This is a genomic window from Streptomyces omiyaensis (assembly GCF_014650895.1).
Lineage (GTDB): Bacteria > Actinomycetota > Actinomycetes > Streptomycetales > Streptomycetaceae > Streptomyces > Streptomyces omiyaensis.
Window position 1 is genome coordinate 280,639 of record NZ_BMVV01000006.1, and the last position, 56,264, is coordinate 336,902.

Below are 56,264 nucleotides of genomic sequence, written 5' to 3' on the forward strand. Positions count from 1 at the left end.
TGGGCGGGTCGGGCGAGGTCTCCGTGCCGCCGCCCTCCTTGAGCTGGTACGGCATGAGCCGGTGGGCGCCGTCGGTCTGCGGCATCTCCGCGGGCCGGCGGTACTCGGACATCTCTCCGGGGATCGCGCCGGTCTCCGGCCGGTGCGGTTGTTCCTCGGGCTCCGGGGGGCGGGACTCGCGGGTGCGGACCCGGTAGCCGAACCAGAAGGCCCCGATCAGGATGGCGACGAGGACCAGGCCGCCGATGACTTGTCCCAGACCCGACTGCCAAACCCCAGCAGCCAGGTTCTCTGCGCTGAAGGTGTTCATACCAACAGGATTACCCGATTCCGCTTCTCGGGATACGTGCGCGGGCGGGTTCGATGAAACATTTCCCCGCTCCCGTCGCGTCGAAGAGGTGTACAGCACGACAGCGGGGGGAGGCCGGTCGCCCACGGCGACCGGCCGTCACCCCCCGCGACCACCGGACCGCGACCACCAGGGAGAGGAGGGGCATGAGAACGTCCCGCGCGGACGAGTTCCTGGAGTTCGCCTCGGCGCGCACGGGCCAGCTGTTCCGCTCGGCCTGCCTGCTGACCAGCGGGGACGTCCACCTCGCCGAGGACCTCACGCAGGAGACGCTCGGGAAGATGTACGCCCTCTGGGGACGGACGTCCCGGATCGGCAACCCCGCCGCGTACGCCCAGACCGTCCTCGTCCGCACGTTCCTCAGCCACCAGCGCCGCCGCTCCGCGACCGAGCGCCCGCTGGGCGAACTGCCCGACCACACCCCGGACGACGGCAGCGACCCCCTGCTGCGGATCGCCCTCCTCGACGCGCTCGCCGCACTGCCCCCGAAGGACCGGGCGGTCGTGGTGCTGCGCTACTGGGAGGACCGCAGCGTCGAGGAGACCGCCGACGCCCTGCACACCAGCTCGGCCGCCGTCCGCACCCGCACCTCGCGCGCGCTCGGCAAGCTGCGGCAGCGACTCGGCGGCAGCGTCGCGGAGTTCGCCGGCCGCTGAGCGGGCCGCGTCACCGGCCGTCGCACCGGCCCGTGCCGCCGCACCGCCGAACTCCGCCCCTTTATAAGGGTGTTCGCGGACAACGCGCCTCACCGGTGTCCGCGAAGCCCGCCCCCTCCATCCCCTGCACCTCCCCAGCAGAGACGGTGATCCCGCCATGCCCCAGCACGAACACCACGATCCCGAGAACGGCTTCGCCGACGAGCTCGGCCCGGTCCTGCGCGCCGCCGGCGAGAGCTTCGCCGTCGACGGCCGGCCCGAACTGGTCTCCGGCGGCCTCGCCCGGGGCCGGCGCAGGCTCTTCCGCCGCCGCCTCGCCGTCACCGGCGGTGCCCTCGCGCTCGCCGCGATCGGCGTCGGCGGCGTCTACGCCGGCTCCGTCGTCACCCCCCCGGACGCCTCGGACAAGGCGTCCGCGGCCGCCGCCCCCCAGGACGGCGGGAAGCCGGACGTCTCCCGGACGCCCGCCCCGGCGCCGACCGCCGGGACCCTGAAGCCGGGCGAGGCGGAGATCCCGCTCTCCCGGATCGCGGACATCGTCAAGGCCAACACCCCCGCCGGGAAGTGGAGCTTCGACGGCCTCGACGGCACCGGCCAGGCCCTGAGCGGCATCTACGACGACGGCCGGGGCGAGGCCGCCTTCGGCATCTCCCTCAGCCGGGCCGGCCGCGACGCGGAAGCGGGCGCCGACCAGGTGACCTGCCCCGACCCGGTGTACGTCCCGCACGACGCCTGCACCACCGAACGGCTCTCCGACGGCTCCCGGCTGATGGTCTTCCAGGGGTACGAGTACCCGGACAAGCGCGAGGCGACCAAGAACTGGCGCGCGGTCCTGCTCACGCAGGACGGCCTCCTGGTCGACGCGAGCGAGTACAACGCGCCCGCCGAGAAGGGGGCCGAGATCAGCCGCGAGGACCCGCCCTTCAACGCCAACCAGCTCAGGGGGATCGTCCTCGCCAGGGCCTGGCGGCCGCTGCTCGCCCAGATCCCGCCGCTGCCCACCGCTCCCGCCGCCCCGGGCGGCCCGGGCAAGCCCCTCAGGACCCCGCCGCCGCAGATCACCGGCAACGGCGTCGCCGCCACCCTGCGCGCGGTGCTGCCCAAGGGGCTCCGGGTCGTCGGCAAGGGCGGCGGGGGCGAGTTCGCCTACGTCGTCGTCGACGACGGCAAGGGCAAGAGCCTCGTCCAGGTCAACGTCCAGTACGGCATGGACGACGTCGCCGACCAGCTCTACGGCTCCGGCGACGTCACCACCCTGCCCGACGGCCGCCTGGTCAAGCTCTCCCGGCAGCCCGGCGAGAAGGGCGGCGCGGGCGTGGTGTGGTGGTCCGCCGACACCATGACGCCGGACGGCTTCCGGGTCGTCGTCTCCGCCTTCAACACCGGTGCCCAGCAAGACGCGGCGACCCGCGCGGAGCCGGCCCTCACGATGAAGCAGCTGAAGGCGGTCGCGCTCGACCCCCGGTGGACGAAGATCCCCGCCAAGTAGGCGCCGGGAGGGCGCCGTCCGCGTGGACGCCGGCCGCCGTCCGGCGTCCGCGTGGACGACTCCGGTTCCACCCGGCGTCCGCCTGCCGCTCCGGCTGCCGTCCGGTGTCCGCGTACCGCTCCGGGGCTCGGCTCCGGCGTGCCGCCCCGGGTCACTTGGCGTCCGCGTACCGCTCCACCGCCGCCGTCGTGAACGGGAAGCGGACCGGGGTCGCCCCGAAGGCGATCCGGCCCGCCTCGTCGCCCGCCGCCCGGATCGCCTCCGTCACCGCCCCGGCCTCCTCCGCCGGGCAGTGCACGATCACCTCGTCGTGCTGGAAGAAGACCAGCTCGGCCCGCATCCCGGCGTCCGACAGGGTGCGGCGCAGCGCCGCCAGCATCAGCAGCGCCCAGTCCGCGGCGCTGCCCTGGACGACGAAGTTGCGGGTGAAACGGCCCCGCGCCCGGGCGTTGCCGGAGGCGTACCCCGGCGTGAACCCGTCCTCCACGGCCGCCTGCTCGGGGCCCTCCTGGGGGAGGCCCGCCTCGCCGTCGTCGCCCGCTCCGACCGCCTTGGGGCTGGTCCGGCCGAGCCAGGTGCGGACGAGCCGGCCCTCCTCGCCGGCCTTCGCCGCCTCGTCGACGTAGGCGACCGCGCGGGGGAAGCGGCGGCGCAGCGCCGCCAGGTTCTTCAGGCCGTCACCGCTGGTCTGGCCGTAGATCGCGCCCAGCAGGGCGAGCTTGGCGTGGTCGCGGTCGCCGGAGAACGCCCGGTCGGACAGGCGGGTGTAGAGGTCGTCCGGGTGCCCGGCGACCTCCATCAGGCCCGGATCGCGGGAGATCGCGGCGAGCACCCGCGGCTCCATCTGGTCGGCGTCCGCCACCACCAGCCGCCAGCCCTCGTCGGCGACGACCGCCCGCCGGATCACCTTCGGGATCTGGAGCGCCCCGCCGCCGTTGGTCGTCCAGCGGCCGCTGACCGTCCCGCCCGGGAGGTACTCCGGCCGGAAGCGGCCGTCGCGCACCCAGTCCGCCAGCCAGGACCAGCCGTGCGCCGTCCAGATCCGGTACAGCTTCTTGTAGGCGATCAGCGGCTCCACCGCCGGGTGGTCGATCTCCTCCAGCTCCCAGCGGCGGGTGGACCGCAGCCGGATCCCGGCCCCGGCGAAGGCCTTCACCACGTCGGCCGGCAGGTCGGGTCTGACCCGGCGGCCGAAGGCGGCCGACACCTCGTCCGCGAGCCCGGCCAGACGGCGCGGCTCGCCCCCGCCCGCGTACCGCTCGCCCAGCAGCTCCTGCAACAGCTCCCGGTGCACGTCGGCCCGCCAGGGCAGCCCGGACCGGTGCATCTCGGCGGCGACCAGCATCCCGGCCGACTCGGCGGCGGTCAGCAGCCGCATCCTGCCCGGGTGTTCGGCCCGGTCGTGGCGGCGCTGCTGCTCCGCGTAGACGGCGAGGAGGCCCTCGAAGGGGACGGCGGCGACGGGCCTCGGCTCGAAGAGGGAGTCCTGGGAGCCGGGGTCGGCGGTGCGCTGCGGGGGATCGGGGGGCACCGGGGCGTCCCGCAGCCGGGCCCAGGCGGCGGCGGCCGAGCGGGGCTCGCCGAGGCGGCCCTCGTGGCCCAGGAGCAGCTGCTCGGCGTCCTCCACGTCGTAGCACCGCTCGACGCGGACGCCGGCGGCGAGCAGCCGCGGATACACCTCGGCCGTGGACCGCCACACCCAGCGCGCCACACCGGGCCGGGCCCGCACGGCCGCGGCCAGGTCCGGCTCGCGGCGCACCTCCCCGGCGGGCGCGCCGTCCGGCCCGAGGGGCACGAGGAGCGCGCCCTCCCCCTCCGGCTCCGGGGCCAGCGCCCACCTCTCGCTCATGGGCGCGAGTCTGGCACCCGCCACTGACAACGGCGGTTCACGACATCCGGGACGCAGGCCGCACCCCGCCGCGCCGCCGGGCGCGGCTCCTCGCGGGCCGCGGCGCGGGGCGTCGGCGCGCGGTGGCGGGGTGGGGCGGGGCGGTGGCCCGGCTCCGACCCCGGCCACCACCCCGTCCCACCATCGCCGGTCAGCGGGTGAGCCGCCACGCGGGCAGGGCCGACGCGGCGACGGCGACCACGGCGCAGACGCCCGCCGCCGCCCCGGTCTGGGCCCACGGCACCGCCAGCGCGACGGGTGCGGAGAGCGCCGCGAGCCCCGCGCCGAGGGCGCCGAGGACGGCGGCGGTCACGCCGAGCCCGAGGACCGTGCCGAGGACGACCGCGAGGACCGCCTCGCCCGTCACCGCCCGCAGGGCCTGGACACGGGTGGCGCCGGCCAGCCGGAGCGAGGCCAGTTCCCCGCCGCGTACCGACGTCGCCATGAACAGGGTGCTCGCCAGGGCGATCACCGTGTAGAGGAGGACCAGGACGAGGAGCAGCCGCAGGCCCGTCCGGGCCGCCCGGTTCACGGTCGGCGGCGCGGCGGCCGAGGGCTCGCCGGCCGAGGGCTCGTCGGCCGAGGCCGGGGGCCGGTCCGACTCCAGCCGGTCGAGCGGCGCGCCGGGCGCCTGGGCGCGGGTGACGTAGGGCCCGTTGTCGCCGGTGCCGCGGGCCAGGACGGCCGCGACCCGGAGCCGTACCGGACCGCTTCCGTCGGCCCGCCACACCTCGATTTCCTCGCCGACCCGCCGCCGCTCGAACTCCTCGTTCACCACGATCGACCGGTCGTCGAGGTCCCGCAGGTCGCCGGCGACGACCGGGAGCCGGGCGAGCGCCGCGAAGGCCGCCGGGTCGGCGACGGCCCGGGCCGGGTACTTCACGAGCGCCTCGGCGCCGTCCCGTACGAAGAGGGAGGTCGGCCCGGAGGCGGAGACCACCGCCCCGGCGGGCGTCCGCGCGGGGAGCGCCACCCGGGGGCCCTCGGCCACGTACGCCGCCGCCGTCCGCTCCCGTGCCTCCGTCTCCTTCGCGCGCGCCACGCTCTCCGAGGCCCCGAAGAGCGTCCCGGCCAGGGCGACGGTGACCAGGACCGGGGCGGCGACGGCGGCGGTCCGGCGCACGGCGGCCGCGCCGTTCGCGCGGACGAGGAGCCCGACCGCCCCGCCCCGGGGGACCGGGAGGAGACGGGCCGCCGGCCGCACCAGGACCGGGGCGAGCAGCGCCGCGCCGCCGGTCAGGAGCATCGGCAGGGTCGTGTACGTCTTCCGCTTGAGCAGGGCCTCCGGTGCGGTGGCGTACGTCCAGACCAGCAGCCCGAGTCCGGCCGCGAGGAGTCCGGCGCCGAGCAGCGCCCGGCCCGGCGGCAGCACGTCCCGGTCGACGTCCGCCTCGCGGAGCGCGTCGACCGGCCCGGTCCGCCCGGCGCGGTGGGCGGCGGCGGCCGCCCCGGCGAGGGCGACGCCGAGCCCCGTCCAGAAGGCCAGGTGGTACGGCCATCCGGCGCCGCCGCCGGCAGTGTCGGCGAAGCGTCCGGAGGCGAACCAGCCGGGGGCGAGGCCGTGGGCCACCAGGGCCCGGGCCATCGGCGGCGCGGCCAGGGCGCCGAGCGCACAGCCCGCGGCGGACGCGGTCACGCCGAGCACCGCGGCCTCGGCGAGCAGCAGCCGGCGGAGCTGGCCGGGGGTGGCGCCGGCGGTGCGGAGCAGCCCGAACTCGCGGCGGCGCAGGGCCACGGAGAAGGCGAAGACGGAGGCGACGACGAAGACGGAGACGAAGGCGGCGACGCCGCCCGCGGTGCCGAGGAGGGCGTGGAGGCCGGTGAGTTCGTGTCCGTCCCGTTCGTGTCCGGGGTCGGCGCGGCGGCGTTCGGCGCCGGTGAGCACCTGGGCGCGGTCGCCGACGAGGGCGCGGACCCGTTCGGCGGGTGCGTCGAGCCCGACGGCGTCGGGGCGCGCGGGGCCCGCCGGGTTCTCCGTCAGGGTCCACCGGGCGCGGAGTGCGCCCAGCACGGCGGCGTCCACAGGCTGTGGACGGTCGAGCGGCCGGGAGACGAGGGCGGTGCCGGGGCCGCGCCGGACCTCCACGGTGAGCCGGTCCTGTCCGAGGACGACGACCGGTGACGAGGCGAACCGTTCGGGCGCGCGGTCCGGCGGGTCCAGCGCGGCGGCGAGGCCGAGCCCGGTCGCCGTCAGCAGCCCGACGCCGAGGGCCAGGGCGAGGAACCCGCCCAGGAAGGACGTCCACCGGGCCCGCAACCCGCCCACCACGACGCTCAGCACGGGACGCCCCCGCCCCGCGGACCGGCGGCCGCCCTTGCCGGACGCGGTGCCGCCGGGCCGGCCGTGTCCCCGCCCGCCGGGTGCGGTGCCGTGGGGTGGGGGGCGGTTCCGTCCGCAGGGTGCGGCTTCGCGGGGCGGGCCGCGACCCCGCTCGCCGGGCGCAGTTCCGCGAGGCGGGCCGCGACCCCGTCCGCCGTCGGCGCGGCGATCTCGTCCGCCGTCCGCCCGTCGACCAGGAAGACGACCCGGTCCGCGCGGGCCGCGGCGAGCGGGTCGTGGGTCACCACGACCAGCGTCCGGCCCTCCTCGTCCACCAGGGCCCGGAGCATGTCCATGACCTCCGCGCCGGTGGTGGAGTCGAGCGCGCCGGTCGGTTCGTCACCGAAGAGGACGGCGGGGCCGGCGATCAGCGCCCGGGCGACGGCGACCCGCTGGCACTGGCCGCCGGAGAGCTCCGCGGGCCGGTGCCGTTCGCGGCCGGCGAGCCCGACGCGGGCGAGCGCCGCCCGGACCTCGCCGCGCGCCGGGCGGCGGCCGGCGAGCCGGAGCGGGAGGGCGACGTTCTGCGCGGCGGTCAGCGTGGGCAGCAGGTTGAAGGACTGGAAGACGAAGCCGATCCTGTCCCGGCGCAGCAGCGTCAGCCGCCGCTCGCTCAGCCCCTCCAGGGCCGTGCCCGCCACCTCGACGCTGCCCGCGTCCGGGCGTTCGAGCCCGGCGGCGCACCGCAGCAGGGTGGACTTCCCGGAACCGGACGGGCCCATGACGGCCGTGAAGGTCCCGGCGGCGACGTCGAGGTCGACCCCGTCGAGGGCCCGTACGTCCCCGTGCCGCCGGACGAGCCCCCGGAGCCGCACGGCGGCGGGGGCGGAAGGAGGAAGGCTGCTGGTCATGTCCCCAGCGAACCGCTCCGACGGGGGCCGGGTCACGCCGCCTGCGGGGCGTCCCGGGGTAGGGCCAGGCCCACCCCCTGGGGTAGGCCCGCGGAGCGGGGTCCGGCCCGCGGGCCGGACGCGCGGCGCCGCACCGACCGCGCGCCGGCCCGCCTCGGACGGCCTGTGCCGTCCGCCCCTCCCGCCCCGCCCCTCCCGGCCCTCCCGTCCCGCCCCTCCCGCCCCGTCGGCCCGGGCCCGGGATGCTGAGACCATCGGGGGAGGGCTTCGCGAGGTACGGAAGGGCAGGGCGGGTCATGCAGGAGGAGGCACGGGAGTCGACCGTCGCACGGGCGCTGCGGGAGGCGCTGCACAGCCGTGACGACCGCTCCCTGGACACCGCGGCCTCCCTGCTCGCCGCCGACCCCGGCGCCGACGCCGGCCTCGCGCGGCGCGGCCGGGAGTACGTGCGGACGCTGTGGGAGCGCGGCTGGCAGCCCGCCGACCTCGCGCGCACGGTCCGCCGCGAGCTGGCGGAGGAGCACCTGCGGCTGCTCGGCGGCCTGGTGCGGGCCGAGACGGCGCGGTACGAGACGCTGCCCCGGCGCTGGCGGGAGCAGCTCGACGGGCTGGACGACGGGGCCGGGGGCCCGCCCGCGGACCGCTTCTCCTCCGCGACCGCCGCCCTGGAGCTGTACCGGCTGCTGGTCCGGCTGCCCCGGCTCGACGCGGTGGGACCCGTACCGGGGGAGGCGCTGCCGCCGGCGGCGGCCGGGGAGCCCAGGATGCTCACCCGGATCCGGGCCCTGCTCGCCAAGGCGGAGGCCACCGGCTATCCGGAGGAGGCCGAGGCGCTGACGGCGAAGGCGCAGGAGCTGATGGCCCGGCACAGCCTCGACGAGGCGGGGCTCGCGGCCGGGGCGCCGTCGCCGCAGGCGCCGGGGGCGATCAGGATCGGCGTGGAGCCGCCGTACGAGCAGGCGAAGGCGATCCTGCTCGACGCGGTGGCGGGCGCGAACCACTGCCGGGCGGTGTGGAACGAGGCGTACGGCTTCTCGACGGTGGTCGGTTTCGAGGCCGACCTCGACCCGGTCGAACTGCTCTACACCTCGCTGCTCGTGCAGGGGACGGCCGCGATGACCCGCGCGGAGGCCGAGCAGCGCAAGGGCGGCCGCAAGCGCACCAAGTCCTTCCGGCAGTCCTTCCTCCTCGCGTACGCGAACCGGCTGGGCGCCCGCCTGGAAGCGACCTCCCGCCGGGTCGCGGCCGAGGCCCCGACCCTCCTGCCGGTCCTCGCCTCCCGGGAGGTCGCGGTGAGCGCCCGTACCGACGAGCTCTTCCCGGAGACGCGGGCGACCAGGGTCCGGGCGATGTGGGACGAGGACGGCTGGCACCACGGCGCCACCGCCGCCGAGAGCGCCACCCTGTCCCCGGACCGGGCCCGCCTGGACCGCCGCCCGCGCGACTAGGGCCTGTCTGACCGGCCTGCCGCCCGACCGGCCTGCCGCCCGACCGGCCTGCCGCCCGACCGGCCTGCCGCCCGACCGGCCTGCCGCCCGACCGGCCTGCCGCGTGACCGGCCCCCGCCACCGGGAGCCCCGGGCGAGCCCGGAGCCCGGCCGAGCCCGGCCGAGCCCGGCGCCCCCCGGCAGGCCCCGGCCGAGCCCGGCCGACTCCGGCTCCGCTCCGGCCGACCCCGGCTCCGGCCGCGGCTCCGCCCCGGAGCGCAGGGGCGCGTCCTCCGGACCGGCGTCCGGCGACCCCTCCACCGGATGGTGGGAAATGTCGGGTTACGGGTGGATCGTCGCTACGCTCGGTCCATGAGCTGGCTCCGGGCGCTGAGGGAGACCGCCCGCTCGGGCCTCACCGTCGAGCGGCGGCGGCTGGCGCCCGTCATCGCCGCCCGGGGCGCGCTCGGCCTCGCGCTGGTCGTCGGCTTCTCGCTGGCCGTCTTCGGGCCCGCCGTCGCCGCCGCGTCCGCGTTCGGCGCGTTCCAGGCGGCCATCGCGACCTTCCAGCGGTCCTGGCGACCCCGGCCGACGCTCGCGCTCGCCTCCGGCGGCAGCCTCGCCGTCTCCACCTTCCTGGGGTACCTGACCGGATCGCACACGATCCTCTTCCTCGCCCTGCTGCTGCTGTGGACCTTCCTCTCCGGCCTCGCCTGGGCCGCCGGGCCCACGGCCGGCATCATCGCCTCCTCCAACGTGGCGATCATGCTGGTCACGGTCACGCTGCCCACCTCCGTCGCCACCGCGGCCGGGCACGCCGTCATGATCTTCGCGGGCGGTGTCGTCCAGGCCGCACTGGTCGTGCTGCTGCCGGTACGGCCCTGGGGGGGCGCAGCGCGACGCCCTCGCCGACGCGCTCGCCGCGGAGGCCGACTACGCCCGCCGGCTGCGCCACGACCCGGTCGCGGCCTTCGACCCGGTCCCGCTCATGACCGCCCGCAGCGCCGCCGCCGTCACCCCCCGGCAGGCCCGGCGCCGCCCCGCCGAACTGCACGGGCCCCGGCGGCTCGCCGAGCGGATCCGGCCCGTGCTCGCCTCGCTCGCCGACCCGGCCGTCGGCGCTCCGGCGGAGGGCCCGCAGCGCGACCGGGTCCGCGAGCTGCTCGCCGCGGCGGGGGAGGTCCTGGACGCCACCGCGCACGCGATCCGGCGCGGCGAACCGGTCCGGCTGCCCCCCGCCGCCGTCGCCGCCCTGCGCACCCCCGACACCGGCACGATCCTCACCGACCGCGCCCACCGCACCGCCCTCCGCCTGATCGCCCTCCTCGGCGACGTCGTCGAGACGGTGGAGCCCCGGACGGAGACGGGCCCGGGAGGGCGGGGCCCGAAGGCCCCGGCCCGAGCCCCTGCCCCCACCCCTGTTCCCGCCGCCGCCCGGGGCGGCGGGTCCGTCCTCGCGCCGCGCACCCGGCCCACCCTCCTCCGGCTCGCGCCGCTCGTGCTGGCGCAGATGCGGGCCGAGGTGCGGCCGGGGTCGGCGATCCTGCGCCACGCGATCCGGGTCTCGGTGGTCGCCGCCGCCGGCTACCTGCTCGGCCTGGTGCTCCCCTTCGGGCACGGCTACTGGGCGCCGATGACCTCCGTGATGGTGATGCGCCCGGACTTCTCGCAGACGTACGCCCGCTCGGTGGCCCGCTTCGGCGGCACGCTCGTCGGGGTCGCGCTCGCCACCGCCGTCGTGCGGACCGCGCACCCGGGGACGTACCTCTCCGCGGTGCTCGCCGTGCTCTGCGCCTTCGGCATGTACCTGCTGATGAGGACGGGGTACGCCGTCAGCCAGGTCTGCGTCGCCGCGTACGTCGTCTTCCTGCTCGGCATGGAGGGCTCCGGGGTGACCCAGACCGTCCGGGACCGGGTCCTCCTCACCCTCCTCGGCGGCCTCCTGGCGATGCTCGGCTACGCCCTCTACCCCGCCTGGGAGACACCCCGGCTGCGCGGCCTGCTCGCCGAGTGGCTCACCACCTCGGGGCGGTACGCGGCGGCCGTCGCCGCCCGGTACGCCGACCCCGCCGGGCCCGGCAGCCCCGACGTGCGCGAGGCCCTGCTCTCCGCCCGCGCCGCCCGCGTGGCCTGGCACGACGCCCTGGGCCGGGCCACCCACGAGCCGGTACGGCACCGGGGGCTCTCGCACGCGGCGGCCGAGGGCGCGGGCCACGCGCTCGCCGAGTTCGGGCGGGCCGCCATGCTCCTGGAGGCCCACCTGCCCGAGCGCGGCGCCCCGCCGCTGCCCGCCGCCGCCGGTCTCGCGGAAGCGCTGCGGAAGGCGACCGAGCGCGGCGCCAAGGCGGTCCGCGAGCGGAAGGAGCCCGCCTGGGACGACCTGCGCGAGACCGTCGCCGCCTGGGACACGGAGGTCACCGACCCGCTGCTGAGGAAGGCGGCGCGGCTGCTCCTGGCCGCCCTGGACGACCTGTCGACGGCCCTCGCCGACGCCTGAAGCCCAGTCCGCCCCGCGGCCCTCCCCGCGGCCCCCTCCTCCCTCTTCCCCTCCGCCCTCCGAAAATCTCCCGACGAGGTGTCATCCACATCCACCACCACGGGAGTTGAGAAGGGTGGAAGACCGTCAGGAACCAGGGAACCAGGGAACCAGGAGCGACCCCATGAAGAAGTACCTGCTCGCCGCGGGCGCCGCCGTGACGGCGGCGGTGGCCGCCGCCGCGCTCGCCGCCCCGGCCACCGCCGCCCCCACGGCCCCCTCCGTCTCCACCGCCTCCGCCTCCGCCCCGGCCCCGGGCGCCCCCGCCGCGTCCGCCCCCACCGGCTCCGTCTCCGCGGTGCGGACCGTCCGCTCCGGCGAGCGCGTCGACGCCGGCGGCGGCTACACGCTCTGGCTCACCCGCCAGGGCAAGCACTGGACCGGCCCGGACGGCTTCGAGCAGTTCCGCAGCGTCGTCGACGGCAACCTCGACCTGACGCAGCCGGCCCTGAGCCACCAGGGCGAGGGCGACTTCCACTCGGGCGTCTACGGAGGTCCGCACCGCCCCGGCCGGGTCGAACTCACCGACGCGGAGGGGCGCGTCACCCGCGCCACCCTGCTCCAGCTGCCCGGCCGGCCGGACTGGGGCGTCTGGTACGCCCACACCGCGCCGACCGGCCACGACGTCTCCGTCTCCTTCTACGCCCGTGACGGGCGGCTCCTCGTCGAGCTGCCCGCCATGGACTTCTGACGGGCCGTCCACCACGCTCGGCGGGGCCCGGCACGGGGCGGGCCCCGCCGTACCACCTCCCGATCGCGAGGTTCGCCACCGTGACCCACCCACCGGTTCCCGAGCCCCGCTCCGAGCCCGGGCCGGAGCTCCGGCCCGAGCCCCGGTCCGATCCCGACTCCGGGCCCGACGCCGCCTTCGCCGCCTTCGCCGCCGCGGCGTGGCCCCGGCTCGTCCGCACGGCCCAGCTGCTCACCGGCGACTTCCACGAGGCCGAGGACCTGGTGCAGACGACCCTCGCCAAGGTGTACGGCCGCTGGCGCAAGGTCCCGCGCGACGAGATCGACCTCTATGTGCGCCGGGCCCTCGTCAACAACAACCTCAGCCGGCTGCGCCGCCGCCGGGTCGCCCACCTGCTCGTCCCCGTGCTGCCGGAACCCGCCCGGCACCGGCACGCGGGCCACGCCGAGGCCGTCGAGGAGCGGGCCGTGCTCCTGGAGGCGCTGGCCGACCTGAGCGTCCGCCAGCGCACCGTGATGGTCCTCCGGTACTGGGACGACCTGACCGAGCAGGAGATCGCCGACGTCCTCCAGTGCTCCGTCGGCACGGTGAAGACCCACGCCCGCCGCGGCCTCGCCGCCCTCCGCTCCCACCCCCGGCTCGCCTCCGCCGTCCCGCCCCCGGCCGGCCCGCCCCTCCGCACCCCCTACGGAGCCCGCCCATGACCCCCGCACCCGACACCGGGCCCGACGCCTCCGAGGCGTGGGACGACCTGCTCCGCGCCGAGTTCGCGCGCGCCGCCCACGACGTGACCCCGGGGCCCGCGCCCGTGGCGGCGGTCGTCCGGGCGGGCCGGGCGCGCCGGCGGCGCCGTACCGTCGCCCTCTCGGTCCTCGCCGTCCTCGGCGTATCGGCCGCCGTCGCGGCCGGTGCGACCCTGGCCGGCGACCCGCACCCCGCCGCGGGGCTCGCCGCCCCGCCGGCCGTCTCCCCGGCCACCGGCGCCCTCGTCCCGACCGCCGCCCCGTCCGCGCCCCGCACCCCCCGGGCCTCCGCCACCGACCCGCGGATCCCCACCCCCGTGCGGACCGTGGCGGTGGGGGAGCGGGTGACCGCCGCGCCCGGCTGGACGGTGTGGCTCACCCGCGAGGGGAAGCACTGGCGGGGAGGGGAGGACGACACGGAGCAGTTCCGCAGCGTCGCCGACGGCAACATCGACCTGCGGCAGCCCGGCGTCAGCCACCAGAGCGAGGGCGCCTTCCACTCCGGCCTCTACTACGGGACGGAGGACGCGGGCCGGGTCGACCTCGTGGACGCCAAGGGCCGGATCGTCGCCGCTGCCCTCCTCGAACTGGCGGACCGCCCCGGCTGGGGGGTCTGGTACGCCGTGACCGCCGAGCGGGGTGCCTCGCTGTCCGTCCGGCTGTACGACCGCGCGGACCGGCTCCTCTCCGACCTGCCCGCCTTCTGACCGGGCAGGGAACCACCGCCCCCGCACGCCCGTCCACCCGGATGGGAAGATCGCGGGGGCGTTCGCGTGCGCGGACGGGGTGCGGAGCGGGCGCGGACCGGGTGGGGACGAGGGTGTCCGCCCGGGGCGTCCGCGCAGGTCGCACGCTGAGTCGCGTAGCCGCTACGCCACGCCTCGTGCACGTGCATCTGCTCATGCAGCGGCATGTGAACGAAGCTATGATCCGGGGAAGTTGACATCTGCACCAAGCAACTCGGGGAGCTACCAGTGCACCACGCGCATCACGCGTACAACGGCATGGCGGCCACGGAGCTGCGAGGTGTCGTCTGGCAGAAGAGCAGGCACAGCAACTCCCAGGGCTCGTGCGTGGAGTTCGCCAAACTGCCGGGGGGAAACGTTGCCGTGCGCAATTCCCGCCACCCGGACGGGCCCGCGCTCGTCTACACGCCGGCCGAGATAGAGGCGCTCCTGCTGGGCGTCAAGGACGGGGAGTTCGACCACCTCGTCTGACCCGCGGACGCCCGCCCGGCCCGCGGCCGGAGGCGGTACGGGCAAAAAGGCCCCGGCGGTCCACCGCCGGGGCCTCCCCCTGTCCGCACGAGCCCGTCCGCCGTCCGTCCGCTTCCTCCGGGCGTCCCTCCGGCGTTCCCGTGGCGCCCCTGGGCGCCCTCCGGGCGGCCGTCCGCGTCCGTGCGCCTGCACGGGCGTGCGCACGCGCGCCCCGTGCCGCCCGTCCTCGCCCTCTGCCCCGTACCCGTTCCCGCCCCGTGTCCCTATTCCTCCGGGCCCACCCGGAACAGCGCCCAGACCACCTTGCCCTGGAGCCGTCCGGCCAGCGGGTGCCAGCCCCAGCTGTCGCTGAAGGACTCCACCAGGAACAGGCCGCGGCCCGACTCGGCGGAGAAGTCCTCCTCGCCGCCGCGCGCCTCCGGGCTCATCCGGCTGGGGTCGCGCACCGCGCACACCAGACGGGACGCCCAGCGCATCAGGTGCAGCCGCACCTGCGGGGTCTGCGGGTCGTCGGGACAGCCGCCGTCGGGGACGGCGTGCCGCAGCGCGTTGGTGACGAGCTCGGAGACGACCAGGGCCACGTCGTCGAAGCGGTCGCCCAGGTCCCAGCTGTCGAGTGTGGCGCTGGTGAACTTCCGGGCCCCGCGCACGGCTTCGTACCGGGCGGGCAGGGCGCAGGAGGCGGAGGTGGAGACGGCGCCGGGATCGATCGGCGGGAGACCCTGCCTTAACGGCTCGAGCACGGTCGATCCATTCGTCCCCATGCGAGGCACTCCCGGGAATCGCGGCGGTGGTGCGACAACGGTGCGAAACGGTGCGACAACACGCGCCGACGCGAACGGGCACGCGGCTGCGCGGGGTCCATGGTTCCGAATGCGCCCACGGGATGCAAGGGCAGATGCACGTGCACGCGCGGACGGGTGCCGGACCTGTCCGAACCTGTGGTGAATCTGTGGAAATCTTCTTGACAGCGGTGTGTCCGGCGTCGTCCAAATCCCACCCCTGCGCATCCCCTTCCGTAATCAGATGTGTACGCGCTGAAGCGTTTGGTGGCAGAATCCGGGGCTCGACGGGGGCTCGTCACCGTGAAGGGAAGGCTGGAGCCGTGACCGCAGGCGAAATGAACGGAGCGGGCGGGAGCGTCGTCCGGCGCATCCTCCTCGGCTCCCAGCTGAGGCGCCTGCGCGAATCGAGGGGCATCACCCGCGAGGCCGCCGGCTACTCGATCCGCGCCTCCGAATCCAAGATCAGCCGCATGGAGTTGGGAAGGGTGAGCTTCAAGGCCAGGGACATAGAGGATCTGCTCACCCTCTACGGGGTCACCGAGGAGACCGAGCGCGGCGCCCTCCTGGGGCTCGCCCGCGAGGCCAACCTCGCCGGCTGGTGGCACAGCTTCGGCGACGTCCTGCCGGGCTGGTTCCAGACGTACATCGGTCTGGAGGCCGCCGCCTCCCTCATCCGGGTCTACGAAGTGCAGTTCGTCCACGGTCTGTTGCAGACGGAGGAGTACGCCCACGCGGTCGTCTCCCGCGGCATGCCCGGCGCCTCGCGGGCCGAGATCGACCGCCGCGTCGCCCTCCGCCTCGAACGGCAGAAGGTCCTCGTCTCCGAGCGCGCCCCGCACTTCCACGTCATCCTCGACGAGGCCGCCCTCCGCCGCCCGTACGGCGACCGGGCCGTCATGCGCGGACAGCTGAAGCACCTCATCGAGGTCTCCGAGCACCCCGGGGTCACCCTCCAGGTCATGCCCTTCAGCTTCGGCGGCCACGCCGGCGAGAGCGGCTCCTTCACCATGCTCAGCTTCCCCGAGTCCGACCTCTCCGACGTCGTCTACCTGGAGCAGCTCACCGGTGCTCTCTACCTCGACAAGCGCGAGGAGGTCGCCCAGTACGCCGCGGTGATGGAGAAGCTCGCGAAGGACAGTCCGGATCCGGCCGAAAGTCGTGATCTTCTCCGGGGCCTCCTCCAACTCTCCTGATACATCAGTACGATGACGGTGCATCAGTAGCCCCGGCGATCGGGCGTCCGCGCGCGCCCGACGACCGGCAGCCGGCAGAGGGGTTCTCCGTCCATGTCGCACTTCACCGACCTGGCCCACCAGTTCATCGACGGCGAGTGGAAGCCGGGCAGCGGCTCCTGGGACATCATCGACTTCAACCCCTACACCGGGGAGAAGCTCGCCTCGATCACGGTGGCCACCGCCGGCGAGGTGGACCGCGCCTACCGCGCCGCCGAGCGCGCGCAGGCGGCCTGGGCCGAGACCAACCCCTACACCCGGCGCCTCGTCTTCGAGCGCGCCCTGCGGATCGTCGAGGACCGCGAGGCCGAGATAGCCGAGACGATCGTCGCCGAGCTCGGCGGCACCCGCCTCAAGGCCGCCTTCGAACTGCACCTCGCCAAGGAGTTCCTGCGCGAGGCGATCCAGCTGGCGCTGCGCCCCGAGGGCCGCATCCTGCCCTCGCCGGTCGACGGCAAGGAGAACCGCGTCTACCGCCTCCCGGTCGGCGTCGTCGGCGTCATCTCCCCCTTCAACTTCCCCTTCCTCCTCTCCATCAAGTCGGTCGCCCCCGCCCTCGCGCTCGGCAACGCGGTCGTCCTCAAGCCGCACCAGAACACCCCGATCTGCGGCGGCACCCTGGTCGCGAGCATCCTGGAGGAGGCGGGCCTGCCCGCCGGGCTGCTCAACGTCGTCGTCACCGACATCGCCGAGATCGGCGACGCGCTGCTGACCCACCCGATCCCGAAGGTCATCTCCTTCACCGGCTCCGACAAGGTCGGCCGCCACGTGGCCACGGTCTGCGCGCAGAACTTCAAGCACGCCGTCCTCGAACTCGGCGGCAACAGCGCCCTGATCGTCCTCGACGACGCCGACCTGGACTACGCCGTCGACGCCGCCGTCTTCAGCCGCTTCGTCCACCAGGGCCAGGTCTGCATGGCCGCCAACCGCATCCTGGTCGACCGGAGCGTGGAGGCGGAGTTCACCGAGAAGTTCGTCGCCAAGGTGAAGACGCTCCGGGTCGGGGACCCGGCCGACCCCGCCACCCACATCGGCCCGCTCATCAACTCCCAGCAGGCCGAGTCGGTCGACGGTGCCGTGGAGCAGGCCGTGGCGGGCGGTGCCACCGCGCTCCTGCGCGGCACGATCGAGGGCAACCTGGTCTCCCCGTCGGTCCTCGCCGGCGTCCCCGCCGACGCCCCCGTCCTCGCCCAGGAGATCTTCGGCCCGGTGGCCCTGATCCTCCCCTTCGACGGCGAGGACGAGGCCGTGCGGATCGCCAACGACACCCCGTACGGGCTCAGCGGCGCCGTCCACACCGCCGACGTCGAGCGCGGCGTCCGGGTCGCCAAGCGGATCCACACCGGCATGATCCACATCAACGACGGCACCGTGCACGACGAGCCGATCGTCCCCTTCGGCGGCGAGAAGCACTCCGGCATCGGGCGGCTCAACGGCGACGCGATGGTGGAGGCCTTCACCACCCAGAAGTGGATCTCCATCCAGCACGGGCGCAGCCGCTTCCCCTTCTGATTACGGCTGATTCAGCTTATTCCGACTGGTTCCGACTGGTTCCGACTGGTTCCGACTGGTTCCGGCTGGTTCCGGCTGGTTCCGGCTGGTTCCGGCTGGTTCCGGCTGGTTCCGGCTGGTTCCGGCTGGTTCCGGCTGGCCCTGGCCGATTCCGGCGAGGGTCCCGCGGCCGGCGCCTTCCGGGCCGGGTGGCGCCACCGGTCTCTTCTAGGACCGAACCTGTCCTATTTCATCCGTAGGGTGGGCACTGCCCGAGAAACACCCGGACGGAAGGCGGACATCATGGTGGCTCTTGTTCCCGCGGAGGCCCCCGGCGACGAGCGCGGCGCGTTCCTCAACTTCGTGGAGGTCCAGCGCGCCGCGCTCCGCCGCGCCCTCCTCGGCCTCACCGAGGAGCAGGCGGCGAGCCGGCCCAGCGCGAGCGAGCTGAGCCTCTCCGGCCTGGTCAAGCATGTTGCCGAGGTGGAGCTGAACTGGCTCCGCCTCGCGCAGCGGCGGGAGAACGAGCGGCAGCGGACCCAGGAGACCTGGGGCGAGGCCTTCCGCCTGGTCGACGGCGAGACGATCCCCGGGGTCCTCGCCTTCTGGGACGGCGTGGCCAAGGAGACCGAGGAGTTCGTCCGTACGGCTCCGAGCCTGGACGACACCTTTCCGCTGCCCCCGGCGCCCTGGTTCCCGGAGGACGGGCGCGTGTCGGTCCGCTGGATGCTGCTGCACCTGGTCCAGGAGATGGGCCGGCACGCCGGGCACGCGGACGTGATCCGCGAATCCCTCGACGGCAAGGGCTCCTTCGAGCTGATCGCGCTGGAGCGCGAGGGCTGAGCGGGACCGGGCGGCGCCGGCCGGGGGCCGGTCAGAGGCCGGCTGGAGGTGCTCGGGGGCGGCTGGAGGTGCTCGGGGGCGGCTGGAGGCGCTCGGGGGTGCGCTCGGGGGTCGGCTGGAAGCGCTCATCGGCTGGAGGCGCTCGGAGGCGCTCAGGGGTCGGCCGGGAGTTCTCGCCCCCCCGGCCGAAGAATCTTCCTCCCGGGTGGGAACCCGAAGCGGGTGAGCGGTGTACCAGAAGCAGACGGTTCACCGCGAACCGCCCGAGGGACAGGGGGAAGTCCGATGCGCGTTCCCGTTTCCCGGGCGCCGGCTCCGCTCCGTGCGCTCCTGGCACTGCTGCTCGCCTGGCTGCTGGCCGCCTGCACCGGAGACGGGGAACCGGTCGGGGAGGGTGAACGGCCCTCCGCGGAAGGGACGTTCGGCGCGCCGCCGAGGATCGGGGACGGCGCCGGGCTGCCGGGGCGGGCGGCCGATCTCGGCTTCGCCGCCGACGGCAGCGGCTTCGCGCTGCTCGCGGAGTGCGTGAGCGATCCGGCCCGCCCGGCGAACGGCTTCTGCAGACAGCGGGTCGCGGCGCTCGACCGGGACGCGGAGCGGTGGGAGCAGCGGACCTCGCCGCTGCCCGAACTGCGCGGCACGGACGGGGTGTCGGCGCGGCTGTGGGTCCTGGGGCCGGGGCGGGCCCTGATCGAGGACGGGGGCGGGGAGGAGCCGCCGCGGGGCTGGTTCACCGGCGACGGCGGGCGGAGCTGGCGGACCGTGGACCCGCGCCCGGCCGGCCGGACCCCGGACATACCCGCCGGCGCGGCGCTGACCGCCGAGTGCGCCACGGACCCGGGTGCCCCGGCGGAGACCTGCGCCCGGGAGCGGCTGGCGGTGGTCTCCCCCCGGGACGGGCGGCGGCGCGAGCTGGTGGCGCAGCCGGCGCTGGGCGCGCACCCCCGGCCCGCGGCGGTCGCGGAGCCGGACGGTTCCTGGTGGGTGTCGGGGGTGGAGCCGGGGAGCGGGCGGCCGGCGGTCGCGGTCTCCCGGGACGGGGGCCGCAGCTGGTCGGTGAGCCGGCTGCCGAGCCCGACCGGCGCCCCGCCCTGGTACACCGTGGTGGTGGTCGGCCGGGACGCCGTGTACGCGGCGGAGATGGGCGAGCTGCGGGGCGGCGAGCCGGTGAAGAACCCGCTGCGGGCGCTCCACCGCTCCCTGGACGGGGGCCGCGGCTGGGAGCGGACGTGGACCACGGGGCCGGTGGCGGAGCCGCGCTCGCTGGAGGGGCTGCCGGTGCCGGGCCCCGGGGGCCGGATCGAGCTCGCCGCCCAGTGGTCGGGGTACGGCAGCGCGGACGGCGGCCGGACCTTCCGGGAGCTGGACGGCGGCGGCGCGTACGTGCGCCGCACCCCGGTCGGCCTGCTGCGGGAGCGTTCCCGCTGCCGGTACGAGCTGACGCGGGACGGCGTCCGCTGGTCGGAGTTCCCGCTGGCCTGCGGCGACGACACCCCCTAGTGGTGGAAGGCGGTGGCGGCGTCCTTGTCGTGGACGGCCGGGTGGGACTGGCGGCGCAGCTCGGGCAGCAGCCGGCCCAGGTCCTCGATGAAGAGGCCGGCGAGGTCGGCCGAGAAGCCGTTGCGGCAGACGACCCGCAGGACGGACAGGTCCTCGCGGTGGGCGGGGAAGGTGTAGGCGGGGACGAGCCAGCCGCGTTCGCGGAGCCGGCGGGAGACGTCGAAGACGTCGAAGGAGGTGACGTCGGAGGCGGTGGTGAAGGCGAAGACGGGCAGTTGGTCGCCGCGGGTGAGGAGACGGAAGTCGCCCATGGCCTCGATGCGTTCGGAGAGTCCGCGGGCGACGTCCCGGCTGGTCTGCTGCACGGCCCGGTAGCCCTCCCGGCCGAGCCGGAGGAAGGTGTAGTACTGGGCGACGACCTGGGCGCCGGGACGGGAGAAGTTGAGGGCGAAGGTCGGCATGTCGCCGCCGAGGTAGTTGACCCGGAAGACGAGTTCCTCGGGGAGTTCCTCGGCGCTCCGCCACAGGGCCCAGCCGACGCCCGGGTAGACGAGTCCGTACTTGTGGCCGGAGGTGTTGATCGAGGAGACGCGGGGGAGCCGGAAGTCCCACACCAGGTCCTCGTCGAGGAAGGGGGCGACCATGGCGCCGGAGGCGCCGTCGACGTGGACGGGGACGTCGAGGCCGGTGCGGGCCCGGAGTTCGTCGAGGGCGGCGCAGATCTCGGCGACGGGCTCGTAGGAGCCGTCGAAGGTGGAGCCGAGGACGGCGACCACGCCGATGGTGTTCTCGTCGCAGAGGGCGGCGGCGGAGGCGGCGTCGAGGTGGTAGCGGTCGCCCTCCATGGGGACGAGGCGGGGCTCGACCTCCCAGAAGGTGCAGAACTTCTCCCAGCAGACCTGCACGTTGACGCCCATCACCAGGTTGGGGCGGGCGGTCGCCGGGTAGCGGTCGGCGTTCCTGCGGGCCCAGCGGCGCTTGAGGGCCATGCCGGCGAGCATGCAGGCCTCGCTGGAGCCGGTGGTGGAGCAGCCGACGGCGGCGGAGGGATCGGGGGCGTGCCAGAGGTCGGCGAGCATGGCGACGCAGCGGCGCTCCAGTTCGGCGGTGCGCGGGTACTCGTCCTTGTCGATCATGTTCTTGTCGCGGCACTCGGCCATGAGGACACCGGCCTGGGGCTCCATCCAGGTGGTGACGAAGGTGGCGAGGTTGAGCCGGGAGTTCCCGTCGAGCATCAGCTCGTCGTGGACGAGCTGGTAGGCGCTGGAGGGCGGGAGCGGCCCGTCGGGCATCCGGTGGCGGGGCGGTGCCTCGGTCATGCCGCCGACGGGGTCGGCCTCGCCGAAGAAGGGGTTGAGGGCGAGCCTGCGGAAGTGCTCGGAGTCGGTGTCGTCGGTTCCCTTGTGGAGGGGCGCCATCGGGGCCTCCTTCTGCGGCGGGGCGGGGTCGGCCTGCGGCGGGGGCGGGGTCAGCGGAGGGCGTTGCCCTCGTGGTCGAGTTCGAGCTGGGGACGGCCGGTGACGACCAGCCAGGCGGGCAGGGTGGCGAGGCAGAGCAGCGAGAGCATCGCGGGGGAGGCGGCGATGACGGCGGCGATGAAGAGGCTCACCCACCCCTGCCGGGTGGTCGCGAGGAGGACGCCGAGGACGGCGGAGGAGACGGCGACCGCCGGGTGGATCTCCGGGACGAGGGCCTGGGCGACGAGGCCGAAGGCGGCGCCGACGAAGACCGCGGGGAAGACCCGGCCGCCGCGGAAGCCACAGGCGGCGGCGACCAGCAGGGCGACGAGCTTCACCACGGCCATCCGGGCCAGCTCGCCGGAGGAGTACACGCCGATGGAGCCGACCAGCTCCTCGGTCTCGTGGAGTCCCTTGAAGAGGGTCAGGTGGCCGCCGAGGGCCCCGAGGAGCCCCAGGAGCAGGCCGCCGGCGGGGATCATCAGCATCGGGTGCCGCAGCCGGCCGAAGGCCCGGTGGAGGTGCGGGAAGGCGTAGCAGCCGAGGAGGCCGAAGAGGGCGCCGAGGGGGGCGACGACGAGGGCGGCGAGGAGGTCCCCCCAGCCGGGGTCGGTCAGCGGCGGGAGGCCCATGGCGAAGCTGGGGTCCGAGAGGAGCTGGGTGGTCGTCGCGCCGGCGCCGGCGGCGATCAGCGGCGCGAAGAGCCGGTCCCACAGGGAGCCCCTGCCGGGCTTCCCGACGAGCGCCTCGGAGAGGACGAGGGCGGCGGCGACCGGGGTGCCGAAGAGGGCGCCGAAGGTGCCGGCGACGGCGAGGGAGGCCCAGAAGGCGCCCGGCGCGCCCGGGGCGGCCCGCAGGCCGAGCCAGACGGCCAGGGCGATCGCGGAGGCGATGGTCGGCTGTTCGGGGCCGAGGCTGACGCCGCCGGCGAGGGCGAGGGCGCTGGCGAGCAGCAGACCGGGCACCACGGCGGGCGGCAGCGGCGGCCCGCCGAGTCCCTCGGAGGCCGGGTCGGGTCCGGCGTGCCCGTGCACCTTCCAGACGACGAGACCGACGGCGACGCCGGTGGCCGTGAGGACGCAGATCATCCAGAGGGAGGAGTACGCCCCGACGTCCAGGGCGTCGGGCAGGGTCTCCCAGAGCACCGACTGGAGCTCTTCGGCGATCTTGCTGACGCCCAGGAAGAGCAGGGCCGAGCCGATGCCCACGACGAGGGCGGGCAGGACCTGCGGGAGCAGGAGCCGTACCGGGGCTTCGGTGGGGGCGGTCGCGTCATGATCGGTGGCCACCGCCCCACCATAAGTGAGCAAATGCCGCACAACACCTCGAAAGGCGCGGGCTCGCGGGCGTCCGGCTCACGCGGCGTCAGCCCCGGCCCCGGGCCACCCGCCACCTGGACCCGGCCCCGGGCCACCCGCCACCCGGACCCGGCCGCCTGCCACCGGACCGGCCCCGGGCCCGGGCCCGGTCGCGTGCGCCCCGGGCCCGGTCGCATGCGCCCCGGGTCGGGCCGTGGGTGCCCCGGGTCCGGGCCCGGCCGTGGGTGCCGCGGGCTCAGGCGCGCGGTGCGATCACGACCGCGGTGCCGTAGGCGCAGACCTCGGTCCCGACGTCCGCGGCCTCCGTCACGTCGAAGCGGAACATCAGCACGGCGTTCGCGCCGCGCGCCCGGGCCTGCTCCACCAGGCGCTCCATGGCCTGGTTCCGGGTCTCCACCAGGGTCTTCGTCAGGCCCTTCAGCTCGCCGCCGATCATCGACTTCAGACCGGCGCCGATCTGGCTGCCCAGGTGACGCGAGCGGACCGTCAGTCCGAAGACCTCGCCGATCACCTGGCGCACCTCGTGGCCGGGGACGTCGTTCGTCGTCACCACCAGCACGTCGGGGTGCGGTCCCTGGCCGCCTCCGTACTCCTCGATGCCCATCGGCACCCACCTCCTGCGATCGTCCGACCGTTCGGTACCGAGCCTAAGGAGCCCGGCGGGATCCCGCGCGCGCCCCGCGCGACCGGGTGGAACCGGTGGCGTTCACCCCGCGTTGATAGCTTGGGGCGCGCCGACGGCATGTCCCCGCCTCCCCCCGACATGCCCCACCCCCCGACCGCAGGAGCCCGGTACCCGTGAACACCCTTGCCCTCGGACCGAGCTGGTTGGACCCGGACTATCTGATCCAGACCTTCGGCCTGATCGGCGTCCTCGTCATCGTCTTCGCCGAGTCCGGCCTCCTCATCGGCTTCTTCCTCCCCGGCGACTCGCTCCTCTTCACCACCGGTCTGCTGGTCACCACCGGCAAGCTCGACACCCCGCTGTGGCTGGTCTGCACCCTGATCGTCGCCGCGGCGATCATCGGCGACCAGGTCGGTTACCTCTTCGGACGCAAGGTCGGACCGGCGCTGTTCCGCCGGCCGGACTCGAAGCTCTTCAAGCAGGAGAACATCGAGAAGGCCCACGAGTTCTTCGAGAAGCACGGTCCGAAGTCCCTCATCCTGGCCCGCTTCGTCCCGATCATCCGCACCTTCACGCCGATCATCGCGGGCGTCAGCCGGATGAACTACCGCTCCTTCATCACCTTCAACATCATCGGCGGCGTGCTCTGGGGCGCCGGCGTCACGCTGCTCGGCGCCTCCCTCGGCAAGATCGACTTCGTGCACGAGCACATCGAGGCGATCCTCATCGCCATCGTCCTGATCTCGGTCGTCCCGATCGTGATCGAGTTCCTCAAGGCCCGTTCCCAGTCGAAGAAGGCCGCCGCCCAGGGCGCGGCCCCGGCCGACCCGGACGCCCCCGCCGATCCGGCGGCCCCCGGGGCCCAGGGCCCCTACGGCGCCGAGCCCGGTCACGGCCGGTCCGCCTACGGCGAGCAGCCCGGCCGGCCGGGTCACGGCGACCGGACGGACCGGAGCGGCTACGGCGACCAGGGCGGCTACGCCGGCCAGGCGGGCTACGGCGGTCAGGGCGGCTACGGCAACCAGGGCGGCTACGGCAACCAGGGCGGCTACGCCGAGCAGGGCGGGTACGGCAACCAGGCCCAGGGCGGCCACGGCGACCAGGGCGGCTACGCGGGCCAGGGCGGCTACGCCGAGCAGGGCGGTTACGCGGGCCAGGCGGGTTACGGCAACCAGGGCGGGTACGCCGAGCAGGGCGGGTACGGCAACCAGGGCGGGTACGGCAACCAGGCCCAGGGCGGCTACGGCGACCAGGGCGGGTACGCGGGCCAGGGCGGGTACGGCAACCAGGGCGGGTACGGCAACCAGGCCCAGGCCGGGTACGGCGAGCAGGGCGGTTACGCGGCCCAGGCGGGTTACGGCGGTCAGGGTGGGTACGCCGAGCAGGGCGGGTACGGCAACCAGGCCCAGGGCGGCTACGGGAACCAGGGCGGCTACGACGCCCAGCCCGGCTACGGCGAGCAGCCCGGCCGGCCGGCGCAGCCCGGTCAGGGCGGCCACGGCCACCAGGGAGGCTACGGCGGTCACCCGGGTCAGGGCGGTTACGACGGCCAGAACCCGCCCCCGCAGGGCGGGGACGACCGGCACCCCCAGCGCTAGGACACCCCCGGGACACCGACAGAAGCCCCGCCCCCGCCTTCCGGCGGGCGCGGGGCTTCTTCGTGTCCCCGACGGACGGCCCCGACGGACGGCCCCGACGGACGGCCCCGGCGGGCGGGCGCCGAGGGACGGCCCCGGCGGGCGGGGGCCGAGGGACCGGCTCCCCCTACCGACCCCGTACCGGCCGTACCGACCCCGTACCGGCCCCCCGCCCGCCCCCCGAGCGGCTCAGAAGCCTCGGGTCCGCTTCGCCGCGCTGCGGGCGGAGCGGGCGCCCGGTGCCCGCATGAAGAGGCGGGCCAGCTCGCCTCCCAGGTTCACCCCGATCGCGATCGCCAGGGCCAGCGCCGCCGCCTTCGCCAGCGACGCGAAGCCCTGGTCCAGGTTGTTCTGGGCGATCGCCAGCACGCCGAAGTACGTCGCCGAACCCGGCAGCAGCGGCCCGATCGCCGCCGTCACGTACGGCAGCGAGGACGTGTGCTGGTAGCGGGCCATCAGCTGCCCGAAGAGGCCGACCAGACCGGCCGCCACCGCCGTCGCCATCACCGTCGAGCCCTCCGCGGTCACCGCGATCGACGCGTAGACCACCCAGGCCACCCCGCCGTTCAGCGTCGCGAAGAGCACCGTCGCCCGCGACTGCTGCAGGAGGATCGCGAAGGTCGCGCACAGCACCATGGACGACACGATCTGCGTCACCGGCCGCTCGACCGGGCTCAGCGCCCCCTCGGGATTGAGCTGGGCGTCGAACTGCACCGCCACGTACAGCACCGACAGCACGCCCACCACGATCGCCACGAAGAAGTAGGCGACCTCCAGGAGCCGGGCCGAGGCCGTGATGTAGAAGCCGGTCAGACCGTCCTGCACCGCCGCCACCAGCGCCCGCCCCGGGATCAGCGCGAACAGGCCACCCGTGATCACCGCCGAGGGCCGCAGATCCGCGTGGAGCAGCGTCAGGAGCACCCCCATCGCCGCCGGCGGCATCGCCGCCACCAGGAACTGGTAGAACTCCGGCAGCCCGCGCCCCGCGCACAACCACGCCAGCCGGTCGCCCAGCACCGCGCCCAGCGCCGCCACGAAGAAGACCCACGGCCCGCCCCCGAGCAGCGTCGAGGCCGCACCGGCGAGCACGCCCGCCGCCGTCGTCAGCACCCAGCCGGGATACGGGTGCCGGTTGCGCCGGATCTCCGCCAGCCGCCGGTACGCCTCCTCCGGCGACACCTCATGGGCCGGCGCGTTGATGTCCGCGAGGAGCTGGTAGACGGCCGCCAGCCGGGTGTAGTCGGTGCCCCGGCGCCGCACCGTCCGGTTCGCCGTCACCGGGTCGTCCACCAGCGACGGCTGGTGGGTGATCGACAGCAGCGTGAACGTCACCGTCGGCTCGCAGCGGTCCAGACCGTACGACCGGCAGATCGCGAACATCGCCGCCTCGACGTCCTCCGCGCCCTCCCCGCCCGCCAGCAGCAGCTCGCCGATGCGGAGGCTCAGGTCGAGCACGCGCGCCACCGAGGGCCCCGTCTCGTCCTTCGCCTCGGCCGCCTCCGGCACCACCGGACGGTCCCCCACCGGCAGCCGCAGCATCGTCCGCATCCGGTCCTGCCACGGGGCGTTCTGCGGCAGCCGCGCCAGCGGCACCCCGTACGCCGGGGTGAAGACCGGCGGCGAGTCCTTCACGGAGTACGTCGACGGCGGCGCGAACGCCGAACCCTCCGGCTCGGCGGGCGACGGCTCCGCCGCCAGCCCCTCCGGCACCACGAACGCCGAGCCCTCGGGCTCCGGCGGCGGCTCCGCCACCAGCCCGTCCGGCAGGGCGAACTCCGAGGTCGCCTCGTCCGACAGGGGCTTCCGGTCCTCCGGAGCCTCCTCGGGGCCCGCCGGCTCCGCCACCACTCTCTCTCCGCTCACACCCGGGAATCCTGGATTCCAGTATGGGCGTCAGACGCACGTGCGAAACGCGGATGCGCGAAAGGCGGTACGCCCCGAAGGGCGCACCGCCTTCCGCGAAGTCCTCGGACCGGGGCGTCAGTGAGCGCCCTGCTCCTTGGCGCGCGCGATCGACTTCTCGATCTCGATCTCGGCGTCGGCGCGGCCGACCCAGTCGGCGCCCTCGACCGACTTGCCCGGCTCCAGGTCCTTGTAGACCTCGAAGAAGTGCTGGATCTCCAGGCGGTCGAACTCCGGCACGTGGTGGATGTCGCGCAGGTGCTCCATGCGCGGGTCCGTCGCCGGCACGCACAGCAGCTTGTCGTCGCCGCCGGCCTCGTCCGTCATGCGGAACATGCCGATGGCGCGGCACTTGATGACGCAGCCCGGGAAGGTCGGCTCGTCGAGGATGACCAGCGCGTCCAGCGGGTCGCCGTCCTCGCCGAGGGTGTTCTCCACGTAGCCGTAGTCGGTCGGGTAGGCCGTCGACGTGAAGAGGCGACGGTCCAGACGGATGCGACCGGTCTCGTGGTCGACCTCGTACTTGTTCCGCGATCCCTTGGGGATCTCGATGAGAACGTCGAACTCCACGGGTGGCTCCTCCTGAATCAACACAAGTGAATGCTCGCGACGACGCGCGGTGATTAAGTGTCTCTCACGCACGTACGTGATCGCGAAAGGGGCTGGTCAGCGATGCCGGAACCGAGGGTCTGGCAGCTCACGGCGGGCTCCGCCGTGCTCGGTCTGGCACTCGCCGCCGCGGCGGCGACCGCGGCGGGCCCATGGGACGGAGGCCAGCGTACGGCCGAGAGGGCCCGCGCCGCCGCCCCCGTGACGGGTGGCGAGCGTCACCCCGCCCCGGCCGCCGCGCCCGCCGCCCCGCGCCCCGCCGAACCGGCCCCCGCGCCCAGCGCCCCCGGCGTCCTCACCGCCCTGGCCGCCCCCGCCCCCGGCACCCGCCCGGCCGACCTCGCCCGCACCCTCGTCCCCCTCCTGGCCGATCCCGGCCTCGGCACCTCGCGCACCGCCTCCGTCGTCGACACCGCCACCGGCAGGCAGCTCTACGGGGAAGGCGCCGGCACCCCCATGACCCCCGCCTCCACCGTCAAGATCGCCACCGCCGCCGCGGCCCTCTCCGCCCTCGGCCCCGACCACCGCATCGACACCACGGTCACCGCCGCCCCCGACGGCGGGACGGTCACCCTCACCGGCGGGGGCGACCCCACCCTCGACCCCGCCCGGCTCAAGGCCCTCGCCACCGACACCGCCCGCGCCCTCACGAAGCGCGGCCACACCTCCGTGCGCCTGGCCTACGACACGAGCCTCTACCCCGGCCCCGCCGTCCACCCCATCGGCCCCAACGAGAACCTCGCCCCGGTCACCTCCCTGATGACCCGCGGGGGCCGGCTCGACGACAGCGCCTCCGGCCCCGCCCCCCGCTCCGCCGACCCCGCCCTCGACACCGCCACCGCCTTCGCCGGCCACCTCGCCGCCGCCGGCGTGGAGGTCACCGGCGAACCGGCACCCGGCCGCACCCCGAAGGGCGCCCCCCTCGCCCGCACCCGCTCCGCCCCCCTCGCCGACCTCGTCGAACGCACCCTCACCCACAGCGACAACGACCTCGCCGAGGCCCTCGCCCGGCAGACCGCCCTCGCCCGCAAGCAGCCCGCCTCCTTCCGGGGAGCCGAGAAGGCCGTCCGCGACGAACTCGGCACGCTCGGCCTCCCCCTCGCCGGCGCCCGCTTCGCCGACGGCAGCGGCCTCGACCGCCGCGACCGCGTCTCCGCCGGCCTCCTCACCCAGCTCCTCGCCCGCGCCGCCGACCCCGCCCGCCCCGAGCTGCGCCCGCTCCTCACCGGCCTCCCCGTCGGCGGCTTCACCGGCACCCTCGCCGGCCGCTACGGCCAGGCCCCCGCCGGCGCCGGACTCGTCCGCGCCAAGACCGGCACCCTCACCGGCGTCAACACCCTCGCCGGCACCGTCGTCACCCCCGACGGACGCCTCCTCGCCTTCGCCTTCCTCGCCGGCCGCACCCCCTCCCCGGACCTCGCCCAGCCCGCCCTCGACCGCCTCTCGGCGGCCCTCGCCGGCTAGGGGGGGCCTCGGCGATCAGGCCGGAACCGATCCCCGCGCCACCCGCCGGGGAGGACCCGGAAAGCCCTCGAACCCGTACCGTTGACGCATGACGAGCATCGGTGGTGCAGGCACGTCCGGAATGGTCGACTGGAACCTCGCGGTCGCGACCGCGACCAGGCTGGTCCGCCCCGGCCCCGACGTCGGCCGCGACGAGGCCCGCGCCGTCGTCGCCGAACTCCGCCGGCACGCCAAGGCCGCCGAGGAACACGTCCGCGCCTACACCCGGATGCTCCCCGACGACGCCCGGCCGCACGACACGCCCGTCCTCGTCGTCGACCGCACCGGCTGGATCAAGGCCAACGTCGCCGGCTTCCGCGAACTCCTCACCCCGCTCCTCGGCAAGATGCAGGACCGCCGCGCCACCGCCCCCGGAGGCACCGTCCTCGGCGCCGTCGGCGGCAAGGTCACCGGCGTCGAGCTCGGCATGCTGCTCTCCTTCCTGGCCTCCCGGATCCTCGGCCAGTACGAGACCTTCGCCCCCGTCGCCCGTGACCTCCCCGGCGCCCCCGAAGGCGGCGGACGGCTCCTCCTCGTCGCCCCCAACATCGTCCACGTCGAGCGCGAACTGGGCGTCTCCCCGCACGACTTCCGCCTCTGGGTCTGCCTCCACGAGGAGACCCACCGCACCCAGTTCACCGCCGTCCCCTGGCTCCGCGACCACCTCCAGGGCGAGATCCAGTCATTCCTCGCCGCCACCGAGGTCGACCCCGGCACCTTCGTGGAACGCCTCCGCGAAGCCGCCCAGACCCTCGCCGGCGGCCGCCCCGAGGCCGAGGAGGGCGACCCCGCCCCCTCCCTCGTCGAACTCGTCCAGACCGCCGAACAGCGCGAGATCCTCGGCCGCCTCACCGCCGTCATGTCCCTCCTCGAAGGCCACGCCGACTACGTCATGGACGGCGTCGGCCCCCAGGTCGTCCCCTCCGTCGCCGAGATCCGCGAGAAGTTCCAGCAGCGCCGCGCCCGCGGCGCCTCCCGCCTCGACCTCGCGCTGCGCAAGCTCCTCGGCCTCGACGCCAAGCTCCGCCAGTACCGCGACGGCGAGCGCTTCGTCCGGGCCGTCGTCGACGAGGTCGGCATGGACGGCTTCAACCGCGTCTGGACCTCCCCCAACACCCTCCCCACCAAGAGCGAGATCGCCGCCCCCGCGGACTGGATCGCGCGCGTGCACCGCCGGGACGACTCCTGAGGCGACGGCCGGCCGGAGGCGCGCGGCGGGGCGGGCTCCTGGGGCGGGAGCGCCGGACGACACGACGCCACCGGAAGACACCCGGCCAATCACCCATCCGAGGGACCCTGGCCGTGGGGTGAGGCGTGCAATGCTCGGGTAAGGGCTGCATTTCTGTCACCATCGACGCACTCTGAGTGACCGAACACCCCATTCCGACCGTTAAGACTCCGACCGAGGCACCCCACCCCATTCACGAAGGGCACCGAACCATGGGTCCCCATCCTGCGGTCGCGGCGATACGCCTGGCGGTCCGCCGCGTACTCCACGACGTCCTCACCGAGCACCCCACCGAACCCGCCGCCCCCCGCGACACGCACCCCCTCGTGCTCGTCGCCTGCTCCGGCGGAGCCGACTCCATGGCGCTCGCCTCCGCCCTCGCCTTCGAGGCGCGCAAGCTCCCCGTCCGCGCCGGAGGCGTCACCGTCGACCACGGCCTCCAGGACGGCTCCGCCGGCCGCGCCGACGAGGTCGCCGGCCGCATGACCTCCCTCGGCCTCGGCCCCGTCGAAGCCGTCACCGTCACCGTCGGACGCGAAGGGGGCCCCGAGGCCGCCGCCCGCGACGCCCGCTACGCGGCCCTCGACGCCGCCGCGGAGCGCCACGGCGCCGCCGCGGTCCTCCTCGGACACACCCGGGACGACCAGGCCGAGACCGTCCTCCTCGGCCTCGCCCGCGGCTCCGGCATCCGCTCCCTCTCCGGCATGGCAGCCGTCTCCGGCGCCCGGGGCCGCTACCGCCGCCCCTTCCTCCAGCTCGACCGCCAGACGGTCCGCAAGGCCTGCATCGCCCAGGAGCTCGCCGTCTGGGACGACCCGCACAACAGCGACCCCGCCTACACCCGCTCCCGCCTCCGCCACGAAGGCCTCCCGGCCCTGGAGAAGGCGCTCGGCAAGGGCGTCGTCGAAGCCCTCGCCCGAACGGCCCAGCTCTCCCGCGACGACGCCGACGCCCTCGACACCTGGGCGGCCGACGCGGAGACCTCGGTACGCGACGAGGCCGGCGCCCTCGAATGCGCCAAGCTCTTCGGCCTGCCCCCCGCCGTGCGCCGCCGGGTCCTGCGCCGCGCCGTCATCGCCGAGGGCGCCCCCGCCGGTTCCCTCTTCGCCCGGCACATCGAGGAACTCGACCGGCTGATCACCGGCTGGCGCGGCCAGGGGGCCATCAACCTGCCCGGACGCGTCGAAGCCCGCCGCCAGGGTGGCAGACTGGTCATCCGGCAAGGCTGACGCACGCTGCAACGAAAGTGACCCGGGTGAACGAGAAGGACATGGGCACCGACCTCCAGTCGGTGCTCATCACCAAGGAAGAGATCGACGCCAAGCTGGCCGAGCTGGCCGCGAAGATCGACGCGGAATACGCGGGCAAGGACCTGCTCATCGTCGGAGTCCTCAAGGGCGCCGTGATGGTGATGGCGGACCTGGCACGCGCCCTGTCCACCCCCGTCACCATGGACTGGATGGCCGTCTCCTCCTACGGCGCCGGCACCCAGTCCTCGGGCGTCGTCCGCATCCTCAAGGACCTCGACACCGACATCAAGGGCAAGCACGTCCTGATCGTCGAGGACATCATCGACTCCGGCCTGACGCTGTCCTGGCTCCTGTCGAACCTCGGCTCGCGCGAGCCGGCCTCCCTGGAGGTCTGCACCCTGCTGCGCAAGCCGGAGGCCGCCAAGGTCGCCATCGACGTCAAGTGGATCGGCTTCGACATCCCCAACGAGTTCGTCGTCGGCTACGGCCTCGACTACGCCGAGAAGTACCGGAACCTGCCCTTCGTCGGCACGCTCGCCCCGCACGTCTACGGCGGCTGAGCCACACCCGTACAGCGGGGAACCCGCACCGCCTTCCCCCCGTTGAACCACGGGAAGGCGGTCGCGGGCGACGATGCTGAGGTACCGTCCGAAGAACAGCTTTTCTCATACCGCTTTTCGCAGTGCTTTTCTCACAGAGGCATTTACCTACGGGCAGGAGGGACGGGGCGTTCTCGCTCCGTATGGATGGACGTGAAGCGATACTTCCGTGGGCCGGTCATGTGGATCGTGCTGGCCGTCCTCGCCGTGGTCGTGCTGATGCAGGTCGTCGGCTCGTCCGAGGGCTACAAGACGGTGGACACCGGCAAGGTCGTCCAGGCGATCGACAAGAACCAGGTCAAGCAGGTCAAGCTCACCACCGGTGACGAACAGATCATCAAGGCCGAGCTCGTCGACGGCCAGAAGATCGACAACAGCAGCAAGATCCAGGCCAGCTACATCGGGACCCAGGGCGCCGACCTGGCCGACAAGCTCCAGGAGAAGTTCGAGGCCGGGCAGATCGAGAAGGGCTACACCGTCTCCCCGACGAAGCAGTCGCCCTTCGTCTCGATCCTGCTCTCGCTCCTCCCCTTCGTCCTCATCGTTGTCGTCTTCCTGTTCCTGATGAACCAGATGCAGGGCGGCGGCTCCCGCGTCATGCAGTTCGGCAAGTCCAAGGCGAAGCTGATCACCAAGGACACGCCGAAGACGACCTTCGCCGACGTCGCCGGCTCGGACGAGGCCGTCGAGGAGCTCCACGAGATCAAGGAGTTCCTCCAGGAGCCCGCGAAGTTCCAGGCCGTCGGCGCCAAGATCCCCAAGGGCGTCCTGCTCTACGGCCCGCCCGGAACCGGCAAGACGCTCCTCGCGCGCGCCGTCGCCGGCGAGGCCGGGGTGCCCTTCTACTCGATCTCCGGCTCCGACTTCGTCGAGATGTTCGTCGGCGTCGGCGCCAGCCGGGTCCGCGACCTCTTCGAGCAGGCCAAGGCGAACGCCCCGGCCATCGTCTTCGTCGACGAGATCGACGCGGTCGGCCGCCACCGCGGCGCCGGCCTCGGCGGCGGTCACGACGAGCGCGAGCAGACCCTCAACCAGCTGCTCGTCGAGATGGACGGCTTCGACGTGAAGGGCGGCGTCATCCTGATCGCCGCCACCAACCGCCCCGACATCCTCGACCCCGCCCTCCTGCGCCCGGGCCGCTTCGACCGGCAGATCGCCGTCGACCGCCCCGACATGCAGGGCCGTCTGGAGATCCTCAAGGTCCACCAGAAGGGCAAGCCGGTCGCGCCCGACGTCGACCTGGCCGCCGTCGCCCGCCGCACCCCCGGCTTCACCGGTGCCGATCTCTCCAACGTCCTCAACGAGGCGGCGCTGCTGACCGCCCGCTCGGACAAGAAGCTGATCGACAACCACATGCTGGACGAGGCGATCGACCGCGTGGTCGCGGGCCCGCAGAAGCGGACCCGGATCATGTCGGACAAGGAGAAGAAGATCACCGCGTACCACGAGGGCGGCCACGCCCTGGTCGCGGCGGCCTCGCCCAACGCCGACCCCGTCCACAAGATCACCATCCTGTCCCGCGGCCGCGCCCTGGGCTACACGATGGTCCTCCCGGACGAGGACAAGTACTCCACCACGCGCAACGAGATGCTCGACCAGCTGGCGTACATGCTGGGCGGCCGCGCGGCGGAGGAGCTCGTCTTCCACGACCCGACCACGGGCGCCGCGAACGACATCGAGAAGGCCACGGCCACCGCCCGCGCGATGGTCACGCAGTACGGCATGACCGAGCGGCTCGGCGCCATCAAGTTCGGCGGCGACAACACCGAGCCCTTCCTCGGCCGCGAGATGTCCCACCAGCGCGACTACTCGGAAGAGGTCGCCGCGCTGGTCGACGAAGAGGTCAAGAAGCTCATCGAGACCGCGCACAACGAGGCGTGGGAGATCCTGGTCGAGAACCGCGACGTCCTCGACAACCTGGTCCTGGCCCTCCTGGAGAAGGAGACCCTGGGCAAGGAGGAGATCGCCGAGATCTTCGCCCCGATCGTCAAGCGCCCGGCCCGTCCGGCCTGGACCGGCTCGTCCCGCCGCACCCCGTCCACGCGTCCGCCGGTCCTCTCCCCCAAGGAGCTGGCCCTGACGAACACCGCGAACGGCACCTCGGCGAACGGCACGGCCCCGGTCGACACCACCAAGGGCATCGACATCGCCCCCGAGGACACCCCGGAGCCCTGAGCCCCGGCCCCCGGAATGGAAGCCGCGCCCCCACAGGTTCTAGCCTGTGGGGGCGCGGCCTTTTTTCGCGCCATGTCAGACCAGACGGAACGAGGCACAGATGACCGACCCGGTGACGCTGGACGGCGAGGGCACGATCGGCGAGTTCGACGAGAAGCGCGCCGAGAACGCCGTACGGGAGCTCCTCATCGCGGTCGGCGAGAACCCGGACCGCGAGGGCCTCAGGGAGACGCCGGCACGCGTGGCACGTGCGTACAAGGAGATCTTCGCCGGGCTGTGGCAGCAGCCCGAGGACGTGCTCACGACGACGTTCGACCTGGGCCACGACGAGATGGTGCTGGTGAAGGACATCGAGGTGTATTCGACCTGTGAGCACCATCTCGTCCCGTTTCGCGGGGTGGCCCACGTGGGGTACATCCCGTCCACGACGGGCAAGATCACCGGTCTCTCGAAGCTGGCCCGGCTCGTCGACGTCTACGCCCGCCGTCCTCAGGTGCAGGAACGTCTCACCACGCAGGTGGCGGACTCGCTGATGGAGATCCTGGAGCCGCGCGGCGTCATCGTGGTCTTCGAGTGCGAGCACATGTGCATGTCGATGCGCGGCATCCGCAAGCCGGGCGCGAAGACCATCACCTCGGCGGTCCGCGGCCAGCTGCGCGACCCCGCCACCCGTGCCGAGGCGATGAGCCTCATCATGGCGCGCTGAGGCGCGCAGGAGGTCGGCTCAGGCCCGGGCGCCGCCCGGGCCTTCGTCGTCCTCGGGGAGTTTGCAGACGCGCTCCAGGAAGAGGGCGGCGGCGATGACGGCGAGGCCGGCGACGACGGAGGCGGCGGCGTAGAGGGCCTGGTCGCGGCGGGCGGGGACGTCGAGGAAGCCGAGGAGGAAGACGCCCACGCCGCCGTACATGCCGGCGACGAGGGCGGCGACCAGGGCGCTGGCCTGGCCGAAGACGACCGCGCGGGCGGCCATCAGGGGTTCGACGCCCTTGGCGTCGGGGCGCCGCTCGCGCTGGGCCTTGAGGCGGACCCGGATCGAGAGGGCGGTGGCCGTGAGGACCACCGCGATCACGGCGAGGACGATGGGCGCGGCGAGCGGCACGCTGGGGAGGGTGCCGACGGAGTCCCAGAGGCGCGCGGCGCCCCAGGAGAGGACGCCGGCGCCCAGGAAGAGGCCGGCGAGCACCTTGAGCCGCAGTTGTTTCACCGGGTGTCCTTCACGTGGTCGCGGGAGGTCTGCCACGTAGCGTAACGACTACTCGGGGAGACGGAGTTCCAGGTCGGTCCGGGGCGTCACGCCGGCGCGGTCGACTGCGGCCAGGAGGGCCGCCACCGCACCGTGGCCGGGGAGCTGGGCCTCGGGGTCCAGGTCGTGCCAGGGGGCGAGGACGAAGGCGCGCTGGTGGGCGCGGGGGTGGGGGAGGGTGAGGACGGGGTCGTCGGAGACGACGTCGGCGTAGGCGATGATGTCGACGTCCAGGGTCCGGGCGCCCCAGCGCTCGTCACGGACCCGCAGGAACGCTTCCTCGACGGCCTGGGCGCGCTCCAGGAGCGAGGAGGGCGGGAGGGTCGTCCGCACCAGCGCGACGGCGTTGAGGTACGAGGGCTGGGTGCCCGGCTCGACGCCCCAGGGCTCGGTCTCGTACACGGGGGAGACGGCCTTGACGCGCAGGCCGGGGGTGTCGGCGAGGGCGTCGAGGGCTCCCTGGAGGTTCTCCAGGCGGTTGCCGAGGTTGGCGCCGAGGGCGAGGACGGCCCAGTGCGGGTTGGACAGGGTGCTGTCCGCGGCGTCGACGGCGGCGACGACGGCCGCCGGCACGGGCTGGACGGTGGGGTCGCTCTGGTTCGGTTTCATCGACGGCTCCGGGTGATCGTGACGGTGACGTCGTCGAAGGGGACGGTGATGGGGGCGTCCGGCTTGTGGACGACCACCTCCACCTCCTGGACGCCGGCGTGGCTCAGGCATTGCTGGGCGATGCGCTCGGCGAGGGTCTCGATCAGGTCGACGGGCTCGCCCTGGACGACGTCGACGACCTCCTCGGCGACGACGCCGTAGTGGACGGTCTTGGTGAGGTCGTCGTCGGCGGCCGCCGGGCGGGTGTCCAGGCCGAGGACCAGGTCCACGATGAAGGTCTGGCCCTCCTCGCGCTCCTTGGGGAAGACGCCGTGGTGCCCTCGGGCCTTGAGGCCGCGCAGCGCGACACGATCCACGCGAATCACTCCTGCTGTCGTAGTTGCCGGTCACGCAGCCGGGTGCGGACGGCCGGGTGTCCTCCATCGAATCTACCTGCGGCCCCCGACAGCGCTTGCTGTCGGGGGCCGTCAGGCGGAGGGTCCGGCGTCGTCGGCGGTGGCGGCGGGGGGTGCGTCGTCGTCGGGTCCGGCGATGACGGGGGAGGCGTGGTGCGACCAGATCCGCCAGCCCTCGGGGGTCCGGCGGAAGGCGTTGGTGGCGACGACGAGCTGTCCGACGAGGGGGCCGAGCTCGGCGCCGTCCTCGGCGGGGCCGCCGCTGAGGATGTTCTCGGTGCAGGTGACGAGCGCGGTGTCGCCGGCGAGCGAGATCCGCGTGTCGGTCAGGAAGAACTGGATGTAGTCGGTGTGCGCCATGATCAGCGCGTACGAGCGGAGCACCTCGGCGCGGCCGGTGAGGACCGGCCACCCGGGGTGGACGCAGGAGACGTCGCCGGCGCCGTCGTCGAGCCAGAGGTCTTCGAGGCGGTCGAAGTCGCCCTCCTCCATCGCCGCGTAGAAGGCGGTGTTGGCGGCCTCGACGGCGGTCCGGTCGGCCTCGCGCCCGCCGGTCACCGGGCTCCCTCGACCGCGCGCGCGACGCGGACGGCGTCGGCGCTGGCGCGGACCTCGTGGACGCGGACGGCCCAGGCGCCCTCGTGGGCGGCGAGGGCGGTGACGGCGGCGGTGGCGGCGTCCCGCTCGCGGGCGGGCGGCGGGGTGGCGCCGGGCTCGCGGGTGAGGACGTGGCCGAGGAACCGCTTGCGGGAGGCGGCGACCAGCAGCGGGCGGCCCAGGGCGCGCAGCTCGGGGAGGTGGGCGACGAGGGCGAGGTCGTGCGGGGCGAGCTTGGCGAAGCCGAGGCCGGGGTCGATGACGATCCGCTCGGGGGCGACGCCGCCGTCGACGACCGCCTCCATCCGGGTGCGGAGCTCGGTGACGACCTCGGCGACGACGTCGTCGTAGACGGCGAGGCTGTTCATGGACTCGCTGAAGCCGCGCCAGTGCATGACGACGAAGGGGACCTCGGCGGCGGCGACGGCGGGGACCATGCCGGGGTCGGCGAGGCCGCCGCTGACGTCGTTGACGAGCACGGCGCCCGCGGCGACGGCCGCGGCGGCGACGGAGGCCCGCATGGTGTCGACGGAGACGGTCACTCCCTCGGCGGTGAGGCCGCGGACGACGGGGACGACCCGGCGGAGTTCCTCGTCCTCGTCCACCCGGGTGGCGCCCGGGCGGGTGGACTCGCCTCCGACGTCGACCAGGTCGGCGCCCTGGGCGACGAGGTCGAGGCCGTGCTTGACGGCGGCGGTCGTGTCGAACCACCGGCCGCCGTCGGAGAAGGAGTCCGGGGTCACGTTGACCACGCCCATGACCGCGCAGCGGTCCCACGCGGGAAGGCCGAGGGGGGCGCCCCGGTCGATCGTCGTACTCATACGACCAGCGTAGGGCCCGACGGGGTGCGGGGCGGGTTCAGGCCGTACGGGCCTCGTGCTCCCGGCCGGTGCGCGGGGGGACCACGTGGGCGCAGGGGCGGGGTGCGCGGGCGGGGCGGCGGCGGGCGAAGGGGCGGGGCAGGGCGAGGGAGAGGAAGCCTTCGGCCTGCATGGCGGCGAGGCCGATGCGGGGGAGGTCGCGGCCTGTGCGGTAGACGACGAAGCGGGGTTCCCAGCGGGGCTGGAACTTGGCGTTGAACTTGTAGAGCGACTCGATCTGGAACCAGCGGGAGAGGAAGAGGAGGAGGCCGCGCCAGAGGCGGAGGACGGGGCCGGCGCCGATGCGTTCGCCGCGGGCGAGGGCGGAGCGGAACATGGCGAAGTTGAGGGAGACGCGCCGGACGCCGAGGGCGGGGGCGGCCTGGAGGGCGGCGACGATGAGGAGCTCGTTCATGCCGGGGTCGGCGGAGCGGTCGCGGCGCATGAGTTCCAGGGACATGCCGTCGGGGCCCCAGGGCACGAAGTGGATCATCGCTTTGAGGTCGCCGTGGGGGCTTTCGGCGGGGCTGCCCCCGGGGTCGGCGAGGTGGGCGGTGGCGATGACGGCGTCGCCGTCGCCGGGGGCTCCGATCCGGCCGAGGGCCATGGAGAAGCCGCGTTCGGTGTCGGTGCCGCGCCAGGCGCCGGCGGCCCGGCGGACGACGTCGAGTTCGGCGCCGGAGAGGTCGCGGACCCGGCGCACGCGCGTGGTGTAGCCGTTGCGTTCGATGCGCTTGACCATCTGGCGGACGTTGCGCATGGCGCGGCCGGAGAGGGAGAAGGCGTCGACGTCGATGACGGCCTCGTCGCCGAGTTCGAGGGCGTCGAGGCCGGTCTCGCGGGTCCAGACCTGGCCGCCGGTCTCGGAGCAGCCCATGACGGCGGGGGTCCAGGAGTGGGCGCGGGCCTCGTCCATGAAGCGTTCGATGGCGCCGGGCCAGGCCTCGACGTCGCCGATGGGGTCGCCGCTGGCGAGCATGACGCCGGAGACGACGCGGTAGCAGACGGCGGCCTTGCCGCTGGGGGAGAAGACGACGCCCTTGTCGTGGCGGAGCGCGAAGTGGCCGAGGGAGTCGCGGTCGCCGTGCCGGTCGAGGAGGGCGCGCAGGCGGGTCTCGTCCTCGCCGGTGAGGCGGGCGGCGGGGTGTTCGGGGCGGAGCGCGAGGTAGAGCGTGGTGAGGGCGGTGAGCATGCCGAGGGCGCCGAGGGAGTAGCCGACGGTCCAGTCGACGCCGTGGGTGTAGGCGACGGGGCCCTCGATGCCGAAGAGGCCGAGCAGGACGTGTTCGAGGCGGTCGGTGAGGCTGGGGTCGCCGACGACCCGGCGGGGGTGGGCGCTGACGACGACGAGGCCGAGGGCGAGGGAGCCGGCGCCCATGACGACGAAGTTGGCCAGGGCGCGCCAGCGGCTGCGGGGGTCGGGGAGGGCGGCGAACTGGTCGCGGTGGCGCAGCAGGAGGGCGAGCAGGCCGAGGGAGAGGAGGGAGCCGAGGATCGAGTGGCGCCAGACGAACTGGGCGACGGCTCCGAGCGGGAGGAGGAGGACGACGGCCCGCCAGGCGCGGCGCTTGTGGCGCTTGAGGCCGTGGGCGAGGAGGAGCAGGAGGACGCCGGCGCTCAGCGAGACGGCGGCGGAGAGGGGCCCGAGGGTGCCGGGGAGGACCTCGGCGAGGGCGTGGACGCGGCTGGCGCGGAAGCGGGGGAAGACTCCGGCGGCGATGTCGACGAGCCCGATGAGGGCGCAGCCGGTGCCGATGAGGGAGGGGACCTTCTCCGGGGCGGGTCCGTTCAGAATTCGTCGGACCCGAACCGGAACCGATGATGTTTTGTCCCCATCTACCGTGACAGACATCGCTTCCCGCGCTTCCCGTGCTTCCGTGGTCGTTTTCGGCCCTGTTCGGGGCGCTCCTTAGGACGGGGTGGGGCCGGGGCGGGTTCATTCGGGCACGGGAAATTCTCAGGAAGCCGTCGGGGCGGCCGGGACGCCGTGGTGGCGTCCGGGGGTCCCGGCGAGGAAGGTTCGGCCGGTTCATGGGTCTCACCAGCGGCGCGGTGCTCGTCACGGCGGTGGCGGCGGCCGTCGCGCTGTTCTCGGTCACGGTGCTGCTGTGGCCCCGGCTGGCGCGGCCGGGCCGGCGTCAGGTCTGCGGGCGGGTGGGGTTGTTGCTCGCGACGCAGCTGGCGCTGTTCGCGGCGGTGGGGCTGGCGGCGAACCGTTCCTTCCTCTTCTACGGCTCGTGGGCGGATCTGTTCGGCCAGGAGCAGGAGATGGGCGTGGTCGTCGACCACGGTGCCGCCTCGAAGGACGTGCGGGTGGTGGGGACGCGTGCCGTGGACGTGCCGGGCGGCGGGCGGCCGTCGGTGGGCGGGCAGATCCAGGAGGTGGTGGTCCGGGGCGACCGGTCGGGGATCACCTCGCCGGCCTTCGTCTACCTGCCGCCGGAGTACTTCCAGGCGCGGTACGCGCGGCGGACGTTCCCGGCTGCGGTGGTGCTGACGGGGTATCCGGGCACGGCGGAGAACCTGATCCAGGGGCTGAAGTACCCCCGGACGGCGCACCTCCAGGCGAAGGAGGGGCGGATGCAGCCGATGGTGCTGGTGATGCTGCGCCCGACGGTGGCGCCGCCGCGGGACACCGAGTGCGTGGACGTGCCGGGCGGGCCGAGGACGGAGACCTTCTTCGCCGAGGACCTGCCGAGGGCGGTCTCGGAGACGTACCGGGTGGGGACGAAGCCCCGGAACTGGGGGTTCATGGGGAACTCGACGGGCGGCTACTGCGCGCTGAAGATCGCGCTGCACCACCCGGACCGGTTCGCCGCGGGGGCGGGCTTCTCGGCGTACTACAGGGCGGCCGAGGACGTGACGACCGGCGACCTCTTCCACGGCGACCGGGAGCTGCGGCGGCGGTCCGACCTGCTGTGGAGCCTGGACCACCGGCCGCAGCCCGCCTCCTCGTTCCTGGTGACGACCTCGCGGTCGGGGGAGGGGAACCTGAAGGGGACGCGGGAGTTCATCGCCAAGGTGAGGGCGCCGGCCCGGGTCTCCTCGATCACGCTGGAGAGCGGTGGGCACAACTTCACGACCTGGAAGCGGGAGATCCCGCCCGGCCTGGTCTGGATGAGCGGGAAGCTCCGGGCGGACTGACGCCTGCGCGGGGGTGCGGCGCGGGGGCCGCCGGACCCTGTGCGGTGGTGCGGTGCGGGGGCCGCCGCACAGGGTCCGGCGCCGGGCCCGCCGGACCCTATGCGGTGGTGCGGCGCAGGGCCCGGTGGACCCCGGCGGGGGTGAGGGTGCCGAGCGGCCGTCCGTCCCCGTCGGTGACGGTCAGCCGCCCGGAGTCGTCCTGGAGGAGCAGCGCGAGCGCGTCCTTGAGGGGCGACCCGAGGGCCACGGAGGGGGGTACGGGGACGGAGGCGGGGGCGCCGTCCGTACGCGCGCGCGTGGCGGGGGTCTCGGCGGGGGAGTCCGGCAGCGGGTCCAGGTCGTGGGCGGTGACGGGGGTGACCGCCAGCCGCTTGAGGGCGCGGTCGCCGCCGACGAAGTCGGCCACGTACGGGGTGGCGGGGGAGGCGAGCACGGTGGCGGGGGCGTCGAACTGCTCGATGCGGCCCTGTCCGTAGACGGCCATGCGGTCGCCCATCCGGACCGCCTCCTCGATGTCGTGGGTGACGAGGAGGACGGTCTTGCGGACGGTGGCCTGGAGGGCGAGGAACTCCTTCTGGAGCCGTTCGCGGACGACCGGGTCGACGGCGCCGAAGGGTTCGTCCATGAGGAGGACCGGCGGGTCGGCGGCGAGCGCACGGGCCACGCCGACGCGCTGGCGCTGCCCGCCGGAGAGCTGCGCGGGGTAGCGGGGGCCGTGGACGGCGGGGTCGAGGCCGACCAGTTCGAGGAGTTCGGCGGCACGCGCGCGTGCGGCGGCCTTCTTCCAGCCGAGCAGGGCGGGGACGGTCGCGGTGTTGTCGAGGACCGTGCGGTGGGGGAAGAGCCCGACCTGCTGGATGACGTAGCCGATCTTGCGGCGCAGGGCGACCGGGTCCACCCCGGCGACGTCCCGGCCGTCGACGAGGACGCGGCCGGAGGTCGGCTCGACCAGCCGGTTCACCATCATCATCGTGGTCGTCTTCCCGCACCCCGAAGGCCCGACGAGCGTGACGAGCTCGCCCTCGGCGACCTCGAAGGAGAGGTCGTCGACCGCGGTGGTGCCGTCCGGATAGCGCTTGCTCACCTGTTCGAACCGGATCATGGGGTCATTCTGTCCCCTCGCCGTCCGGCATGTGTGAAGGCGGTGTTGCGGCGACGTGGCGGATCGGCGGCACGGGCTCCGGATCGGCCCGCTCGTCGGTGGCGGCGGTTAGGGTCGTCACACAGACGTTCTAACGACGGCGACCTGGGGGAGGTCCGGATGAGCACGCCGAACTGCCTGGTCGCCAACGACTGGATCTGCGCGGAGTACCTGCGCACCCGCCGCGAGGAGCTGACCGACGCCCTGGTCCAGCACATCGGCCTCACCGTCGCCTCCGTGGTGATCGCGCTGCTCGTCGCCGTGCCGCTGGCGCTCCTCGTCCGGGCCCGGCCGCGCCTGGCCGCCCCGGTCCTCGGACTCACCACCCTGCTCTACACGGTGCCGTCGCTCGCCATGTTCTCGCTGCTCCTGCCCGTCCTCGGGCTCTCCTCCGCGCTCGTCGTCACCGGCCTGGTGCTGTACGCCCTGACGATCCTGGTGCGCAACGCGCTGGCCGGTCTGGAGGCCGTCCCGGCGGAGACCCGGGAGGCCGCCCGCGGACTCGGCTTCGGCCCCTGGCGGCTGCTCTGGCAGGTCGAACTGCCCCTCGCGCTGCCGGTCCTGATGGCCGGCGTCCGGATGGCCACCGTCTCCACGATCGCGCTCACCACCATCGGCTCGGTCGTCGGCCGCGGCGGCCTCGGCAATCTCATCGAGGACGCCCTGCCCACCTTCTTCAAGGCCCAGGTGCTCGCCGCCTCCGTGCTGTGCGTGCTGCTCGCCGTCGTCGCCGACCTGCTGCTCCTGGGCGTCCAGCGGCTGCTCACGCCCTGGTCGCGGAGCCAGGGCGCGCCGGGGGGTGGGTGAGGTGGGGGTCGTGACGGACGCGTGGACCTGGCTCACCACCGGCGCGCACTGGACCGGCGAGGAGGGCATCGCCGCGCGGCTCGCCGAGCACGTGTACGTGAGCGGGCTGGCGCTGCTGATCGCGGGAGCGCTCGCGCTGCCGCTGGGACTGTGGCTGGGCCACCTCGGACGCGGCGGCGCGCTGGCGGTGAACGTGTCGAACGTGGGGCGCGCGGTGCCGGTCTTCGCCGTCCTCGCGCTCTTCATGGTCTCCCCGCTGCGGAACGCGGGCTACGTGCCCACGGTGACCGCCCTGGTCCTCTTCGCGGTGCCGCCGCTGCTGACCAACGCCTACGTGGGGGTGCGCGAGGTGGACCGGGCGGCCGTCCGCGCGGCCCGGGGGATGGGCATGACCGGCGGTCAGGTCTTCCGGCGGGTCGAACTCCCGCTGGCCGCGCCGGTGGTGACCACCGGCATCCGCTCGGCCGCCGTGCAGGTGGTCGCCACCGCCACCGTCGCCGCCATGGTCGGCCAGGGCGGCCTCGGCCGGATCATCACCGCCGGCTTCGCGCTCTACGACACCGCCCAGGTGGTCGCGGGCGCGGTCCTGGTGGCGCTGCTGGCACTCGTGGTGGAGGGCGTGCTGGTCGGACTGGACCGGCTGTTCGTGCCCCGGCCGCCCCGGACATGACGTACTCAGGACACCGAAAGCGAAGGACGGAAGTCGTGAACAGGATCTCGCGCGCCACGGGCGCGCTGCTGGGTGCCGCCGCGCTGGCCGTCTCGCTCGCCGCGTGCGGCGGGGACAGCCTGGAGCAGGGCAAGGAGAAGACCTCCGGGGGCTCCGGCGGCAAGGGCGCGCTGGTCGTCGGCGCGGCCGCCTTCACCGAGTCCAAGGTGCTGGCGGAGTTGTACGCGCAACTGCTCAGAGACGAGGGCTACACGGTCTCGGTCACCACGGTGAAGAACCGCGAGCTGTACGAGCCGGCCCTGGAGAAGGGCGAGATCGACGTCGTACCGGAATACGCGGCGACGCTCGCGGAATTCCTCAACGCCAAGGTGAACGGCCCGAAGGCGCCCGAGGAGAAGCCGGTCGCGTCCGGGGACGTGAAGGCCACCGTGGACGCGCTGCGGAAGCTCGCGGAACCGCGCGGACTGAAGGTCCTGGAAGCCGGCGGCGCGGTCGACCAGAACGCCTTCGCGGTCTCGAAGGAATTCGCGGAGAAGAACAAGCTGAAGACGCTTTCCGATCTCGGCGCGGCGAAGCTGAAGGTGAAGATCGCGGCGGGTGACGAATGCGCCGTCCGCCCCTTCTGCGCCCCTGGTCTGAAGAAGACCTACGGCATCGACGTGGCGGGCGTCGACCCCAAGGGCGTCGGCACCCCGCAGGCCAAGCAGGCCGTCAAGGACGGCGTGGACCAGCTGGTCCTGACGACCACCACGGACGCCACGGTGGACAGCTTCGGCCTGGTCTTCCTGGAGGACGACAAGCAGCTGCAGAACGCGGACAACGTGCTCCCGGTGGTGAACGCGAAGGAGGCCGGGACGCCCGAGGTCGCCGCCGCCCTCGGCAAGATCACCGAGGTGCTGACCACGGCGGATCTCGCCGAACTCAACCGCAAGGTCGACGCCGAGCGGGCGAAGCCCGAGGACGTCGCCGCCGCCTATCTGAAGGAGAAGGGGCTGGTCGGCAAGTAGACGCCGGAGCGGGGAAGTCGGCCCGAAGCGGAAGCGGAACGCGGTCTGCCCGATTCCGCTGTCGAGAAGTGGCCAAGAGATTGCCGGGCCGACCTCCCACGCCGTACCTACGCACGGTAAATTTCAGGCCATGCCACGTGGACGCCACCGTCATTCCCCGCCTCTGCACAAGCTGATGCCGCCTTCCGCGGTCGCCGGCGCCGCGGCCGTCTGCGCCGCGGCGGCCTGGATCCCCGGGGAACTCGTGGCCGTGCGGCTCCTCGCGGCGGCGGCGGCGGCCGCCGCCGTCACCGGCGCCGTCCTCATGCGCGGCTGGGACCGCAGCGCCGGCCGCCAGGTCGCCGAGCTGACCCGGGCCCGCACCGCCGACCAGTGGAAGGCCGAGGAGCGCCTCGCCGAGCTGGAGGCGGACCTGGAGGAGTCCCGCGCCCTGCGCATCCGCCTGGACGCCAAGCTCCGCGCCAAGCGCGTCGAACTGGCCGGGCTCCGCGGCGAGCACGCCGACCTGCTGCGCCGCTACGCCACCGCGGAGACCGAGCGCGCCGGAGCCCTGGAGGACCGCCGGGTGGCCCGGGAGAACGCCGGGGCCCCCAAGGAGCTGCCCGCCGCCGGTTCGACGCCCACCCCGGAGGCGTACCGCCGCGCCGCCGCGGCCCTGCGCGACCTCTCGCGCAACGCCGCCGCCCAGCAGGCCCGCCGCACCGCCGAGGCGGCCCGCGCCCGCGACCTCGCCGAGCGCGCCGCCGAGACCGAGGAGCCGCGCGGCCGGCACGCCGCGGAGCAGCACGCCCGCCCGGACGGCCAGGACGCCCCGGCGGCCCTCGGGCCCGCCCCGGCTCCCGCGAAGGCCCTGCCTCCGGTGGTCCCCGCGCAGAGCCTGGCCCCGGCGGCCAGCGCGATCGTCCCGTACGCGGCCCGCCGGCCCGTCCAGCGCACCGAGGGCGGCTTCGACTTCTTCGGCACGCAGAACGGCACGCAGAGCGGCCCGCAGAAGGCGGCCATCGAGGCCGTCCAGGACACCGACCTCGCCGACGTGGTGGGCGAGGAGGTCCTGGAGGAGGCCCGCGCCGCGGCCGCCTTCCCGGACCGGGGGCCCGCCCTGACCCCGGTCCCGGCCGCGGCCGCCGCCGGCCGCCCCGAGGAGCCCGCGGACGGGGAGCCCGCCGCGGAGGAGCCCGTCGTCGTCCGCTCCGCCGCCGGTCCGATCGGCCAGGTCATCGACCTGACCGCGCACGACGAGACGGAGCAGCTCGACCTCGCCGAACTGCGCGGCGCCGTCAACCAGTGAGCCACCGCCTCGGCCTCCTCCGCCCGGAGGAGGCCCCGGCCCGCCGGGACGAGCTGATCGCCCTGTGCGCCCAGGCCTTCGCCGGCGCTCCCTGGCACGAGCCGCCGCTCGGCGCCGTACGGACCGTGGACCGGCTGCTCGACTCCGCCGCCCGGCACCCCGACTTCCACGCGCCCGCCGCCCTCGGCCCCGACGGCGCGCTCCTCGGCTTCGCCGCGGGCTGGACCGACACGGTCCTCTCCGGCGGCGCCCCCGCCTTCGAGCTCGCCGAACTCGTCGTCGCCCCCGCCCACCAGGGCCGCGGCCTCGGCCGGGCCCTCCACGACGCCCTGCCGGCGATCGCCGGGACCGGGCCCGCCCTGCTGATGACCCTCGACGTGCCGGAGCTGACGGACCGGTACGCGCGCTGGGGCTGGACGGTCGTCGACCGCCGCCGCCCCGCCCGCGAGGAGCGCGACTACGTGGTGATGCGCCGGGCCTGAGCGGCCCGGACGGTCACTTGTCGATGTCGCCGACGACGAAGAAGAACGACCCCAGGATCGCGACCATGTCCGCGACCAGGGTCCCCGGCAGCAGCTCCACCAGCGCCTGGATGTTGTTGTACGAGGCGGAGCGCAGCTTCAGCCGGTACGGCGTCTTCTCGCCCTTCGACACCAGGTAGTAGCCGTTCAGCCCGAGCGGGTTCTCCGTCCAGGCGTACGTGTGCCCCTCCGGGGCCTTCAGCACCTTCGGCAGCCGCTGGTTGACCGGCCCCTGCGGCAGCTCGGCCAGCCGGTCCAGGCAGGCGTCCGCCAGCTCCAGCGCGTTGTGCGTCTGCTCCAGCAGGCACTCGAAGCGGGCCAGGCAGTCGCCCTCCTCGCGGACGACGACCCGCAGGGTGTCCTGGAGCTCCCCGTAGGCCAGGTACGGCTCGTCGCGCCGCAGGTCGAAGTCGACGCCCGAGGCGCGGGCGATCGGCCCGGACACCCCGAAGGCGTGCACGGTCTCCCGGTCCAGGACGCCGACCCCGCGGGTGCGGGCCCGGAAGATCTCGTTCCCGAGGACCAGCCGGTCGTAGACGTCCATCCGCGAGCGCACGTCGGCGACGGACTGCCGGGCCCGGCCGAGCCACCCCGCCGGCAGGTCCTCCTTGAGGCCGCCGACCCGGTTGAACATGTAGTGCATCCGGCCGCCGGAGACCTCCTCCATCACCGTCTGGAGCTCCTCGCGCTCCCGGAAGGCGTGGAAGACGGGCGTGATCCCGCCCAGCTCCAGGGGGTACGACCCCAGGAACATGAGGTGGTTGAGGACCCGGTTCAGCTCCGCGAGCAGCGTCCGCAGCCACACGGCCCGCTCGGGCACCTCCATGCCGAGCATCCGCTCGACGCCCATGACCACACCGAGCTCGTTGGAGAACGCCGACAGCCAGTCGTGGCGGTTGGCCAGCATGACGATCTGGCGGTAGTCCCGCGCCTCGAAGAGCTTCTCGGCGCCCCGGTGCATGTAGCCGACGACCGGCTCGGCGTGCCGGATGACCTCGCCGTCGAGCACGAGCCGCAGCCGGAGCACGCCGTGCGTGGAGGGGTGCTGCGGGCCGATGTTCAGCACCATGTCGGTGCTCTCCGCCGCGCCGCCGATGCCGACCGTGGTCTCCGTCATGCCGGACAGTATCCCCCGCCGGACGGCCCGCCGAGGGGCCAGGGCTCCCGCCTGTGGACAACCCCGCCCCCGGCTCTCCGAACCTGTGGACAACCACCCGGAAGCCCCCCGCCGTCCGCCCCTCTTCCCCTCCCGCCGCGCCCTTCCTTGCTCTTTCCCCGCTCCCCCGCTCCTCCCTCAGACCCGCTGGCTCAGCCACAGGAAGTCGCCCAGCCCGCCGCGCGCGGTCAGCTCGGCCGCCTCCCCGGCGGCGGACAGCGCCCGCACGTACGCCGCCGGATCGGTCGAGGCCAGCGCCAGCGGCGGCCGGCCGCCGCTGACACCGAGCCGGTGCAGCGCCTCCCGCTGGGTCGTCAGCTCCGCCGCCACGCGCGCGGGGACCGCCGCCGCGCAGGCGTCCAGGGCCACGTGCGCGGTGAGGTCGCCGGTGCCGTCCGGGACCGGGGCGACCTCGCGGCCCGCCCGGAAGCCGGTCAGCGTGCCGAAGGGCGGCCGGGAGCCCCGCAGGTGCCCGTAGTCCACCGCCACCGCCCGGCCCGCCGCCAGCGAACCGACCGCCGCCGCCCAGGCCTCGTCCCGCGGCCGGCCGATCTCGGCCCGCTCGCCCGGCTCGGACAGCGGCCACCAGCGGGCCAGCCACGCGGCGTCCGGCCCGTCGACCGGGGCGCCCGGCCGCTCCGTGCCGTCGGCGCGGACCTCCACGTACCGCACCGTGCCGTCCTCGTCGACCTCGGCGACGTCCACCGGCACGTTGTCCAGCCACTCGTTCGCGAACAGGAGACCGCGCACCCCCCGCGGCGGCCGGCCGGTCCACTCCACCCGGGGATCGAGCCCGTCCGGCCGGGCGGCCCGCTCGACCGCGTACGCCCGCACCCGCAGTCCGTCAGGGACCGCCGCCAGCACCCCGGCCACCAGCTCGCCCCGGCCCGCGCCCATGTCCACCAGGGCGACCTCGTCCGCCGCCAGCTCCTCCGCCGTCGCCACGAGCAGCCGGGCCACCGCCGCGGCGAAGAGCGGCGAGGCGTGCACCGAGGTGCGGAAGTGCCCCGCGGGGCCCTCCGGGCGCAGGAAGAAGCCCCCCGGGCCGTACAGCGCCCGCTCCGCGGCCTCCCGCCAGCCCCGCCACTCCCGCCCGCCGCCCCCGCGCGGGTCCGTCCCGTCCGTCGCCTCATCCGTCACGGAGCCCAGTCTCCACCCCGGGGCGTACGGGCCGAGCCGCAAGGATCGACCCCACGGTTGATCCCCCGCCCCCGGCCGTTCCCTACTCTGGGTTACGTGCAGCGCCTCTACGACTTCATCCGCAGCCACCCGACGGGCGTCGACGTCTTCTGGGCCCTCGCCCTCCTCGGGATGTCCGTGCTGTGGATCGGGTCGACGTCCCCCTCCCTCGCGCCCGTGGCCGGGTACGGGGTCGTCGCCGTGCTCTTCTCCGTGGTCGTCGCGCTGCGCCGGAAGGCGCCGGAGCGGATGCTCGTGCTCGCGGTCCTGCTCGGCGTCGTCCAGCTGCTCCTCGACATCGCGCCGTTCATGGCGGACTTCGCGATGCTCGTCGTGATCTTCACCGTCGCCGCCCACGACGGCCCCCGCTGGGCCTCCCGGCTCGCCCTCGTCGGCGGCCTCTGCGCGGCCCCCCTCTCCCAGGTGCGCTGGCCGCTGGAGGGCGACGTCTCGGTTCCCGGGCAGGTCTTCTTCACGGTGATCATGGCCGTGCCGTTCGCCCTCGCCTGGGTCCTCGGCGACTCGCTCCGCACCCGCCGCGCCTACTTCGCGCAGCTGGAGGAGAAGGCCGCCCGGCTGGAGAAGGAGCGGGAGGCCCAGGCCAAGGTCGCGGTGGCCGCCGAGCGGGCCCGGATCGCCCGCGAGCTCCACGACGTCGTCGCGCACAACGTCTCCGTCATGGTCGTGCAGGCCGACGGCGCCGCCTACGTCATGGACTCCTCCCCGGAGACCGCCAAGCAGGCCCTGGAGACCATCTCCGCCACCGGCCGGCAGGCGCTCGCGGAGATGCGCCGCCTCCTCGGCATCCTGCGCACCGGCGAGCACCGGGAGGCGGGGGAGTACGTGCCGCAGCCCGACGTGGAGCAGATCGAGGAGCTCGTCGAGCAGGTCAGGAGCGCCGGGCTCACCGTCGACCTCGCCGTCGAGGGCACCCCCCGCGCGCTGCCCACCGGCGTCGGCCTGACCGCCTACCGGATCGTCCAGGAAGCCCTCACCAACACCCGCAAGCACGGCGGCCCCGACGCGGGCGCCAGCGTCCGGCTCGTCTACTTCGACGACGGCCTCGGCCTGCTCGTCGAGGACGACGGCCGGGGCGCGCCCCAGGAGATGTACGAGGACGGCGGGGCCGACGGGCGCGGCCACGGCCTCATCGGCATGCGGGAACGGGTCGGCATGGTGGGCGGCACCCTCGACGCGGGACCGCGTCCGGGCGGCGGCTTCCGGATCAGCGCCCTGCTGCCGCTCAAACCCGCACACTGAGAGCCCGAGCCCCGTCCCCACCCACCGAAGGAACCGCATGTCCATCCGCGTGATGCTCGTCGACGACCAGGTGCTCCTGCGCACCGGTTTCCGCATGGTGCTGGCCGCCCAGCCGGACATGGAGGTCGTGGCGGAGGCGGGCGACGGGGCGGAGGCCCTGGAGGTGCTGCGGTCCACGGCGGTCGACGTGGTCCTCATGGACGTCCGGATGCCGCGGCTCGACGGGGTGGAGGCGACCCGCCGGATCTGCGCCGCCCCCGACGCCCCCAAGGTGCTCATCCTGACCACCTTCGATCTCGACGAGTACGCCTTCTCCGGCCTGAAGGCCGGTGCGAGCGGCTTCATGCTGAAGGACGTGCCCCCGGCCGAGCTGCTCGGCGCGATCCGCTCGGTGCACAGCGGCGACGCGGTGGTCGCCCCCTCGACCACCCGCCGGCTCCTCGACCGCTTCTCCCCGATGCTCCCCTCCTCCGGCCGCGACCCCGAGCACCACGAGCTGGAGCGGCTGACCGAGCGCGAGCGCGAGGTCATGCTCCTCGTCGCCCAGGGCCTCTCCAACGGCGAGATCGCCGCCCGGCTCGTCCTCTCGGAGGCGACGGTCAAGACCCACGTGGGCCGCATCCTCACCAAGCTGGGCCTGCGCGACCGCGTCCAGGTCGTCGTCCTCGCGTACGAGACGGGACTGGTCCGCGCGGGCGGCGCCAAGGGCTGAGGACCGGCCCGCGCGGCTCAGCGCAGCACCGACTCCAGGAAGTCGCTGCCGAGCCGGGAGACGACGGAGAAGTCGAGCTGGTGCAGGACGTACCGGCCCCGGCGGCGGGTGCTCAGCAGGCCCGCCTTCCGCAGGACGGCCAGGTGGCGCGAGACCTCCGGGGCGGTGATGCCGTGCGTGTCGGCCAGCTCGCTCGTCGAGTACGGGCCCCGCGCCAGGCTCCGGCACAGCCGCATCCGCACCGGGTGGGCGAGCGCGTCGAGGCGCAGCCCCACGGTCTCCACCGATTCCAGGCCGCCGACCTCGCGGCTCGCCGCCGGATACATGATCACCGGCTGCCAGCCGGGCGAGTACAGGGCCATCAGGTGCGGTCTGCCGAAGGCGCTCGGCACCAGCGTCAGCGCCCCGTCCCGGGCGTCCGCCCGGGCCTCCATCAGCTTGTCGACCACGATCCGGGCGCTGTGGCCGTCCTCCTCCAGACTCAGCGCCGCAGAGGCGTCCGCCAGGGCGTCGGCCAGCCCCTTGTGGCGCATCAGCTCCGTCTTGTGGCGGGCGTCGGCGGCGAGCTGGACCCGGATCCGGCGCCAGGCGTCGGCGAAGAACGCCTCGTCGCAGTCCTCCAGGAGGCGCCGGATCCACGCGCGCGTGGCGGTGGGCGAGGCGAGCATCCGCTCGGCGAAGGCGGCCTGGCGCGGGCCGCGCGCGGCGGCCAGGTCGAGGGCCCGCCGCGCCGACCGCTCGTCGACCAGCGGGGACGGGATGTCGCCCCGGGCGTAGCGGGGGCTGCACGAGATCTCCAGGGCGGCGCCGACGAACCGCTCGTCGTCGATCCGGTCGAGGTCGTCGAGCTCCTCGGCCAGGGTCTCCCGGGGCCGCGCGGGCAGCAGGAAGTCCGCACGGGTCGACCGCCACATGAAGTCGGCCTCCAGGAGCCGGTCGGCGAGGCCGGGCTCCAGGGCGGTCGCGGTCGCCGTCGCCCACGCGTGGTGGGCGGGATGGTGCCCCGGTTCCGCCAGGACGTGGACGGCGTTGCCGAGTTCGGCCAGCGGCGAGGGGCAGAACACGATCCGCTCGGGCGGCACTCCGGTGATGTCGATGGTCACGCTCACGCCCCCATGGTGCGGGACGCGGGGGGAGGCCCGTCGCTCCGATTGACGAGGGCCGTCAAACGACGGGCGGGGGACGCGGATCCGGTACCAGGCTGAGCCCATGGACGCGCTGCAGCAGCACCTCTTCGACAGCTACCGGGCCGCGCAGCGGGGCGAGCCCGCGCCGCCCGCCCCCGGCACCCACGACGTCGCCGTGGTCCGGGGGCTCCGCGACCGGCGCCGCTTCGAGCGGGTGGTGGCCGGCCGGCCCGCGACCGGCCGGCTCCGCGAGTCCCTGGCCCGGGCCGTGGCGCGCCTCAGCGGGCGACGAGCGCCAGGAAGTCCCGTACGGCCTTCCTGACGTCCTCCGCCGTCCACTCCGTGCCCGCCGCCGCCACCGTCACCTCGGTGAAGGCCGTCCCCGGCGGGCCGCCCGCGCCCGGGGCGGACCAGCGGCGGAAGAGACAGGTCCCGGTCCGCTCGGTCAGGGCGAGCGCCGCCGCCGTGAGGACGTCCGGCTCGTACGGCAGCCACACCTGGAACTGGTGGGTGTGCGGCGCCTCCGGGTGGATCCGGAACCAGCCGGGGCCGCCCTCCTCCGCGAGCGCCTCGCGCAGCGCCCCGGCCACCACGCGCGCGTGGGCCACGTACGACGGCAGCCGGGGCAGCTCGGTGTCCAGGCCGCGCAGCGCCGCGAGCGCCACCGGGTACTGCTGGAAGACCCGGCCCCCGTACCGGTGGAGCCAGACGCGCGCCTCCGCCACCAGCTCCTCGGGCCCCGCGAGCGCGGCCCCCGACATCCCGTCGAGGGACTTGTAGAAGGAGACGTACACGCTGTCCGCGAGGCCGGCGATCTCCGCGAGCGGGCGGCCGAAGTGCGTCGGGCACTCCCACAGCCGGGCGCCGTCGAAGTGGACCACCGCGTCCCGCTCCCGGGCCGCGTCGACCGTCGCGGTCAGCTCCTCCCAGGTCGGCAGCACGAAGCCGGCGTCCCGCAGCGGCAGCTCCAGCATCAGCGTCCCGAAGGGCTCGGGGTGGTCCCGCACCTCGTCGGCCGTCGGCAGCCGGGGCGCGTCCGTCGGGTGGACCGTCCGCAGCCCCGACACCGCCTCCAGGGCGCCGCCCTCGTGGACCTCGGGGTGGGCCAGCGGGTGCAGGGCGACGACGGGGCTGCCGGTGCGCCCGGCCCAGCAGCGCAGCGCCACCTGCTGGGCCATGGTGCCGGTGGGGAAGAAGACGGCCGCGGGCATGCCGAGCTCCGCCGCGATCCGCTCCTCCAAGACCTCGACGAGGCCGTCGCCGTACACGTCGAGGGCCGCGTCCGCGAGGTCCGCCGCGTCCGTCCAGTCGGCGAGCGCGCGCAGCCGGCCGCCGACCGTGCCGTCCACGGACGGGCGCCACAGCGAGCGGGCGGCCCCGCCCCACACCTGGCCCCGGTACCGCCGCGCCGCACCCTCGTCGGGCGCCTCCGCGGCCTCCCCGCCGCCCGTCGTGCCGGCCTCCCCGCCGCCCGTCGTCGCCGCGGCCCCGCCCGTCGTGCCGGTGTCCGTCGGGCCGGCGGCCCCCTCGGTCGCCGTCCCGCCGGCCGTCGTCCCCGCGGCCCCGCCGGCCGTCTCGCCGGCGGTTCCGCCGGTCACCTCACCGGATGTCCCCGGTGGCAGCTCGTCCGCATCCATGGACAGATCATCACACCGTCACCCGCACCGCCGCCCGCGGCCTGTGGACAGCCAGGGGGAGGGACGAAACGCTGGCGTAGCATGACCAGAAATCGTCCGGTACCCGCCGAGGACTGGAACGGAAGGCCGTACCCACCGTGAACGCACCAGCAGCGCCAGAGCCCCGGGCCGAGGACCGACCCGCCCGGCTCACCGTCGGAGTCGTCGGCGCCGGCCGCGTGGGCCCCGCCCTCGCCGCCTCCCTCCAGCTCGCCGGGCACCGCCCCGTCGCCGTCTCCGCGGTCTCCGACGCCTCCCGGCGCCGGGCCGCCGAGCTGCTGCCGGACGTGCCGGTCGTGGAGCCCGCGCGCGTGCTGGCCCTCGCCGACCTCGTCCTGCTCACCGTCCCGGACGACGCCCTGCCGGGCCTCGTCGAGGGCCTCGCCGGGACCGGCGCCGTCCGCCCCGGACAGCTGATCGTCCACACCTCGGGGCGGTACGGCGCCCGGGTCCTGGACCCGGCCCGCCGCGCGGGCGCGCTCCCGCTGGCCCTCCACCCGGCGATGACCTTCACCGGCACCGCCGTCGACGTGCAGCGGCTGGCCGGCTGCTCCTTCGGGGTGACCGCGCCGGAGGAGCTGCGGCTCGCCGCCGAGGCCCTGGTCATCGAGATGGGCGGGGAGCCCGAGTGGATCGCCGAGGAGGCCCGGCCGCTCTACCACGCGGCCCTCGCCCTCGGCGCGAACCACCTGGTCACCCTGGTGGCCCAGTCGATGGAGCTGCTCCGCACGGCCGGCGTCGCCGCCCCCGACCGGATGCTCGGCCCCCTCCTGGGCGCCGCCCTCGACAACGCGCTGCGGTCCGGTGACGCGGCCCTGACCGGCCCCGTCGCCCGCGGCGACGCCGGCACGGTCGCCGCCCACGTGGCCGAGCTGCGCAAGCACGCGCCCGGCACCGTCGCCGGCTACCTGGCGATGGCCCGCACCACCGCCGACCGGGCGCTCGCCCACGGCCTGCTCAAGCCGGAGCTGGCCCAGGACCTGCTGGGCGTCCTCGCCGCCGACCCCGCCGCCGACACGACCGGCCCCGCCGACGGGCCGCGAGGAGACGACCGATGAGCCCGTCCGCCCCGACGAACCCCGGCCGCCGCGCGCCGGCGGAGCTCGTCTCCACGCGCGCGGAGCTGGAGCGGGCGCGGTCCCGCTTCGGCGGCGAGCCGGGCACCAACGCCGTCGTGATGACCATGGGCGCCCTCCACGAGGGCCACGCCACCCTGATCAGGGCCGCCCGCGCGCGGGCCGGCGCGCACGGCTCCGTCGTCGTCACCGTCTTCGTCAACCCGCTCCAGTTCGGCGCCGGCGAGGACCTGGACCGTTACCCGCGCACCCTCGACGCCGACGTGGAGCTGGCCTCCGCCGCCGGCGCCGACGCCGTCTTCGCCCCCTCCGTCGACGAGGTCTACCCCGGCGGGCAGCCCCAGGTCCGGATCACCGCCGGCCCCATGGGCGACCGGCTGGAGGGCGCCTCCCGGCCCGGGCACTTCGACGGCGTCCTCACCGTCGTCGCCAAGCTGCTCCACCTGACCCGCCCCGACCTGGCCTTCTTCGGGCAGAAGGACGCCCAGCAGCTGGCCGTCATCCGCCGCATGGCACAGGACCTGAACTTCCCGGTCGAGATCGTCGGCGTCCCGACCGTCCGCGAGACCGACGGCCTCGCCCTGTCGAGCCGCAACCGCTACCTCTCGGCGCCGGAGCGGCACACCGCCCTCGCCCTGTCGAGGGCCCTGTTCGCGGCCCGCGAGCGGCTCGCCGCGCAGGAGGCGCTGCACGCGCGCGCCCGCGCGCTGCCCGCCGCCCAGGGGCGGGCCGGGAGCCGCGCCGAGGAGCTCTCCCGGCTCGGCGAGGCCCGGGCCGCCGCCGACGCCCACGCGGTCGCGCAGGCCGTCGAGGGCGGGGGCGCCGAGGCCGTCCGGGCTGCGGCGCGGGCGGTCCTGGACGAGGCGGCGAAGGCCGAGCCGCCGCTGGTCCTCGACTACCTGGCCCTGATCGACCCGGCCGACTTCACCGAGGTCGAGGACGCCCACCGGGGCGAGGCGATCCTCGCGCTCGCCGCGCGCGTGGGCACCACCCGCCTCATCGACAACATCCCGCTGACCTTCGGAGCCACCCAGGGAGCCGCCACGTGACCGGAATACGGCTGCACGCCCCCGCGCCGGGCTGGGACATCGACGCCGACGTCGTCGTGGTCGGCTCCGGCGTCGCCGGACTGACGGCCGCCCTGCGCTGCACCGCCGCCGGGCTCCGTACGGTCGTCGTCACCAAGGCCAACCTGGACGACGGCTCCACCCGCTGGGCCCAGGGCGGCATCGCCGCCGCGCTCGGCGAGGGCGACACCCCCGGCCAGCACCTGGACGACACCCTCGTCGCCGGCGCCGGGCTGTGCGACGAGCCGTCCGTCCGCCTCCTCGTCACCGAGGGCCCGGACGCCGTCCGCCGGCTCATGGCCACCGGCGCCGACTTCGACCGCACCGACGACGGCGAGATCGCCCTCACCCGCGAGGGCGGCCACCACCGCCGCCGGATCGCCCACGCGGGCGGCGACGCCACCGGC

Annotated in this window: 51 protein-coding genes and 1 pseudogene (2 of these 52 only partly in view); 31 read left to right on the forward strand and 21 right to left on the reverse strand. The window is 74.8% G+C overall.

The annotated features are described in order from the left end of the window. Positions 1–310, reverse strand: partial view of a DUF6479 family protein gene (locus tag IE287_RS13040; protein ID WP_189849147.1) — the 5' portion only. The gene continues 74 nt to the left of window position 1, outside the view; 310 of the gene's 384 nt are visible here — the first part of the coding sequence; its start codon is at positions 308–310; its stop codon lies beyond the left edge, outside the window. A 185-nt stretch (positions 311–495) separates the two neighbouring features. On the opposite strand from IE287_RS13040, the gene IE287_RS13045 reads away from it, so the two are divergent. After that, entirely contained in the window at positions 496–1,005 is a 510-nt protein-coding gene (locus IE287_RS13045; protein ID WP_189849148.1) for a SigE family RNA polymerase sigma factor, read from the forward strand. A gap of 157 nt (positions 1,006–1,162) precedes the next feature. Next, on the forward strand, positions 1,163–2,494 hold the full coding sequence (locus IE287_RS13050; RefSeq protein ID WP_189849149.1) for a hypothetical protein: 1,332 nt from the start codon (positions 1,163–1,165) through the stop codon (positions 2,492–2,494). 151 nt (positions 2,495–2,645) lie between these two features. On the opposite strand, the gene IE287_RS13055 is transcribed toward IE287_RS13050, so the two are convergent. The 3 genes from IE287_RS13055 to IE287_RS13065 all read right to left on the reverse strand — a co-directional run bounded on the left by IE287_RS13055 (position 2,646) and on the right by IE287_RS13065 (position 7,553). Further along, a complete protein-coding gene (locus tag IE287_RS13055) occupies positions 2,646–4,343 on the reverse strand; it encodes a bifunctional 3'-5' exonuclease/DNA polymerase (RefSeq protein ID WP_189849150.1) in 1,698 nt (565 codons plus the stop codon). 190 nt (positions 4,344–4,533) lie between these two features. Further along, positions 4,534–6,663 carry an FtsX-like permease family protein gene (locus tag IE287_RS13060; protein ID WP_189849151.1) on the reverse strand — a complete coding sequence of 710 codons (2,130 nt, stop codon included), beginning with the start codon at positions 6,661–6,663 and terminating at the stop codon, positions 4,534–4,536. After that, positions 6,657–7,553 (reverse strand): ABC transporter ATP-binding protein, encoded by an 897-nt coding sequence (locus IE287_RS13065; RefSeq protein WP_189849152.1) that lies wholly within the window; start codon positions 7,551–7,553, stop codon positions 6,657–6,659. The genes IE287_RS13060 and IE287_RS13065 overlap by 7 nt, the downstream gene beginning before the upstream one ends. 296 nt (positions 7,554–7,849) lie before the next feature. Here IE287_RS13065 and IE287_RS13070 point away from each other — a divergent pair, with 296 nt between their 5' ends. The 6 genes and pseudogenes from IE287_RS13070 to IE287_RS13095 all read left to right on the forward strand — a co-directional run bounded on the left by IE287_RS13070 (position 7,850) and on the right by IE287_RS13095 (position 14,167). Next, complete coding sequence (locus IE287_RS13070) at positions 7,850–9,001, forward strand: DUF2786 domain-containing protein (protein ID WP_189849153.1); 1,152 nt, start codon at positions 7,850–7,852, stop codon at positions 8,999–9,001. Positions 9,002–9,352: 351 nt separating this feature from the next. Next, positions 9,353–11,477, forward strand: a pseudogene (locus IE287_RS13075) (FUSC family protein). A gap of 163 nt (positions 11,478–11,640) precedes the next feature. After that, the gene (locus IE287_RS13080; protein WP_189849154.1) at positions 11,641–12,207 is read left to right on the forward strand and encodes a hypothetical protein; all 567 of its coding nucleotides are present in this window, start codon (positions 11,641–11,643) and stop codon (positions 12,205–12,207) included. Between the two features lie 80 nt (positions 12,208–12,287). Next, a complete protein-coding gene (locus IE287_RS13085; RefSeq protein WP_189849155.1) occupies positions 12,288–12,911 on the forward strand; it encodes a SigE family RNA polymerase sigma factor in 624 nt (207 codons plus the stop codon). Beyond that, positions 12,908–13,657, forward strand: coding sequence for a hypothetical protein (locus IE287_RS13090; RefSeq protein WP_189849156.1), 750 nt, complete (start codon positions 12,908–12,910; stop codon positions 13,655–13,657). The genes IE287_RS13085 and IE287_RS13090 overlap by 4 nt, the downstream gene beginning before the upstream one ends. Positions 13,658–13,954: 297 nt before the next feature. Continuing rightward, a complete protein-coding gene (locus IE287_RS13095; RefSeq protein WP_030219358.1) occupies positions 13,955–14,167 on the forward strand; it encodes a DUF397 domain-containing protein in 213 nt (70 codons plus the stop codon). A 263-nt stretch (positions 14,168–14,430) separates the two neighbouring features. Here the strand turns inward: IE287_RS13095 and IE287_RS13100 are convergent, their stop codons facing one another. Then, positions 14,431–14,931, reverse strand: coding sequence for an ATP-binding protein (locus IE287_RS13100; RefSeq protein WP_189849157.1), 501 nt, complete (start codon positions 14,929–14,931; stop codon positions 14,431–14,433). Positions 14,932–15,272: 341 nt separating this feature from the next. Between IE287_RS13100 and IE287_RS13105 the strand changes: the two genes are divergently transcribed. From IE287_RS13105 to IE287_RS13120, 4 genes are all read left to right on the forward strand, one after another. Then, a complete protein-coding gene (locus IE287_RS13105) occupies positions 15,273–16,145 on the forward strand; it encodes a Sco1979 family transcriptional regulator (protein ID WP_043226543.1) in 873 nt (290 codons plus the stop codon). A 93-nt stretch (positions 16,146–16,238) separates the two neighbouring features. After that, entirely contained in the window at positions 16,239–17,696 is a 1,458-nt protein-coding gene (locus tag IE287_RS13110) for an aldehyde dehydrogenase family protein (RefSeq protein WP_189849158.1), read from the forward strand. Positions 17,697–17,978: 282 nt separating this feature from the next. Further along, a complete protein-coding gene (locus IE287_RS13115) occupies positions 17,979–18,518 on the forward strand; it encodes a DinB family protein (protein ID WP_189849159.1) in 540 nt (179 codons plus the stop codon). A 285-nt stretch (positions 18,519–18,803) separates the two neighbouring features. Next, entirely contained in the window at positions 18,804–20,018 is a 1,215-nt protein-coding gene (locus IE287_RS13120) for a beta propeller repeat protein (RefSeq protein WP_229883455.1), read from the forward strand. On the opposite strand, the gene gad is transcribed toward IE287_RS13120, so the two are convergent. The 3 genes from gad to IE287_RS13135 form a co-directional block, all read right to left on the reverse strand. Beyond that, entirely contained in the window at positions 20,015–21,436 is a 1,422-nt protein-coding gene (gene gad, locus IE287_RS13125) for a glutamate decarboxylase (protein ID WP_189849160.1), read from the reverse strand. The two genes, IE287_RS13120 and gad, sit on opposite strands and share 4 nt — an antisense overlap. Positions 21,437–21,486: 50 nt before the next feature. Continuing rightward, the gene (locus IE287_RS13130) at positions 21,487–22,764 is read right to left on the reverse strand and encodes an ion channel protein (protein WP_189849161.1); all 1,278 of its coding nucleotides are present in this window, start codon (positions 22,762–22,764) and stop codon (positions 21,487–21,489) included. Between the two features lie 265 nt (positions 22,765–23,029). Next, positions 23,030–23,398, reverse strand: a complete 369-nt coding sequence (locus IE287_RS13135; protein ID WP_189849162.1) for a YbjQ family protein — start codon at positions 23,396–23,398, stop codon at positions 23,030–23,032. A gap of 194 nt (positions 23,399–23,592) precedes the next feature. Here IE287_RS13135 and IE287_RS13140 point away from each other — a divergent pair, with 194 nt between their 5' ends. Further along, positions 23,593–25,017: a DedA family protein gene (locus IE287_RS13140; RefSeq protein WP_229883456.1), complete on the forward strand. Its 1,425-nt coding sequence runs from the start codon at positions 23,593–23,595 to the stop codon at positions 25,015–25,017. 228 nt (positions 25,018–25,245) lie between these two features. Here IE287_RS13140 and IE287_RS13145 read toward each other — a convergent pair whose 3' ends face one another. Both IE287_RS13145 and IE287_RS13150 read right to left on the reverse strand, forming a co-directional pair. Next, positions 25,246–26,904 carry a threonine/serine exporter family protein gene (locus tag IE287_RS13145; RefSeq protein WP_189849252.1) on the reverse strand — a complete coding sequence of 553 codons (1,659 nt, stop codon included), beginning with the start codon at positions 26,902–26,904 and terminating at the stop codon, positions 25,246–25,248. Between the two features lie 132 nt (positions 26,905–27,036). Then, a complete protein-coding gene (locus tag IE287_RS13150; RefSeq protein ID WP_189849163.1) occupies positions 27,037–27,528 on the reverse strand; it encodes an inorganic diphosphatase in 492 nt (163 codons plus the stop codon). Positions 27,529–27,630: 102 nt separating this feature from the next. Here IE287_RS13150 and dacB point away from each other — a divergent pair, with 102 nt between their 5' ends. From dacB to folE, 6 genes are all read left to right on the forward strand, one after another. Continuing rightward, positions 27,631–29,031, forward strand: coding sequence for a D-alanyl-D-alanine carboxypeptidase/D-alanyl-D-alanine endopeptidase (dacB, locus tag IE287_RS13155; RefSeq protein WP_189849164.1), 1,401 nt, complete (start codon positions 27,631–27,633; stop codon positions 29,029–29,031). Between the two features lie 88 nt (positions 29,032–29,119). Further along, positions 29,120–30,259: an Rv3626c family coenzyme F420 biosynthesis-associated protein gene (locus IE287_RS13160; RefSeq protein ID WP_189849165.1), complete on the forward strand. Its 1,140-nt coding sequence runs from the start codon at positions 29,120–29,122 to the stop codon at positions 30,257–30,259. Positions 30,260–30,510: 251 nt separating this feature from the next. After that, the gene (tilS, locus tag IE287_RS13165) at positions 30,511–31,527 is read left to right on the forward strand and encodes a tRNA lysidine(34) synthetase TilS (protein ID WP_189849166.1); all 1,017 of its coding nucleotides are present in this window, start codon (positions 30,511–30,513) and stop codon (positions 31,525–31,527) included. A gap of 41 nt (positions 31,528–31,568) precedes the next feature. Next, positions 31,569–32,108: a hypoxanthine phosphoribosyltransferase gene (hpt, locus tag IE287_RS13170; RefSeq protein WP_030219931.1), complete on the forward strand. Its 540-nt coding sequence runs from the start codon at positions 31,569–31,571 to the stop codon at positions 32,106–32,108. 186 nt (positions 32,109–32,294) lie between these two features. Further along, positions 32,295–34,322 (forward strand): ATP-dependent zinc metalloprotease FtsH, encoded by a 2,028-nt coding sequence (ftsH, locus tag IE287_RS13175; protein ID WP_189849167.1) that lies wholly within the window; start codon positions 32,295–32,297, stop codon positions 34,320–34,322. Between the two features lie 100 nt (positions 34,323–34,422). After that, the gene (folE, locus tag IE287_RS13180) at positions 34,423–35,028 is read left to right on the forward strand and encodes a GTP cyclohydrolase I FolE (RefSeq protein WP_189849168.1); all 606 of its coding nucleotides are present in this window, start codon (positions 34,423–34,425) and stop codon (positions 35,026–35,028) included. Between the two features lie 18 nt (positions 35,029–35,046). On the opposite strand, the gene IE287_RS13185 is transcribed toward folE, so the two are convergent. The 6 genes from IE287_RS13185 to IE287_RS13210 all read right to left on the reverse strand — a co-directional run bounded on the left by IE287_RS13185 (position 35,047) and on the right by IE287_RS13210 (position 39,878). Next, positions 35,047–35,526, reverse strand: a complete 480-nt coding sequence (locus IE287_RS13185; RefSeq protein ID WP_189849169.1) for a DUF3180 domain-containing protein — start codon at positions 35,524–35,526, stop codon at positions 35,047–35,049. A 48-nt stretch (positions 35,527–35,574) separates the two neighbouring features. Beyond that, positions 35,575–36,174: a 2-amino-4-hydroxy-6-hydroxymethyldihydropteridine diphosphokinase gene (gene folK, locus IE287_RS13190; protein ID WP_229883457.1), complete on the reverse strand. Its 600-nt coding sequence runs from the start codon at positions 36,172–36,174 to the stop codon at positions 35,575–35,577. Continuing rightward, entirely contained in the window at positions 36,171–36,530 is a 360-nt protein-coding gene (folB, locus tag IE287_RS13195; RefSeq protein ID WP_030495863.1) for a dihydroneopterin aldolase, read from the reverse strand. Before folB ends, folK begins: the two co-directional genes overlap by 4 nt. 111 nt (positions 36,531–36,641) lie before the next feature. Further along, positions 36,642–37,127: a nuclear transport factor 2 family protein gene (locus tag IE287_RS13200; RefSeq protein WP_189849171.1), complete on the reverse strand. Its 486-nt coding sequence runs from the start codon at positions 37,125–37,127 to the stop codon at positions 36,642–36,644. Further along, entirely contained in the window at positions 37,124–37,987 is an 864-nt protein-coding gene (folP, locus tag IE287_RS13205; protein WP_189849172.1) for a dihydropteroate synthase, read from the reverse strand. Before folP ends, IE287_RS13200 begins: the two co-directional genes overlap by 4 nt. A 37-nt stretch (positions 37,988–38,024) precedes the next feature. After that, a complete protein-coding gene (locus tag IE287_RS13210; RefSeq protein ID WP_189849173.1) occupies positions 38,025–39,878 on the reverse strand; it encodes a phosphatidylglycerol lysyltransferase domain-containing protein in 1,854 nt (617 codons plus the stop codon). A gap of 179 nt (positions 39,879–40,057) precedes the next feature. Here IE287_RS13210 and IE287_RS13215 point away from each other — a divergent pair, with 179 nt between their 5' ends. Beyond that, entirely contained in the window at positions 40,058–41,170 is a 1,113-nt protein-coding gene (locus tag IE287_RS13215; RefSeq protein WP_189849174.1) for an alpha/beta hydrolase, read from the forward strand. 97 nt (positions 41,171–41,267) lie between these two features. Here the strand turns inward: IE287_RS13215 and IE287_RS13220 are convergent, their stop codons facing one another. Then, positions 41,268–42,272 carry an ABC transporter ATP-binding protein gene (locus IE287_RS13220; protein WP_189849175.1) on the reverse strand — a complete coding sequence of 335 codons (1,005 nt, stop codon included), beginning with the start codon at positions 42,270–42,272 and terminating at the stop codon, positions 41,268–41,270. Between the two features lie 159 nt (positions 42,273–42,431). On the opposite strand from IE287_RS13220, the gene IE287_RS13225 reads away from it, so the two are divergent. From IE287_RS13225 to IE287_RS13245, 5 genes are all read left to right on the forward strand, one after another. After that, positions 42,432–43,118 carry an ABC transporter permease gene (locus IE287_RS13225; protein ID WP_189849176.1) on the forward strand — a complete coding sequence of 229 codons (687 nt, stop codon included), beginning with the start codon at positions 42,432–42,434 and terminating at the stop codon, positions 43,116–43,118. Between the two features lies 1 nt (position 43,119). After that, positions 43,120–43,788 (forward strand): ABC transporter permease, encoded by a 669-nt coding sequence (locus IE287_RS13230; protein WP_189849177.1) that lies wholly within the window; start codon positions 43,120–43,122, stop codon positions 43,786–43,788. Further along, positions 43,785–44,795 (forward strand): ABC transporter substrate-binding protein, encoded by a 1,011-nt coding sequence (locus IE287_RS13235; protein WP_373307843.1) that lies wholly within the window; start codon positions 43,785–43,787, stop codon positions 44,793–44,795. Before IE287_RS13230 ends, IE287_RS13235 begins: the two co-directional genes overlap by 4 nt. Positions 44,796–44,925: 130 nt before the next feature. Further along, positions 44,926–46,083, forward strand: coding sequence for a hypothetical protein (locus IE287_RS13240; protein ID WP_189849179.1), 1,158 nt, complete (start codon positions 44,926–44,928; stop codon positions 46,081–46,083). Further along, on the forward strand, positions 46,080–46,565 hold the full coding sequence (locus IE287_RS13245; protein WP_189849180.1) for a GNAT family N-acetyltransferase: 486 nt from the start codon (positions 46,080–46,082) through the stop codon (positions 46,563–46,565). The genes IE287_RS13240 and IE287_RS13245 overlap by 4 nt, the downstream gene beginning before the upstream one ends. Before the next feature lie 13 nt (positions 46,566–46,578). Here the strand turns inward: IE287_RS13245 and IE287_RS13250 are convergent, their stop codons facing one another. Continuing rightward, entirely contained in the window at positions 46,579–47,721 is a 1,143-nt protein-coding gene (locus IE287_RS13250; RefSeq protein WP_189849181.1) for an NADH-quinone oxidoreductase subunit D, read from the reverse strand. A gap of 177 nt (positions 47,722–47,898) precedes the next feature. Beyond that, complete coding sequence (locus IE287_RS13255) at positions 47,899–48,900, reverse strand: SAM-dependent methyltransferase (protein WP_189849182.1); 1,002 nt, start codon at positions 48,898–48,900, stop codon at positions 47,899–47,901. A gap of 96 nt (positions 48,901–48,996) precedes the next feature. On the opposite strand from IE287_RS13255, the gene IE287_RS13260 reads away from it, so the two are divergent. Both IE287_RS13260 and IE287_RS13265 read left to right on the forward strand, forming a co-directional pair. Beyond that, positions 48,997–50,199: a sensor histidine kinase gene (locus IE287_RS13260; protein WP_189849183.1), complete on the forward strand. Its 1,203-nt coding sequence runs from the start codon at positions 48,997–48,999 to the stop codon at positions 50,197–50,199. Between the two features lie 37 nt (positions 50,200–50,236). Continuing rightward, the gene (locus tag IE287_RS13265) at positions 50,237–50,911 is read left to right on the forward strand and encodes a response regulator (protein WP_189849184.1); all 675 of its coding nucleotides are present in this window, start codon (positions 50,237–50,239) and stop codon (positions 50,909–50,911) included. A 17-nt stretch (positions 50,912–50,928) separates the two neighbouring features. Here IE287_RS13265 and IE287_RS13270 read toward each other — a convergent pair whose 3' ends face one another. Further along, positions 50,929–52,020: a DUF5937 family protein gene (locus IE287_RS13270; protein WP_229883458.1), complete on the reverse strand. Its 1,092-nt coding sequence runs from the start codon at positions 52,018–52,020 to the stop codon at positions 50,929–50,931. Between the two features lie 100 nt (positions 52,021–52,120). Here IE287_RS13270 and IE287_RS13275 point away from each other — a divergent pair, with 100 nt between their 5' ends. Continuing rightward, on the forward strand, positions 52,121–52,360 hold the full coding sequence (locus tag IE287_RS13275) for a hypothetical protein (protein ID WP_189849186.1): 240 nt from the start codon (positions 52,121–52,123) through the stop codon (positions 52,358–52,360). On the opposite strand, the gene IE287_RS13280 is transcribed toward IE287_RS13275, so the two are convergent. Next, the gene (locus tag IE287_RS13280; protein WP_189849253.1) at positions 52,317–53,426 is read right to left on the reverse strand and encodes a threonine aldolase family protein; all 1,110 of its coding nucleotides are present in this window, start codon (positions 53,424–53,426) and stop codon (positions 52,317–52,319) included. The genes IE287_RS13275 and IE287_RS13280 overlap by 44 nt on opposite strands. A 386-nt stretch (positions 53,427–53,812) precedes the next feature. Between IE287_RS13280 and IE287_RS13285 the strand changes: the two genes are divergently transcribed. The 3 genes in view from IE287_RS13285 to IE287_RS13295 are tightly spaced (each overlapping or abutting the next) and all read left to right on the forward strand, a layout consistent with a single transcriptional unit that may run on beyond the window. Beyond that, positions 53,813–54,772 (forward strand): Rossmann-like and DUF2520 domain-containing protein, encoded by a 960-nt coding sequence (locus IE287_RS13285; RefSeq protein WP_189849187.1) that lies wholly within the window; start codon positions 53,813–53,815, stop codon positions 54,770–54,772. Continuing rightward, the gene (panC, locus tag IE287_RS13290) at positions 54,769–55,839 is read left to right on the forward strand and encodes a pantoate--beta-alanine ligase (RefSeq protein WP_189849188.1); all 1,071 of its coding nucleotides are present in this window, start codon (positions 54,769–54,771) and stop codon (positions 55,837–55,839) included. Before IE287_RS13285 ends, panC begins: the two co-directional genes overlap by 4 nt. Beyond that, positions 55,836–56,264: the beginning of an L-aspartate oxidase gene (locus tag IE287_RS13295; RefSeq protein WP_189849189.1), read on the forward strand. 1,263 nt of this gene lie beyond the right edge of the window; the window shows 429 of its 1,692 coding nt (coding positions 1–429); it begins with the start codon at positions 55,836–55,838; the stop codon falls past the right edge of the window. The genes panC and IE287_RS13295 overlap by 4 nt, the downstream gene beginning before the upstream one ends.

Bases quoted from the DNA above. Each gene is read 5' to 3' on its own strand.
- IE287_RS13045 (WP_189849148.1), top strand. From the start codon at position 496: ATGAGAACGTCCCGCGCGGACGAGTTCCTGGAGTTCGCCTCGGCGCGC.
- IE287_RS13050 (WP_189849149.1), top strand. From the start codon at position 1,163: ATGCCCCAGCACGAACACCACGATCCCGAGAACGGCTTCGCCGACGAG.
- IE287_RS13055 (WP_189849150.1), bottom strand. From the start codon at position 4,343: ATGAGCGAGAGGTGGGCGCTGGCCCCGGAGCCGGAGGGGGAGGGCGCG.
- IE287_RS13065 (WP_189849152.1), bottom strand. From the start codon at position 7,553: ATGACCAGCAGCCTTCCTCCTTCCGCCCCCGCCGCCGTGCGGCTCCGG.
- IE287_RS13070 (WP_189849153.1), top strand. From the start codon at position 7,850: ATGCAGGAGGAGGCACGGGAGTCGACCGTCGCACGGGCGCTGCGGGAG.
- IE287_RS13080 (WP_189849154.1), top strand. From the start codon at position 11,641: ATGAAGAAGTACCTGCTCGCCGCGGGCGCCGCCGTGACGGCGGCGGTG.
- IE287_RS13090 (WP_189849156.1), top strand. From the start codon at position 12,908: ATGACCCCCGCACCCGACACCGGGCCCGACGCCTCCGAGGCGTGGGAC.
- IE287_RS13095 (WP_030219358.1), top strand. From the start codon at position 13,955: ATGGCGGCCACGGAGCTGCGAGGTGTCGTCTGGCAGAAGAGCAGGCAC.
- IE287_RS13100 (WP_189849157.1), bottom strand. From the start codon at position 14,931: ATGGGGACGAATGGATCGACCGTGCTCGAGCCGTTAAGGCAGGGTCTC.
- IE287_RS13110 (WP_189849158.1), top strand. From the start codon at position 16,239: ATGTCGCACTTCACCGACCTGGCCCACCAGTTCATCGACGGCGAGTGG.
- IE287_RS13115 (WP_189849159.1), top strand. From the start codon at position 17,979: ATGGTGGCTCTTGTTCCCGCGGAGGCCCCCGGCGACGAGCGCGGCGCG.
- IE287_RS13120 (WP_229883455.1), top strand. From the start codon at position 18,804: ATGCGCGTTCCCGTTTCCCGGGCGCCGGCTCCGCTCCGTGCGCTCCTG.
- gad (WP_189849160.1), bottom strand. From the start codon at position 21,436: ATGGCGCCCCTCCACAAGGGAACCGACGACACCGACTCCGAGCACTTC.
- IE287_RS13135 (WP_189849162.1), bottom strand. From the start codon at position 23,398: ATGGGCATCGAGGAGTACGGAGGCGGCCAGGGACCGCACCCCGACGTG.
- dacB (WP_189849164.1), top strand. From the start codon at position 27,631: ATGCCGGAACCGAGGGTCTGGCAGCTCACGGCGGGCTCCGCCGTGCTC.
- IE287_RS13160 (WP_189849165.1), top strand. From the start codon at position 29,120: ATGACGAGCATCGGTGGTGCAGGCACGTCCGGAATGGTCGACTGGAAC.
- tilS (WP_189849166.1), top strand. From the start codon at position 30,511: ATGGGTCCCCATCCTGCGGTCGCGGCGATACGCCTGGCGGTCCGCCGC.
- hpt (WP_030219931.1), top strand. From the start codon at position 31,569: ATGGGCACCGACCTCCAGTCGGTGCTCATCACCAAGGAAGAGATCGAC.
- ftsH (WP_189849167.1), top strand. From the start codon at position 32,295: ATGGACGTGAAGCGATACTTCCGTGGGCCGGTCATGTGGATCGTGCTG.
- folE (WP_189849168.1), top strand. From the start codon at position 34,423: ATGACCGACCCGGTGACGCTGGACGGCGAGGGCACGATCGGCGAGTTC.
- folK (WP_229883457.1), bottom strand. From the start codon at position 36,174: ATGAAACCGAACCAGAGCGACCCCACCGTCCAGCCCGTGCCGGCGGCC.
- folP (WP_189849172.1), bottom strand. From the start codon at position 37,987: ATGAGTACGACGATCGACCGGGGCGCCCCCCTCGGCCTTCCCGCGTGG.
- IE287_RS13210 (WP_189849173.1), bottom strand. From the start codon at position 39,878: ATGTCTGTCACGGTAGATGGGGACAAAACATCATCGGTTCCGGTTCGG.
- IE287_RS13215 (WP_189849174.1), top strand. From the start codon at position 40,058: ATGGGTCTCACCAGCGGCGCGGTGCTCGTCACGGCGGTGGCGGCGGCC.
- IE287_RS13220 (WP_189849175.1), bottom strand. From the start codon at position 42,272: ATGATCCGGTTCGAACAGGTGAGCAAGCGCTATCCGGACGGCACCACC.
- IE287_RS13225 (WP_189849176.1), top strand. From the start codon at position 42,432: ATGAGCACGCCGAACTGCCTGGTCGCCAACGACTGGATCTGCGCGGAG.
- IE287_RS13235 (WP_373307843.1), top strand. From the start codon at position 43,785: ATGACGTACTCAGGACACCGAAAGCGAAGGACGGAAGTCGTGAACAGG.
- IE287_RS13240 (WP_189849179.1), top strand. From the start codon at position 44,926: ATGCCACGTGGACGCCACCGTCATTCCCCGCCTCTGCACAAGCTGATG.
- IE287_RS13250 (WP_189849181.1), bottom strand. From the start codon at position 47,721: ATGACGGAGACCACGGTCGGCATCGGCGGCGCGGCGGAGAGCACCGAC.
- IE287_RS13265 (WP_189849184.1), top strand. From the start codon at position 50,237: ATGTCCATCCGCGTGATGCTCGTCGACGACCAGGTGCTCCTGCGCACC.
- IE287_RS13275 (WP_189849186.1), top strand. From the start codon at position 52,121: ATGGACGCGCTGCAGCAGCACCTCTTCGACAGCTACCGGGCCGCGCAG.
- panC (WP_189849188.1), top strand. From the start codon at position 54,769: ATGAGCCCGTCCGCCCCGACGAACCCCGGCCGCCGCGCGCCGGCGGAG.